Source organism: Streptomyces sp. NBC_01618 (assembly GCF_045209435.1).
Taxonomy (GTDB): domain Bacteria; phylum Actinomycetota; class Actinomycetes; order Streptomycetales; family Streptomycetaceae; genus Streptomyces.
Genome location: NZ_CP109297.1, coordinates 2177803 through 2233262, shown reverse-complemented (window position 1 = coordinate 2233262; position 55460 = coordinate 2177803). Strand labels below are relative to the sequence as shown.

General features: G+C 71.1%; 52 protein-coding genes, 1 other RNA gene and 3 pseudogenes (2 of these 56 only partly in view). 28 read left to right on the top strand and 28 right to left on the bottom strand.

What is annotated here, in order from left to right:
* On the bottom strand, nt 1-576 hold the 5' portion of the coding sequence (locus OH735_RS10520) for a TetR family transcriptional regulator (RefSeq protein ID WP_406381111.1). The gene continues 33 nt to the left of window position 1, outside the view; the window shows 576 of its 609 coding nt (coding positions 1-576); the start codon lies at nt 574-576; its stop codon lies beyond the left edge, outside the window.
* A gap of 229 nt (nt 577-805) precedes the next feature.
* On the opposite strand from OH735_RS10520, the gene OH735_RS10515 reads away from it, so the two are divergent.
* From OH735_RS10515 to OH735_RS10490, 6 genes are all read left to right on the top strand, one after another.
* Entirely contained in the window at nt 806-2152 is a 1347-nt protein-coding gene (locus OH735_RS10515; RefSeq protein ID WP_406381110.1) for a glycosyltransferase family 4 protein, read from the top strand.
* Between the two features lie 62 nt (nt 2153-2214).
* Nucleotides 2215-2970: a class I SAM-dependent methyltransferase gene (locus OH735_RS10510; RefSeq protein ID WP_406381109.1), complete on the top strand. Its 756-nt coding sequence runs from the start codon at nt 2215-2217 to the stop codon at nt 2968-2970.
* A complete protein-coding gene (locus OH735_RS10505; protein WP_406381108.1) occupies nt 2967-4040 on the top strand; it encodes a prenyltransferase in 1074 nt (357 codons plus the stop codon). Before OH735_RS10510 ends, OH735_RS10505 begins: the two co-directional genes overlap by 4 nt.
* Before the next feature lie 161 nt (nt 4041-4201).
* On the top strand, nt 4202-4765 hold the full coding sequence (locus OH735_RS10500; protein WP_406386514.1) for a hypothetical protein: 564 nt from the start codon (nt 4202-4204) through the stop codon (nt 4763-4765).
* A gap of 143 nt (nt 4766-4908) precedes the next feature.
* Nucleotides 4909-5997, top strand: coding sequence for a PHP domain-containing protein (locus OH735_RS10495; RefSeq protein ID WP_406381107.1), 1089 nt, complete (start codon nt 4909-4911; stop codon nt 5995-5997).
* Nucleotides 5994-6575, top strand: coding sequence for a VOC family protein (locus tag OH735_RS10490; RefSeq protein WP_406381106.1), 582 nt, complete (start codon nt 5994-5996; stop codon nt 6573-6575). The genes OH735_RS10495 and OH735_RS10490 overlap by 4 nt, the downstream gene beginning before the upstream one ends.
* On the opposite strand, the gene OH735_RS10485 is transcribed toward OH735_RS10490, so the two are convergent.
* From OH735_RS10485 to OH735_RS10465, 5 genes are all read right to left on the bottom strand, one after another.
* Nucleotides 6568-7575, bottom strand: coding sequence for an LLM class F420-dependent oxidoreductase (locus OH735_RS10485; protein ID WP_406386512.1), 1008 nt, complete (start codon nt 7573-7575; stop codon nt 6568-6570). The two genes, OH735_RS10490 and OH735_RS10485, sit on opposite strands and share 8 nt — an antisense overlap.
* A 121-nt stretch (nt 7576-7696) precedes the next feature.
* Nucleotides 7697-8509 carry a hypothetical protein gene (locus tag OH735_RS10480; protein WP_406381105.1) on the bottom strand — a complete coding sequence of 271 codons (813 nt, stop codon included), beginning with the start codon at nt 8507-8509 and terminating at the stop codon, nt 7697-7699.
* Nucleotides 8510-8699: 190 nt separating this feature from the next.
* Nucleotides 8700-9629 carry an N-acetylmuramoyl-L-alanine amidase gene (locus OH735_RS10475; protein ID WP_406381104.1) on the bottom strand — a complete coding sequence of 310 codons (930 nt, stop codon included), beginning with the start codon at nt 9627-9629 and terminating at the stop codon, nt 8700-8702.
* Nucleotides 9630-9721: 92 nt separating this feature from the next.
* A complete protein-coding gene (locus OH735_RS10470) occupies nt 9722-10309 on the bottom strand; it encodes a class I SAM-dependent methyltransferase (RefSeq protein WP_406386510.1) in 588 nt (195 codons plus the stop codon).
* A 531-nt stretch (nt 10310-10840) separates the two neighbouring features.
* A complete protein-coding gene (locus OH735_RS10465) occupies nt 10841-12637 on the bottom strand; it encodes an MFS transporter (protein ID WP_406381103.1) in 1797 nt (598 codons plus the stop codon).
* A gap of 268 nt (nt 12638-12905) precedes the next feature.
* Between OH735_RS10465 and OH735_RS10460 the strand changes: the two genes are divergently transcribed.
* The 3 genes and pseudogenes from OH735_RS10460 to OH735_RS10450 all read left to right on the top strand — a co-directional run bounded on the left by OH735_RS10460 (nt 12906) and on the right by OH735_RS10450 (nt 17325).
* Nucleotides 12906-15194 carry an acyl-CoA dehydrogenase gene (locus OH735_RS10460; RefSeq protein ID WP_406381102.1) on the top strand — a complete coding sequence of 763 codons (2289 nt, stop codon included), beginning with the start codon at nt 12906-12908 and terminating at the stop codon, nt 15192-15194.
* 53 nt (nt 15195-15247) lie between these two features.
* Nucleotides 15248-16468: a lipid-transfer protein gene (locus OH735_RS10455; protein WP_406386508.1), complete on the top strand. Its 1221-nt coding sequence runs from the start codon at nt 15248-15250 to the stop codon at nt 16466-16468.
* 89 nt (nt 16469-16557) lie between these two features.
* Nucleotides 16558-17325, top strand: a pseudogene (locus tag OH735_RS10450) (MFS transporter).
* Between the two features lie 18 nt (nt 17326-17343).
* Here the strand turns inward: OH735_RS10450 and OH735_RS10445 are convergent.
* Nucleotides 17344-17982, bottom strand: coding sequence for a response regulator (locus OH735_RS10445; RefSeq protein WP_406381101.1), 639 nt, complete (start codon nt 17980-17982; stop codon nt 17344-17346).
* Between the two features lie 422 nt (nt 17983-18404).
* On the opposite strand from OH735_RS10445, the gene OH735_RS10440 reads away from it, so the two are divergent.
* Nucleotides 18405-18968 carry a hypothetical protein gene (locus tag OH735_RS10440; RefSeq protein ID WP_406381100.1) on the top strand — a complete coding sequence of 188 codons (564 nt, stop codon included), beginning with the start codon at nt 18405-18407 and terminating at the stop codon, nt 18966-18968.
* Between the two features lie 170 nt (nt 18969-19138).
* Here OH735_RS10440 and OH735_RS10435 read toward each other — a convergent pair whose 3' ends face one another.
* From OH735_RS10435 to OH735_RS10420, 4 genes are all read right to left on the bottom strand, one after another.
* On the bottom strand, nt 19139-19618 hold the full coding sequence (locus OH735_RS10435) for a hypothetical protein (RefSeq protein WP_406381099.1): 480 nt from the start codon (nt 19616-19618) through the stop codon (nt 19139-19141).
* 12 nt (nt 19619-19630) lie between these two features.
* Nucleotides 19631-19909 carry a hypothetical protein gene (locus OH735_RS10430; RefSeq protein ID WP_406381098.1) on the bottom strand — a complete coding sequence of 93 codons (279 nt, stop codon included), beginning with the start codon at nt 19907-19909 and terminating at the stop codon, nt 19631-19633.
* A gap of 83 nt (nt 19910-19992) precedes the next feature.
* Nucleotides 19993-20712 (bottom strand): ABC transporter permease, encoded by a 720-nt coding sequence (locus tag OH735_RS10425; RefSeq protein WP_406381097.1) that lies wholly within the window; start codon nt 20710-20712, stop codon nt 19993-19995.
* Nucleotides 20712-21662, bottom strand: coding sequence for an ABC transporter ATP-binding protein (locus OH735_RS10420; RefSeq protein ID WP_406381096.1), 951 nt, complete (start codon nt 21660-21662; stop codon nt 20712-20714). The genes OH735_RS10425 and OH735_RS10420 overlap by 1 nt, the downstream gene beginning before the upstream one ends.
* Before the next feature lie 276 nt (nt 21663-21938).
* Here OH735_RS10420 and OH735_RS10415 point away from each other — a divergent pair, with 276 nt between their 5' ends.
* From OH735_RS10415 to OH735_RS10405, 3 genes are read left to right on the top strand one after another with little or no spacing between them, the layout of a single operon-like run.
* Nucleotides 21939-22811: a MaoC/PaaZ C-terminal domain-containing protein gene (locus OH735_RS10415; protein ID WP_406381095.1), complete on the top strand. Its 873-nt coding sequence runs from the start codon at nt 21939-21941 to the stop codon at nt 22809-22811.
* 43 nt (nt 22812-22854) lie between these two features.
* Nucleotides 22855-23931, top strand: coding sequence for a Zn-dependent alcohol dehydrogenase (locus OH735_RS10410; protein WP_406381094.1), 1077 nt, complete (start codon nt 22855-22857; stop codon nt 23929-23931).
* Between the two features lie 49 nt (nt 23932-23980).
* Complete coding sequence (locus OH735_RS10405) at nt 23981-24922, top strand: 3-oxoacyl-ACP reductase (protein WP_406381093.1); 942 nt, start codon at nt 23981-23983, stop codon at nt 24920-24922.
* Nucleotides 24923-25304: 382 nt separating this feature from the next.
* Here OH735_RS10405 and OH735_RS10400 read toward each other — a convergent pair whose 3' ends face one another.
* Nucleotides 25305-26567: a hypothetical protein gene (locus OH735_RS10400; protein ID WP_406381092.1), complete on the bottom strand. Its 1263-nt coding sequence runs from the start codon at nt 26565-26567 to the stop codon at nt 25305-25307.
* A 198-nt stretch (nt 26568-26765) separates the two neighbouring features.
* Here OH735_RS10400 and OH735_RS10395 point away from each other — a divergent pair, with 198 nt between their 5' ends.
* From OH735_RS10395 to OH735_RS10380, 4 genes are all read left to right on the top strand, one after another.
* The gene (locus tag OH735_RS10395; protein ID WP_406386506.1) at nt 26766-27803 is read left to right on the top strand and encodes an ABC transporter substrate-binding protein; all 1038 of its coding nucleotides are present in this window, start codon (nt 26766-26768) and stop codon (nt 27801-27803) included.
* 214 nt (nt 27804-28017) lie between these two features.
* Nucleotides 28018-28860, top strand: a complete 843-nt coding sequence (locus tag OH735_RS10390; protein ID WP_406381091.1) for a Nif3-like dinuclear metal center hexameric protein — start codon at nt 28018-28020, stop codon at nt 28858-28860.
* A complete protein-coding gene (locus tag OH735_RS10385) occupies nt 28857-29600 on the top strand; it encodes a zinc ribbon domain-containing protein (protein ID WP_406386505.1) in 744 nt (247 codons plus the stop codon). The genes OH735_RS10390 and OH735_RS10385 overlap by 4 nt, the downstream gene beginning before the upstream one ends.
* Nucleotides 29600-30892: a bifunctional RNase H/acid phosphatase gene (locus OH735_RS10380; protein ID WP_406381090.1), complete on the top strand. Its 1293-nt coding sequence runs from the start codon at nt 29600-29602 to the stop codon at nt 30890-30892. The genes OH735_RS10385 and OH735_RS10380 overlap by 1 nt, the downstream gene beginning before the upstream one ends.
* A 175-nt stretch (nt 30893-31067) precedes the next feature.
* On the opposite strand, the gene eda is transcribed toward OH735_RS10380, so the two are convergent.
* Both eda and yaaA read right to left on the bottom strand, forming a co-directional pair.
* Nucleotides 31068-31688 (bottom strand): bifunctional 4-hydroxy-2-oxoglutarate aldolase/2-dehydro-3-deoxy-phosphogluconate aldolase, encoded by a 621-nt coding sequence (gene eda / locus OH735_RS10375; RefSeq protein ID WP_406381089.1) that lies wholly within the window; start codon nt 31686-31688, stop codon nt 31068-31070.
* Between the two features lie 107 nt (nt 31689-31795).
* Nucleotides 31796-32596 (bottom strand): peroxide stress protein YaaA, encoded by an 801-nt coding sequence (gene yaaA / locus OH735_RS10370; RefSeq protein ID WP_406381088.1) that lies wholly within the window; start codon nt 32594-32596, stop codon nt 31796-31798.
* A 172-nt stretch (nt 32597-32768) separates the two neighbouring features.
* Between yaaA and OH735_RS10365 the strand changes: the two genes are divergently transcribed.
* The 3 genes from OH735_RS10365 to rnpB all read left to right on the top strand — a co-directional run bounded on the left by OH735_RS10365 (nt 32769) and on the right by rnpB (nt 35455).
* Complete coding sequence (locus OH735_RS10365; protein WP_406381087.1) at nt 32769-34211, top strand: RNB domain-containing ribonuclease; 1443 nt, start codon at nt 32769-32771, stop codon at nt 34209-34211.
* A gap of 202 nt (nt 34212-34413) precedes the next feature.
* Nucleotides 34414-34983: a Uma2 family endonuclease gene (locus OH735_RS10360; RefSeq protein WP_406386503.1), complete on the top strand. Its 570-nt coding sequence runs from the start codon at nt 34414-34416 to the stop codon at nt 34981-34983.
* A gap of 70 nt (nt 34984-35053) precedes the next feature.
* Nucleotides 35054-35455: RNase P RNA component class A (gene rnpB / locus OH735_RS10355), an RNA gene on the top strand.
* 160 nt (nt 35456-35615) lie between these two features.
* Here rnpB and OH735_RS10350 read toward each other — a convergent pair.
* The 6 genes and pseudogenes from OH735_RS10350 to OH735_RS10325 all read right to left on the bottom strand — a co-directional run.
* Nucleotides 35616-37085: an FAD-dependent oxidoreductase gene (locus OH735_RS10350; protein ID WP_406381086.1), complete on the bottom strand. Its 1470-nt coding sequence runs from the start codon at nt 37083-37085 to the stop codon at nt 35616-35618.
* Nucleotides 37085-37375, bottom strand: coding sequence for a 2Fe-2S iron-sulfur cluster-binding protein (locus tag OH735_RS10345; RefSeq protein ID WP_406381085.1), 291 nt, complete (start codon nt 37373-37375; stop codon nt 37085-37087). Before OH735_RS10345 ends, OH735_RS10350 begins: the two co-directional genes overlap by 1 nt.
* Entirely contained in the window at nt 37372-38574 is a 1203-nt protein-coding gene (locus tag OH735_RS10340) for an NAD(P)/FAD-dependent oxidoreductase (RefSeq protein ID WP_406381084.1), read from the bottom strand. Before OH735_RS10340 ends, OH735_RS10345 begins: the two co-directional genes overlap by 4 nt.
* Complete coding sequence (locus OH735_RS10335) at nt 38567-39505, bottom strand: dihydrodipicolinate synthase family protein (RefSeq protein WP_406381083.1); 939 nt, start codon at nt 39503-39505, stop codon at nt 38567-38569. The genes OH735_RS10340 and OH735_RS10335 overlap by 8 nt, the downstream gene beginning before the upstream one ends.
* Before the next feature lie 51 nt (nt 39506-39556).
* Nucleotides 39557-40270 (bottom strand): hypothetical protein, encoded by a 714-nt coding sequence (locus OH735_RS10330; protein WP_406386950.1) that lies wholly within the window; start codon nt 40268-40270, stop codon nt 39557-39559.
* Between the two features lie 238 nt (nt 40271-40508).
* A pseudogene (locus OH735_RS10325) lies at nt 40509-41009 on the bottom strand (Na+/H+ antiporter NhaC family protein); the annotation flags it as partial.
* Between the two features lie 197 nt (nt 41010-41206).
* Between OH735_RS10325 and OH735_RS10320 the strand changes: the two are divergent.
* The gene (locus OH735_RS10320; RefSeq protein WP_406386501.1) at nt 41207-41740 is read left to right on the top strand and encodes a helix-turn-helix domain-containing protein; all 534 of its coding nucleotides are present in this window, start codon (nt 41207-41209) and stop codon (nt 41738-41740) included.
* A 47-nt stretch (nt 41741-41787) separates the two neighbouring features.
* Nucleotides 41788-42411: pseudogene (locus OH735_RS10315) on the top strand (LysR family transcriptional regulator).
* A gap of 36 nt (nt 42412-42447) precedes the next feature.
* Here OH735_RS10315 and OH735_RS10310 read toward each other — a convergent pair.
* Entirely contained in the window at nt 42448-42684 is a 237-nt protein-coding gene (locus OH735_RS10310) for a hypothetical protein (protein WP_406381082.1), read from the bottom strand.
* 236 nt (nt 42685-42920) lie between these two features.
* Here OH735_RS10310 and OH735_RS10305 point away from each other — a divergent pair, with 236 nt between their 5' ends.
* On the top strand, nt 42921-43484 hold the full coding sequence (locus tag OH735_RS10305) for a hemerythrin domain-containing protein (RefSeq protein ID WP_406381081.1): 564 nt from the start codon (nt 42921-42923) through the stop codon (nt 43482-43484).
* A 166-nt stretch (nt 43485-43650) separates the two neighbouring features.
* Nucleotides 43651-44547, top strand: coding sequence for a metallophosphoesterase family protein (locus OH735_RS10300; RefSeq protein ID WP_406381080.1), 897 nt, complete (start codon nt 43651-43653; stop codon nt 44545-44547).
* Here OH735_RS10300 and OH735_RS10295 read toward each other — a convergent pair.
* Complete coding sequence (locus tag OH735_RS10295) at nt 44525-44830, bottom strand: VOC family protein (RefSeq protein WP_406386500.1); 306 nt, start codon at nt 44828-44830, stop codon at nt 44525-44527. The two genes, OH735_RS10300 and OH735_RS10295, sit on opposite strands and share 23 nt — an antisense overlap.
* Nucleotides 44831-45053: 223 nt before the next feature.
* Nucleotides 45054-45716: a ScbR family autoregulator-binding transcription factor gene (locus OH735_RS10290; RefSeq protein WP_406381079.1), complete on the bottom strand. Its 663-nt coding sequence runs from the start codon at nt 45714-45716 to the stop codon at nt 45054-45056.
* 133 nt (nt 45717-45849) lie between these two features.
* On the opposite strand from OH735_RS10290, the gene OH735_RS10285 reads away from it, so the two are divergent.
* Together OH735_RS10285 and OH735_RS10280 are read left to right on the top strand one after the other, a co-directional pair.
* A complete protein-coding gene (locus OH735_RS10285; protein ID WP_406381078.1) occupies nt 45850-46878 on the top strand; it encodes a ScbA/BarX family gamma-butyrolactone biosynthesis protein in 1029 nt (342 codons plus the stop codon).
* On the top strand, nt 46875-47813 hold the full coding sequence (locus tag OH735_RS10280) for an NAD-dependent epimerase/dehydratase family protein (protein WP_406381077.1): 939 nt from the start codon (nt 46875-46877) through the stop codon (nt 47811-47813). Before OH735_RS10285 ends, OH735_RS10280 begins: the two co-directional genes overlap by 4 nt.
* Nucleotides 47814-47842: 29 nt before the next feature.
* Here OH735_RS10280 and OH735_RS10275 read toward each other — a convergent pair whose 3' ends face one another.
* The 3 genes from OH735_RS10275 to OH735_RS10265 form a co-directional block, all read right to left on the bottom strand.
* Nucleotides 47843-48754 (bottom strand): PhzF family phenazine biosynthesis protein, encoded by a 912-nt coding sequence (locus OH735_RS10275; RefSeq protein WP_406381076.1) that lies wholly within the window; start codon nt 48752-48754, stop codon nt 47843-47845.
* A 250-nt stretch (nt 48755-49004) separates the two neighbouring features.
* The gene (locus OH735_RS10270) at nt 49005-49778 is read right to left on the bottom strand and encodes an SDR family oxidoreductase (RefSeq protein ID WP_406381075.1); all 774 of its coding nucleotides are present in this window, start codon (nt 49776-49778) and stop codon (nt 49005-49007) included.
* A gap of 541 nt (nt 49779-50319) precedes the next feature.
* Nucleotides 50320-51324 carry a Gfo/Idh/MocA family protein gene (locus tag OH735_RS10265; protein WP_406381074.1) on the bottom strand — a complete coding sequence of 335 codons (1005 nt, stop codon included), beginning with the start codon at nt 51322-51324 and terminating at the stop codon, nt 50320-50322.
* An 86-nt stretch (nt 51325-51410) separates the two neighbouring features.
* Here OH735_RS10265 and OH735_RS10260 point away from each other — a divergent pair, with 86 nt between their 5' ends.
* Nucleotides 51411-52754 (top strand): multidrug effflux MFS transporter, encoded by a 1344-nt coding sequence (locus tag OH735_RS10260; protein WP_406386498.1) that lies wholly within the window; start codon nt 51411-51413, stop codon nt 52752-52754.
* A gap of 33 nt (nt 52755-52787) precedes the next feature.
* Here OH735_RS10260 and OH735_RS10255 read toward each other — a convergent pair whose 3' ends face one another.
* The gene (locus OH735_RS10255; protein WP_406381073.1) at nt 52788-54095 is read right to left on the bottom strand and encodes a hypothetical protein; all 1308 of its coding nucleotides are present in this window, start codon (nt 54093-54095) and stop codon (nt 52788-52790) included.
* Between the two features lie 137 nt (nt 54096-54232).
* Between OH735_RS10255 and OH735_RS10250 the strand changes: the two genes are divergently transcribed.
* Nucleotides 54233-55228 (top strand): small ribosomal subunit Rsm22 family protein, encoded by a 996-nt coding sequence (locus tag OH735_RS10250; RefSeq protein WP_406381072.1) that lies wholly within the window; start codon nt 54233-54235, stop codon nt 55226-55228.
* 15 nt (nt 55229-55243) lie between these two features.
* Here OH735_RS10250 and ddaH read toward each other — a convergent pair whose 3' ends face one another.
* Nucleotides 55244-55460: the end of a dimethylargininase gene (gene ddaH, locus OH735_RS10245; protein ID WP_406381071.1), read on the bottom strand. 599 nt of this gene lie beyond the right edge of the window; 217 of the gene's 816 nt are visible here — the last part of the coding sequence; the start codon falls outside the window, past its right edge — the gene reads right to left on this strand; its stop codon occupies nt 55244-55246.

The following is a 55460-nucleotide window of genomic DNA, read 5'->3' as shown; positions in this document are numbered from 1 at the left end:
CCGGCACACCGTCTCGATGTCTATCTTCACCTGGGCGATCGACGCCCGCCCCGACAGCCAGGTGATCAGCGCCGAGTGCCAGGTGTGCTCGATGACCCGGACCGCGGACAGCTGCTCCGGCGTCGGATGTTCCAGGCCCATCGCGTCCAGGATGATCGTCGTCGTGATCCGGGAGACGGTGTCCACCTCCGGGCTGACGCTGCGGTCCGCGAAGGTCAGTGCCCGCACCATCGCCTCCGCCAGATGCGGTTCGCGCTGAAGCGCGCGGAACGTCCGCATCAGGGTTTCGGCGACCCGCTGCGCCGCGTCGTCCCCGGCCGGGGGGCGTTTGTGCAGCGTCGTGTGCATGTGCTGGAGCTGGTCCTGCATGGTGGCGACCAGCAGATGGATCTTGGACGGGAAATAGCGGTACAGCGTGCCCAGGGCGACCTCGGCGGCCTCCGCGACCTCACGCATCTGCACCGCCTCGAACCCGCCCCGGCCGGCGAGCTGGGCGCTGGCGTGCAGGATGCGACGGCGACGGGCTTCCTGTCGCTCCGTCAGGGGCGGCGATGCCTGCTTGGCTTCCGCTGTCATGTGTCCCCATCCATGGCTTCTGTCCGCAACCGGAGGGAGGCGCTCGGTCTCCCGGCGGCGCACAGCATGCCAGGGTGCCGGTCGTGGCGCGAATCACCCGGTCCGGCCGTTGCACCGACGCTACCTGCCGGTAGATTCGTAGCTCATTGAACGATCCAGTCTGAAACTTGTTCTAGATTAGCGTGAGCGGTTACGCTCCGGCGAACACGCAGTGAGAAGGGGGCCGAGTGTGACCGCTGAGGCCGTAGAGGCGGGCCCCCGCACGGGCAGCGACGCGTCGGGCAGCCCCGACGACCGTCCGTTGCGCATCGCACTCCTCACCTACAAGGGCAATCCTTTCTGCGGCGGCCAGGGCGTCTACGTACGCCACCTCGGCCGCGAGCTCGCCCGCCTCGGCCACAGCGTCGAGGTGATCGGCGCCCAGCCCTACCCGGTGCTCGACGAGGGCGTCCCGCTCACCGAGCTGCCGAGCCTGGACCTCTACCGCCAGCCCGACCCGTTCCGCACCCCGAAGCGCGGTGAGTACCGGGACTGGATCGACGCCGCCGAGGTCGCCACCATGTGGACCGGCGGCTTCCCGGAACCGCTCACCTTCAGCCTCCGCGCCCGACGCCATCTCGCCGCCCGCCGAGGCGAGTTCGACGTCATCCACGACAACCAGACCCTCGGCTACGGCCTGTTGGCGGATCTCGGTGCCCCGCTCGTCACCACGATCCACCACCCCATCACGGTCGACCGGCAGTTGGACCTGGAGGCCGCCGCGAGCCGATGCCGCCGCGCCTCCGTACGCCGCTGGTACGCCTTCACCCGCATGCAGAAGCGGGTCGCGCGCCGGCTGCCCTCGGTGCTCACCGTCTCCGGCTCCTCCAAGCAGGAGATCGTCGACCATCTCGGGGTGCGCCAGGACCGTATCCATGTCGTGCACATCGGCGCGGACACCGACCTCTGGTCGCCCGACCCGTCGGTCGCCGAGATCCCCGGACGGATCGTCACCACCTCCAGCGCCGACGTCCCGCTCAAGGGCCTCGTCCACCTCGTCGAGGCGCTCGCCAAGCTCCGTACGGAGAACCCGCGGGCACACCTCGTCGTCGTCGGCAAACGGGCCGAGGACGGACCGGTCGCGCAGGCCATCGAGCGGCACGGACTCCAGGACGCCGTCGAGTTCGTCAAGGGCATCAGCGACGCCGAACTCGTCGACCTCGTGCGCGGCGCCCAGATCGCCTGCGTTCCCTCGCTGTACGAAGGCTTCTCGCTGCCGGCCGCCGAGGCGATGGCCACCGGCACGCCGCTCGTCGCCACCACCGGCGGCGCGATCCCCGAGGTCGCGGGCCCGGACGGCGAGACCTGCCTGGCCGTGCCGCCCGCCGACGCCGGGGCCCTGGCCGACGCGCTCGCCCGGCTGCTCGGCGACCCGGAACTGCGCGCCCGGCTCGGCGCGGCGGGCCGCGCCCGGGTGCTGTCCCGGTTCACCTGGAAGCAGGCGGCCATCGGCACCGCCGCCCTCTACCGCGAGGCGATCGCCGCCCGCGTGGCCACCACACGCGCGGGCAGCACGCTCCCCGGCGGCCGTCGTTGACGCCGCCGCCCTTCCTCGTCGTCTCCGCCAACTGACCCCCTCGACCGCGAAAGCAGGCATTCGTGCTGACCGTGGACTTCACCCGCTTCCCGCTCGCCGCAGGTGACCGGGTGCTCGACCTGGGCTGCGGCGCCGGACGCCACGCCTTCGAGTGCTACCGGCGCGGCGCCCAGGTCGTGGCCCTCGACCAGAACGGCGAGGAGATCCGCGAGGTCGCGAAGTGGTTCGCCGCGATGAAGGAGGCCGGAGAGGCCCCGGAGGGCGCCACCGCCACCGCGATGGAGGGCGACGCGCTCAACCTGCCGTTCCCCGACGAGTCCTTCGACGTCGTGATCATCTCCGAGGTGATGGAGCACATCCCCGACGACAAGGGCGTGCTCGCCGAGATGGTCCGGGTCCTCAGGCCCGGCGGCCGGATCGCGATCACCGTGCCGCGCTACGGCCCCGAGAAGGTCTGCTGGGCGCTCTCCGACGCGTACCACGAGGTCGAGGGCGGCCACATCCGCATCTACAAGGCCGACGAACTGCTCGGCAAGATCCGCGGCGCCGGCCTCAAGCCGTACGGCACCCACCACGCCCATGCCCTGCACGCGCCGTACTGGTGGCTCAAGTGCGCGTTCGGGGTGGACAACGACAAGGCGCTGCCGGTCCGCGCGTACCACAAGCTGCTCGTCTGGGACATCATGAAGAAGCCGATGGCCACCCGGGTCGCCGAGCAGCTGCTCAACCCCGTCGTCGGCAAGAGCTTCGTGGCGTACGCGACCAAGCCGCACCTGCCCGCGGCCGCGGCCGAGGACCTCTCCAAGGCCGAGGCGTGACCACTCCCGAGCAGACCGAGCACCTCGTCCTGCCCGGAGTCCTCACCGCCGAGCAGGCCACCGAGACCGTCGCCGCACTCCTCGCCGCCCAGTGCGACGACGGCGCGCTGCCCTGGTTCCGCGGCCACCACCTCGACCCGTGGGACCACACCGAGGCCGCCATGGCCCTCGACGCGGCGGGCGAGCACGCCGCCGCGGAACGCGCGTACGACTGGCTGGCCCGGCACCAGAACGAGGACGGCTCCTGGTACGCCGCCTACCACGACGGCGACCCGGAACGGCCGACCGACCGCGGGCTGGAGACCAACTTCTGCGCGTACGTGGCCGTCGGCATCTGGCACCACTACCTCGCCACCGGCGACGACGCGTTCGTCGACCGGATGTGGCCGACCGTCTTCGCCGCCGTCGAATTCGTGCTGCGGCTCCAGCAGCCCGGCGGGCAGATCGGCTGGAAGCGCGAAGCCGACGGAACCCCAGTCGACGACGCGCTGCTGACCGGCTGCTCCTCCATCCACCAGGCGCTGCGCTGCGCACTCGCCCTCGCCGAACGACGCGAAGAGCCGCAGCCCGACTGGGAGTTGGCGACGGGTGCACTGGCCCACGCGATCCGCAGCCACCCGGAACGCTTCCTCGACAAGAGCCGCTACTCGATGGACTGGTACTACCCCGTCCTCGGCGGCGCGCTCACCGGAGCGGCAGCCAAGGAGCGGATCGAGGAGGGCTGGGACCGCTTCGTGGTCCCCGGCCTCGGGGTGCGCTGCGTACTGCCCAACCCCTGGGTGACCGGCGGCGAAAGCTGCGAACTCGCCCTGGCACTCTGGGTGATGGGCGAGTCCGACCGGGCGCTGGAGATCCTCCAGTCCGTCCAGCACCTGCGCGCCGAAGGCGGCATGTACTGGACGGGGTACGTCTTCGAGGGCAACCGGGCGTTCTGGCCGGAGGAGCTCACCACCTGGACCGCCGGTTCGCTGCTGCTCGCCGTGGCCGCGCTCGGCGGCGACGAGGCGACCACCGCCGTCTTCAGTGGCGAACACCTGCCGCACGGACTGGCACCGGACTGCTGCGGCTAGGACCTCTCGTCTACCCGGACGGCGGCCCCGAGTGGCATGCCACTCGGGGCCGGGCGAGCCTTACGGAGAGTGCCGGAATTCGTCGCTCACCGTAGAGGTCGTCGTGATGTGTCCGGCCAGGGAGGCCCGCCGTGCCCAGTACCGCCGTGCCCAGTACCGCCGTGACCGGTTCCGTACCGCTCCGCCGTCTGCTCGTCCCGCTCCTGCTGTGCTGCGCCGTGCTGGTGGGCGCCACCGCGTGCGGCGGCGGGGGCAAGAACAGCGCGAGCAGCTCCGCGAGCAGCTCCGCGTCCCCGAGCGCCACGTCCTCGGCCGAGGCGCAGAAGTACGCCAAGACCCGGTTCGTCGCCAACGCGGGGCTCGCGGCCGGTGCGACGTACCAGTGGATCGTGAAGCCGTACCGCGCGGGCACGTTCAAGAAGGGCGCGGACGGGCGGAAGCTCGCCCTCGTCAAGGCCGGACTCGCGGGCGGCTTCGCGTACAACCGGCTGAAGGCCGCAGCGGCCAACGCCAAGGGCGACCCGCTGCTGTCGAAGGCGGTCGCGCCGCTCACGGCGGGCATCGAATCGCTCAAGGGGCTCGGCAGCAAACTCCGCAAGGGCGAGGCGGGCGCAGGCGACATCGGCGCGTTCGAGAGCGTGATCAACAACATCAAGGACGCGGGCAAAAGCGCGGGCGCCGAGGTCAAGGACAAGGTGCCCACCACCGCGCAACTCGGCGGATAACCGATGCGGTTGTGGCCCTTGATCGAACCAGGGTGCGGCTGCCGTGCGGGCGCCGGTCTCCCGTCCGCTGTGCGGGCGCGGCGGTGCTGAGCCAAGCTGGAACGGACAGGCCGTTGTGTCCGGCGGCCCCGGTGGAGGTGCCGATGGAGCCAGCCCGCGCCCTGAAACGGATCGCCTTCCTGCTGGAACGCGGCGGGGCCGACACCTACCGCGTCCAGGCGTTCCGTACGGCCGCCGCCGTCGTCGTGGCGATGGCGGACGGCGAGGCCGCAGAGCGGGTCGCGGACGGCTCGCTGGAGTCGGTCAAGGGCATCGGGCCGAAGACCGCGCAGGTGATCCGCGAGGCGGTGGCCCAAGAAGTGCCCGGCTACCTGCACCGGCTGGAGGAGGAGGCCGCCGCCGTCCCGCTTCCCGAGGGCGGCGAGCGCCTCCGCGCCCTGCTGCGAGGCGACTGCCATCTCCACTCCGACTGGTCGGACGGCGGCAGCCCGATCGAGGAGATGGGCCGCACCGCGGCGGAACTGGGCCATGAATGGGCGGTCCTCACCGACCACTCGCCCCGGCTGACCGTGGCGAACGGCCTCTCCCCGGAGCGGCTGCGCCACCAGCTGGACGTGATCGCCGAGCTCAACGCGGGCTGGGCGCCGTTCCGGCTGCTCACCGGCATCGAGTGCGACATCCTCCCCGACGGCTCCCTCGACCAGGAGGAGGAGCTGCTGGAGCGGCTGGACGTCGTGGTGGTCTCCGCACACTCCGAGCTGCGGATGGACCCCGCGCCGATGACCAGGCGCCTGCTCGCGGCCGTCCGCCATCCGCGGGCGAACATCCTCGGACACTGCACCGGGCGGCTGATCACCGGCCGGGGCCGCCCGGAATCACGCTTCGACGCGGACGAGGTCTTCGCCGCGTGCGCGGCGGCGGGCACGGCGGTCGAGATCAACAGCCGGCCCGAACGGCTCGACCCGCCCCGCCGGCTCCTGCGCCGCGCCGTCGACGCGGGCACCCTGTTCGCCATCGACACCGACGCCCACGCGCCCGGACAGCTCGACTGGCAGATCCACGGCTGCGCCCGCGCCGAGGGGTGCCACGTACCGGCAAAGCGCGTCGTCACCACCTGGCCGGCCGACGAACTGCTGGCCTGGGCGCGCGGGGGCACGACACCGGAGCGGGCCCGCTCCGGGGTGGACGGGGCGGTCGGCGCAGCCCCCGGGACAGGAGCGGTGAAGTCATGACGGCCACAAGCGTGCGAGGCATCGACCACATCGGGGTCACCGTCCCGGATCTGGAGACCGCGACCCTCTTCCTCGTCCGGGCGTTCGGCGCCGAGGTGTTGTACGACGCCCTGCGCCGCCACGACGGGCCGCTCGGCGGACCGGACGTCGAGCGCCGGCTCGGCGTCCCCGCGGGCACCCGGCAGCTGGCGATCCGGATGCTGGCCCTCCCCGGTGACGGCCCGGGCATCGAGCTGTTCGAGTTCGAGGGCCCCCGGCGTGAACCCCCGGCGCTGCCCTGCGACTTCGGCTGGCAGCATCTCGCGCTCTACGCCGACGACCTGGACGCGGCCGTACGGAACTGCGTCGACGCGGGTGCCTCACTGCTCGCCGAGGCGCAGCCGCTGCCGGGCCCCGAGGCGGGAGAGCGCAACCGGTTCGCGTATCTGCGCACCCCGTGGGGCAGCACCCTGGAACTCCTCACCTACCCCGACCCCCAGCCCTGGGAGCGCACCGCCACCCGACGACGCGTACGCCCCACCCCGGTCGCCGCCACCCGGACCTGGCCGACGGACCCGGCCAGACCGGGCGCTAGCTGAGCTCCGCGAGCACCCGCAAGGTGTGCGGGTCCGGCGCCGTCACCAGCAGGTCGGTCACCGGTCCCTTGCGCCACAACTCCAGCCGTTCCGCGATGCGTCGAAGCGGACCGACGAGCGAGATCTCATCGGCGAACGCGTCCGGCACGGCCAGCACCGCCTCCTCCTTGCGCCCTTCGAGGAAGAGCCGCTGGATCCGCCGCGCCGCCTCCTCGAAACCCATCCGCGCCATCAGGTCGGCGTGGAAGTTCCGGGCCGCGTGCCCCATGCCCCCGATGTAGAAGCCGAGCATCGCCTTCACCGGCAGCAGTCCCTCGGCCACATCGTCACAAACCCGCGCCCGCACCATCGGCGCGATCATGAACCCGTCGGGCAGGTCCGTGAGCGACGCCTCGTACACCTCGGTGCGCAGCGGCGACCAGTACAACGGCAGCCAGCCGTCGGCGATCCGCGTCGTCTGCGCGATGTTCTTCGGCCCCTCCGCCCCGAGCAGCACGGGCAGCCGGGCCCGCAGCGGATGGGTGATCGGCTTCAGCGGCTTGCCCAGGCCGGTGCCGTCCGGACCGTTGTACGGATGCGAGTGGAAGCGCCCGTCCAGCTCCACGGGTGCCTCGCGGGCGAGCACTTGGCGGATGACGTCGACGTACTCGCGGGTCGCGGTCAGCGGGCTCCGCGGGAACGGCCGCCCGTACCAGCCCTCCACCACCTGCGGCCCGGACAACCCCAGGCCGAGCATCATCCGGCCGCCGGAGAGATGGTCGAGGGTGAGGGCGTGCATGGCGGTCGCGGTCGGGGTGCGCGCCGCCATCTGAGCGATGCCGGTACCCAGCCGGATACGGGAGGTGTGCGCGGCGATCCAGGTCAGCGGGGTGAACGCGTCGGAGCCCCAGGCCTCCGCCGTCCACACCGACGCGTACCCCAGCGCCTCCGCCTCCCGGACGAGCTCCAGATGGGCGGGGTCCGGGCCGCGGCCCCAGTAGCCGAGCGCGAGTCCGAGCCGCATTCCGCTGCCTCCCAGCATTTCTGACGCCACGTCAGGCACCTGACGCACGGACGGAGAGTACGACAGCGGCCCCCCGCCCGGAAGGGGCGAGAGGCCGCTGTTCGTACCGCGGAGCGTGGACTCAGCCGCGCTGGATGCCCGTGGTGTCCTGGAGCACACCACGACGGCCGTCCTGCGTCTGGGCGATGAGCGCCGAACCGCGCTGCTCCACCGCGAGGTACCAGGTGCCGGGCGCCAGTTCGGCGATCGGCGACGGCGAACCGTCCTCCCCGTACAGCGGACGGGCCACCGGCACCGCGAACCAGAACGGCGTGAAGTCACCGCCCGGCGCAGCGGCCGCCGAAGCCGCCTGCGGCTCCGGCTGACCGGGCTGCGGCTGCGCACCGTAGGGCTGCTGCTGACCCGGCTGCGCACCGTACGGCTGCTGCTGGGCGCCGGGGTAGCCGTATCCCTGGCCCGGCTGCGGCTGACCGCCGTACGGCGGCTGCACGGCCTGCGGGCGCGGGGCGCCCATCAGCGGAGCCTTGAGCGCGGGGACCAGCGGGGTGGCGACCGCGCCACCCGCGAGCACGATGGCCGCGAGCAGGCCGAGGATCATGCCGGCGCCCGCGTCGCTGGCGTCGATCGTCGTCCAGAACGCCGTCCACAGCGCGAAGACACAGAACGCGGCCCCGAACTGACCGAGGTCGAGGCCGACGACCTTACGGTTCGGCATGGAACGGCCCACAACGACCAGCGCCCCACCGATGATTCCGGCCAGGAAGACGCTCATGAGGATCCCGAGGGCGTCCCAGGCGTTCGGGGCGGTGTAGCTGGAGCAGTTGAGGCCCGCAGGGCAGTCGAAGCCGGAGAGGTCGAGGAAAGAGGCGATGAACAGCACCACCGCTGCTCCGATCACCACGCCGTCGCCTCGAGTGAGGGAGCGGATATTCACGTGAAGGTCCTTAGTCGGTCGTCTCGTCGGGGCGGTCGTCGCTGCCGCCTGTACGGGTACGGCGGGCACACACGAAGCTCGGGAGCGGCTCCCATCGTACGGATGAATCTATCGTCTGATTGGGCGGGTTGTGCCCCTGCCCGATCGCTGGACGCACTTCCCCCCAATTTCGCCTCGGAACGCCCTCGTTCTACCCCTTCAGGTAGCTGCTGATGCCATCGGCAATGCCTTGCGCCGCCTTCTGGCGCCAGCTCTCGCTGGTGAGCAGGGCGGCATCCTTCGGATCACGCATATTGCCGCATTCGATGAACACTTTGGGCACGGTCGACAAATTCAGTCCGCCCAGATCCTTGCGGATGTCCAACCCGCTATTGCCGCCGACGTAATTGGAAGGCGCACTTCCGGTATCGCGGACGAAGAGACCGGCGATCCGGGTGCCGAGATCGCGCGACGGTTCGACGATCTTCGACGTGTCCGCCTTCCCGCCCCGTACCAGCCCGGGAAGGATCACATGGAAGCCGCGGTTGCCGACCGCGGAACCGTCCGCGTGCACCGACACCACCGCGTCGGCCCCGGCCTCGTTGCCGATCCGGGCACGCTCGTCGACACACGGCCCGTACGGGCGGTCGTCGTCCTGCGTCAGCACCACGTTCGCGCCCTGCGCCCGCAGGAGCGTGCGCAGCCGGTGCGACACGTCGAGGGTGAACCGGGCTTCCGCGTAACCGGAGTTGGTCGACGTCCCAGTGGTGTCGCACTCCTTGTGCGTGGTGCCGATGTCCACCTGGCGGTTGATCTCGCGGGTGTGCAGATAATTGTTCGGGTTGTGCCCGGGGTCGATGACGACGGTCTTCCCGGACAGCGGCCCGGAGGCCCGGCCGTTCGTGGACTTCGAGGGCTTCGCGGACGGGCCGGGGGAGGCGGACGTCTTCCCCGGCGCCGGAGCGCTCTTCGACGGCGCGGCCGAGGTACCACTGCCGCCCTGCCGGGGCCGGGCCTGCGCCCCGCCGCCGTCATCGCCCGCGCCGCAGCCCACGGCGGTCAGGCACACGGCTGCGAGCGCGGCGGCGGCGAGAAGGGGCCGGTGGCGCTGGGTGGGGGGAACGCTCTCGTCGTACGGCACCCCGCGATGCTATCGGGGCGCCCTCGGCCGACCGGCCCGGGCGCCCGTACCCGGGCGCCCGTACCCGGGCCCCGTTCCCGTACCCGACCGGTTCAGATCCCCGTTCCGGTACGCCGCAGCACCCGCAGCGAATCCGTCACCGAGACCTCGGCGAACGCACCGGAGGCCAGCGCCCGCAGATAGACCCGGTACGGGGCCTGGCCCCCGTGCGCGGGGTCCGGGAACACATCGTGGATCACCAGCAGCCCGCCCTGCGCGACATGCGGTGCCCAGCCCTCGTAGTCACCGTTCGCATGCTCGTCGGTGTGACCGCCGTCGATGAAGACCAGGCCGAGCTTCCCGCCCCATACGGCCGCGACCTGAGGAGACCGTCCGACCAGTGCCACGACATGGTCTTCGAGGCCCGCCGCGTGCAGGGTCCTGCGGAACGTCGGCAACGTGTCCATCCGGCCGACCTCCGGGTCCACCACGGTCGGGTCGTGGTACTCCCAGCCGGGCTGCTGCTCCTCGCTGCCGCGGTGGTGGTCGACGGTGAGAGCCGTCACACCGGCCGCCCGCGCGGCGTCGGCGAGCAGGATGGTGGAGCGCCCGCAGTACGTCCCGACCTCGAGCACGGGCAGCCCCAGCGCGGCGGCCTCGACGGCGGCCCGGTACAGCGCGATCCCCTCGACCACCGGCATGAAGCCCTTGGCGGCCTGGAAGGCGGCGAGAATCTCGGGCTCGGGCTCGACGACGGACTCGACGGGCACGGGTTCCTCCTGGTGGGGACGGTTCTACGGGGCACGCGTTTCGACGGCGCCCCATCGTGCCGTACGCCCCCGCCGACGGGATCGGCGGGGCGTCCTGGACGACGTGGAGGCGGCCGGTCGCTTCGGACATGGGTGTGCTGGAGGAGCGGGAGACGGTTGCCAGGTGCGGGCGGAGAAACAAGGGAACCTGATCCGGGTTGCCGAGGAAGCCACGGTCTTCACCGCTTACTCCGGCTCAGAACTTCACGCTCGCACCCAGGATTCGCCAACAGTGTCACGGCATCGGCGGGGGCGTACGTGGGGTGAGCCCGGGTCGGGGAGTCCCCGGCGGGGCTGCGAAGGGTCATGGCTGCGGGTCAGCGGCCGCCAGGCCCGGGTGCAGGGCCGCCCGCCCCGCCCGGCTGTTCACCTGCGGCGCGCGGCCGCAGGAGCTGCCGGCCGGGTCGGACGTCTCTCATCTGCTCACGACGACACCGCGGTTCGACGCTCCGGTGCGCTGACCGCCAGCACCAGATCGGCGTCGACCGGCAGATCGTCGCCGGGGTAGGCCGCCGGGTAGGCGCGCGGCGCGTATCCGGCGGCCGACCCGGCCAGCACGTAGGCGCCGCCGGACGGGGCGGCCAGCATGTAGTGGCCGTCCTCGTCCGCCACGGTGAGCCCGGCCTGCCGACCCCGGTGGTCGATCAGCGTGACGTTGGCGCGGGCCACCGGCGTACCGTCCGTGTCCAGCACCCGGCCGCGGAAGCCGCCCGAACCGGTCACGGGGTGGGACGCAGAGAGTGCGGGGGCCGACGCGTCGTCGTCGCTGCTCGCCAGCAGCGCGGGGCGCATCGCGTCACGCTGCGACGGCAGGAACGCGGCCAGTACCAGCCCGACCACCACCGCGCCCGCCGCGATCCCGAACGAGATCCGGAAACCCTCCATCGACGGCAGCGGCACCCCGCCCGTCCGCACCGAGGTGTTCGCCAGCACCATGCCGATCACGGCGCTCGACACCGACGTACCGATCGACCGCATCAGGGTGTTCAGGCCGGTCGCCGCACCCGTCTCGGACGGATCGACGGCCCCGATGATCAGCGCGGGCAGCGAGGAGTACGCGAGTCCGATGCCGGCCCCGAGCATCACCGCGATCACCACGGTCTGCCACGGGGCACTCATCAGCCCGAGCCCCGCCCCGTAACCGATCGCGATGATCAGCATGCCGACCATCAGCGACACCTTGGGGCCCCGGCGGGCGGACAGCCGGGCGTACAGCGGGGCGACGAACATCATCGTCAGACCGAGCGGCGCCACGCACAGCCCCGCGACCACCATCGACCGGCCGAGTCCGTACCCCGTCGACGTCGGCAGCTGGAGCAGCTGCGGCAGGACCAGGGACACGGCGTAGAAGGCGACCCCGACCATGATCGAGGCGAGGTTGGTGAGCAGCACCTCGCGCCGGGCGGTGGTCCGCAGATCGACCAGCGGCGCCGGGCTGCGCAGCTCGAAGAGGCCCCACAGGAAGAGAATCACCAGGGCGGCGGCGATCAGACCGAGCGTGGTTCCCGAGGTCCAGCCCCAGTCGCTGCCCTTGGTGATGGGCAGCAGCAGACAGACCAGCCCGAGCGAGAGCCCGAGTGCGCCGGTGAGATCGAAGCGGCCGGGGGCGCGCAGCGTGGTCTCGGGGACGACGAGGACGGTGAGCGCCATCGACAGCACACCGAGACCGGCCGAGCCGAAGAACAGGGTGTGCCAGTCGGAGTGCTGGGCGACCAACGCGGCGGCGGGCAGGGCGAGTCCGCCGCCCACCCCGATCGACGAACTCATCAGCGCCATCGCCGAGCCGAGTTTCTCGCGCGGCAGCTCGTCACGCATGATGCCGATGCCCAGCGGGATGGCGCCCATGGCGAAGCCCTGGAGCGCGCGCCCCACGATCATGACGACGAGATCGTCGGTGAAGGCGCATATCAGCGAACCGAGCACCATCACGGCGAGACTGGCGAGCAGCATCTTCCGCTTGCCGTAGAGATCGCCGAGCCGCCCCATGATCGGTGTCGAGACGGCCCCCGCCAGCAGGGTCGCGGTCATCACCCAGGTGGCGTTGGACGGATCGGTGTGCAGAAGGGCGGGCAGATCCTTGATGACGGGGACGAGCAGGGTCTGCATCACCGCGACGGTGATGCCCGCGAAGGCGAGCACGGGGACGACCCCGCCGCCCGCTCTGCGCGGCCGCGGATCGGGGAGTTCCCCGGCGTGCTGTCCGTTCGTCGTCTGTGGCATACGTGTGGCCTCCGGGCGGCGTGATCGAGGGTCTGTCGAGGGCGGGTACGGGCGCGCGGGTCCTGGGCGGGCAGCACCGACCGCCAAGTGTGTGCACGGTGAACCTTCCACCTGTCCGTGGTATTCCGGTGAACGCGGTACGAATGGGGGCGCAACCGTGCACTCGGACCGGAGCGCGCGCCGATCCGATCGCAATCTGACCTTCCGTCAGAATGGAACGTGTTCTACTCTTGCGCCGTTCCAGTGGCTGCGACCGGCGAGGATCCGCATGGGCATCGGAATCACCGAAGAGCAGAGGGAGTTGGCGCAGGCCGTACGGGGGTGGCTGACGCGCGCCGTACCGCCGGAGGAGATACGCAAGCTCCTCGACGCGGACGCCCCCGGGGCCCCCGGCGTGCGCCCCGGGTACTGGGACGGGCTCGCCGAACAGGGTCTCCTCGCCATCCATCTGCCCGAGGAGTACGGGGGCGGGGGCGGCCAACTCCTCGATCTGGCCGTGGTCCTGGAAGAGGCGGGCCGGGCCGCGCTTCCCGGCCCATATCTCGCGAGCGTCCTCGCCTCCGCAGTACTGCACGCGGCGGGCGCGGGTGAACCGACGAGAGAACCGGCGCGCGAACCAGTACCCGAGCCGGCAGGCGAACCGGTACATGTACCCGTACGCGAATCGGCAAGCGGACCGGTGGGTGGGCCGGTGCGTGACCTGATCCGCGGCCTCGCCGCCGGCGCACGCGTCGGCGCCGTCGCGCTCGGCCCCGGCACCCTCACCGCCGTCGAGCACGGCGACGGCCATCTGCTCGACGGCACCGCCCCACCCGTCCTCTCCGGCGCCGACGCCGACCTCCTCCTGCTCTCCGCCGAATCGGCCACCGGCACCCTCTGGTTCGCCGTCGACGCCGACGCCGAAGGGCTGACCGCCCGCCCGCACCGCAGCGCCGACCCGACCCGCCCCACGGCCGAGATCCGCGCCGCGGGCGTACTCGTCCCCGCGGAACGCGTCGTACGGACCGACACCGCGCGCGTCCGCGACCTCGCCGCCGTCCTCCTCTCCGCCGAAGCGTGCGGAACCGCGGCCAAGGCGCTGCGCACCGCAACCGAACACGCCAAGGTCCGCGAGCAGTTCGGCCGCCCCATCGGGCAGTTCCAGGGCATCAAGCACCTCTGCGCCGACATGCTCGTACGGGTCGAGCGGGCCCGTGCGCTGGTGTGGGACGCGGCCCGCGCCGCCGAAGGGGAGGAGGTCCCGGACATACGCTCCATGGTCGCCGCCCTCGCCGCGTCGGACGCCCTCGACGCCGCGTACGGCTGCGCCAAGGACTGCATCCAGATCCTCGGCGGCATCGGCTTCACCTGGGAGCACGACGCCCACCTGTACCTGCGCCGGGCGCTGGTGGCCCGGCAGCTGCTGGGGGCCGGTGACGCCCACCGGCTGCGGGCGGTCCGGCTGGCCGAGGGCGGGGCACGCCGCGAACTCGCCCTCGAACTTCCCGCCGGGGCCGCGGCGTACCGGGCCGAGGCGCGCGAGGCCGTGGCCGTCGCCCGCGGTCTCGACCCGAAGGCCGCCCGCCGCGCGCTCGCGCCGACCGGCTACGCCGCCCCGTACCTCCCCGCCCCCTACGGACTGGGCGCCGGCCCCGTCCAACAACTGGCGGTACAGCAGGAGTTGAAGGAACAGGGCGTGAAGCTGAGCGATCTCGGGATCGCCACCTGGGTCGTCCCCTCGCTCATCGCCCACGGCACGGCAGCGCAGCAGGACCGCTATCTGCTGCCCACCCTGCGCGGCGAGCTCCTCTGGTGCCAGCTGTTCTCCGAGCCCGGCGCGGGCTCCGACCTCGCCTCGCTCCGGACGAGGGCGGAGCGGACCGACGAAGGCTGGCGGATCAACGGACAGAAGGTCTGGACGAGCGCCGCCCAGTGGGCCGACCACGGAATCCTGCTGGCCAGGACCGACCCGGACGCCCCCAAGCACCGGGGGATCGGCTACTTCCTCGTCGACATGAAGAACACCGAGGGCATCGACATCCGCCCGCTGAAGGAGATCACCGGCGACTGTCTCTTCAACGAGGTGTACTTCGACGACGTCCTGCTGCCCGCCGACGCCGTCGTCGGCGAGATCGACGACGGCTGGCGGGTCGCCCGCAACACCCTCGGCAACGAACGCGTCCACATGGCCGACCAGATGACCTTCGACACCGGCCTGGAGGCCCTGATCGACCGCTCCGGCGAACTCGACGGCACGTACCGGGCCCGGATCGGAGCACTCGCCGCCGAGGCCCACGCGCTCGCCTGCATCGGACTGCGGACCACCCTGCAACAGGTCTCGGGACTCGAACCGGGCGCGGGAGCCTCCGTACGCAAACTCGTCCAGACCGTCCACCAGCAGAAGGTCGCCGAACTGGCCCTCGAACTCCTCGGCCCGGCCGGCGCGGTCGGCGAAGGGGCGGGGGAGCGGGCCCTGCACGGCTTCCTGATGTCCCGCTGTCTGACCATCGCGGGCGGCACCACCCAGGTTCAGCTCAATGTCGTCGCCGAGCGCATCCTCGGCCTCCCGCGCGATTGAATTGAAGGGACTTGCCCATGAAGCCCGTGAAGCCAATGAAGTCCATGAAGCTCATGAAGGCGTACATCGTCGGTGTCGGAATGACGAAGTTCGAGAAGCCCGAGACCCGCGACTGGCAGTACTGGGACATGGCGAAGGAGGCCGGGACGGCGGCGCTCGCCGATGCCTCCCTCGCGTACGAGCAGATCCAGCAGGCCGTCGTCGGCTACTGCTTCCAGGCGTCCACCGCCGGCCAGCGCGCCGTGTACGAACTCGGACTGACCGGAGTGCCCGTCTACAACGTCAACAACAACTGCGCCACCGGCTCCACCGCGCTGATGATGGCCCGGCAGTTCGTCGAGGGCGGCGGCAGCGACTGCGTCCTCGCGCTCGGCTTCGAGAAGATGACGCGCGGCGCGCTCGGGGGCGGTGGTGCCGACGGCGGTGCCGCCGCCCGCGGCGGAGCCGCTGATGACTGGGCCAAGACCTCACCCGTCGCCCGGCACTACGGAATCATGGCCGCCGCCCACGGTTTCGAGATGAGCCCGCCCACCGCCCAGATATTCGGCAACGCGGCCCGCGAGCACATGGAGCGCTACGGGACGACCGAGGCGCAGCTCGCCGCGGTCGGCGCCAAGAATCACCGGCACTCGGTGAACAACCCGTACGCCCAGTTCCAGGACCCGTACACGGTCGAGGAGATCCTCGCCGCGAAGACCATCCACCGCCCGCTGACCAAACTCCAGTGCTCACCCACCTCCGACGGGGCGGCCGCCGCAGTCGTCGTATCGGAACGCTTCGTCGAGGAGCACGGTCTGGGTGACCGGGCCGTCGAGATCGTCGCCCAGGCGATGACCACCGACACCGGCGACTCCTTCGCCTCCGGGACCTGCATCGACGCCGTCGGACAGCCGATGTCGCGGGCCGCCGCCCAGCAGGTGTACGAGGCCTCCGGGCTCTCGGCCGCCGACCTCGACGTCATCGAGCTGCACGACTGCTTCTCCGTCAACGAACTCCTCACCTATGAAGCGCTGGGCCTGTGCGGCGAGGGGGAGTCCGGCAAGCTCGTCGAGTCGGGGGCCACCACGTACGGCGGCCGGTGGGTGGTCAACCCGTCCGGCGGGCTGATCTCCAAGGGGCATCCGCTCGGCGCCACCGGAATCGCCCAGGCCGCGGAACTGACCTGGCAGCTCAGGGGCGAGGCGCAGGGCCGGCAGGTGAAGGACGCCCGGGTCGGTCTGGCCCACAACATCGGCCTCGGTGGAGCGGCGGTGGTGACGTTGCTGCGGCGTTAGCGCGGAGATCAGTGCGCATCGTGCTACGTCGCCGGACGGGCCCGGGTCGGCCCGAATGCCGATGTACGGGGCGCAGGGCGGCTGCGAGTATGACGGTCATGGTTGACGTCACGACGCCCGCGCCCCTGCAACAACGGCACAGGACCCGCACCTGGGCGGCGGTGCTCGCCGCCTGTGTCGGACAGTTCCTCGTCGTGCTCGATGTATCCGTCGTCAATGTCGCCCTGCCGTCCATGCGTTTTGACCTCGGGATGAGCACGGCCGGACTGCAATGGGTGCTCAACGCCTACTCGATCGCGTTCGCCGGATTCATGCTGCTCGGCGGGCGCGCCGCCGACATCTACGGCCGCAAGCGGATGTTCCTCATAGGCCTCGGCCTGTTCACCGCGGCCTCCCTGGCCGGCGGGCTCGCCCAGGAGGGCTGGCAGCTGCTGGCCGGGGTCGGCGCGAAGAGCCTGGCGCTCATCGGTACGACCGTCGCCGCCGCGGGTTTCGGCTGGCAGTCCACGATGGGTGCCGACGGCTCGTACCTCACCTCGGTCTGTCTGCCCGGCGTTCTGATGATGGCCGGTGCGGGCCTGGCACCCACCCCGCTCGCCTCCCTCGCCATCACGGGGGCGGCCCACGGTGAGGCCGGTCTGGTCTCCGGCCTCGTCAACACCTCCCGCACGATGGGCGGTGCGCTCGGTCTCGCCGTGCTCTCCACCGTCGCCGCCGCACGCACCGCGGGCGGCACCGGGCCCGAGGAGCTCACGGCCGGGTAAGCGCTGGCGTTCCGGACAGCCGGCACGGTACTGCTGGGCGGACTGCTGCTGATGGCGCTCTGGCTGCCGCGCCACCGGTCCGCTCAGCACTAAAGGCCCGCGAAGCGTCGCCTACAGCCAGCCCTGCTGTTGAGCCGCCCGCACCGCCTCCATCCGGTTGCGCGTCCCCGTCTTGCCGATCGCGGACGACAGATGGTTGCGCACAGTCGACTCGGACAGATGCAGCTTCGCCGCGATGTCGGCGACCGTCGCCCCGTCCACCGAGGCGTTCAGCGCGTCCCGCTCCCGCGCGGTCAGCGGACTCGGCCCGGCACTGAGCGCGGCGGCAGCCAATGCCGGGTCGATCACCGTCTCGCCCCTGAGTACCCGGCGGATCGCGGTGGCGAGTTCCTCGACGGGACCGTCCTTGACCAGAAATCCCGCAGCCCCGGCCTCCATGGCCCGGCGCAGATGGCCGGGCCGGCCGAACGTGGTGAGGATCAGGACCCGGCAGTCCGGCACCTCCTCGCGCAGCTCGGCGGCGGCGTCCAGACCGCTGCGGCCCGGGAGCTCGATGTCCAGCAGTGCCACATCGGGGCGGGACAGCAGGGCGGCGTTCACGATCTCGTCCCCGGCGGCCACCTGCGCGACGACCTCGATGTCCGGCTCCAGACCGAGCAGCAGGGCCAGCGCACCGCGCATCATGCGCTGGTCCTCGGCGAGGAGGACACGTACACACTTCGAGGGCCGCCCGCCGGGCATGTCAGTCATACGGTCAGCGTCTCAGACCGGGCACCCTCGCGAGCGTCCGCCGCGTCACGGCAGCCGGGCCACCGGACGGCGACTCGTCCTGCCGCCGCCCGCGTGATCCGTACCAGCTGCTCTTCGAACTTCTCTCACCAGTACTTCTCTCACCAGTACATGAGGTCCACCACGCAGGAGCAGTGCGGATCACTGCCGTCCACGGCCATCCGCTCCTCCTCCGTGATCAAGGACGGCAGAGCCGCCAGCAGGGCGGTGACCGGCCTCGGGACTGGTGAGCTCGCATGTTCAGGTGTCGCGTATTCGCGGCCGAGCCCAGATGGGGCTCGCGCGGAGTGATCTGCGCGAACTCGGCGGCACCCGGCAGTCTGCTGGTCGGCGATTGACATGATGGGCAGCGGCAAGTCTCAGGTGTCTCTAGAGGAGCGACTATGGCGTTCAAGACCGGAGTCGCCGAACGGGACGAGTGGTCCTATTCGCCGGCTGTCGGCGTCGGACCGCTCCGGTTTGGTATGACCGTCGACGAAGTGGTCGAGGCGGCTGAGATACTCGGCCAGACGAAGGTCAGCGATTGTGCGCGGGACCACGCGATCTTCTCGCCGACTTGGAAGGTCGAAGTCCACCGTCGCGGGGTGGCTCCTTCACCGCCTGCCGTCACGGCCTATGTGAGCCAAGTTGTGGGGCTGTTCTGCATCGCTGCCGACGCCGTGCACGGTCCCCAGGTCGCGTACGACGGACTCCCGCTGGTCGGGAGAGACCTGTCGGAGCTGGAGAGCGACGCAATCGCGTATGCCGAGGCAATGGACGTGCACTTTCGCTACACGCCCGAGGGCTACGCAGGACCGGATGATTCCGGGGTCGTGATGCGCGGGCAACTAGTCGGGCAGGTCCTCCGATCGCGTCCGTTGTTCATGGTGACGCGCGACGGCGCGAATACTGAATGGGACTCGATGCCCTCCGAGGAGTACCGCGTCAACGGCCAGTCCACGGCCTGACGTGGTGTGACTCATGACGTGGGGTGGAGGAGATACGCCCGAATACGCCAGCTCACCAGTCGAGGCCGCGTTCGGGGCGCCCGTTAATGCACGAAGGCGAGTTCCTTGATCACATCCGTCGCTGCGTTGTCCGCTTCATGGAGACGGGCGCAACCGGCGACCTGTAGCGATCACTGGCTGTGGTCGCCAGGGGCGTATCGGCTCCAGGTTCCGCCAAGGCTGGTCGGGTCCATCGGATGCCCGGGCTGCCGGCCGGGGAACAGCCAGGCCGTGCTGCGGCTGCTGGCGCGGGCGAGCCGGGGCTGTTCAGCCAGGTAGGCGCGCACGAGACTGGCGACGGGTCCGGGCAGCGGCGACGGAGGGTCTCCGAGCCGGAGGGAGTGGAACTCCAGGGCTGGGTCGAGGCCGAGGGCGTCGCGGTAGGCCGCGAAGCGTGAGTCCAGGCGCTGCAGTCCGACCCGCGGGTCCCCGCTCGGACCGCCGTTGCCGCGCCACACCGCGGCGAGGGTGGCGACCACGGCCAGCGAGAGCAGCTCGGCGGCGAGCTGCCGGTGGCGCAGGACGGTGCCGCAGGCCAGCGAGAGCAGCGGGAAGAACAGCAGCCAGCTGCCGCCGTAGCCGATCGCCAGCGCGAACGTCACGGTGGCCATCGCGGCGAGCAGTCAGTAGGTGACCGGGCTTTCGCGCTTCTCCTTGTCGAAGCCGCGGAACACCACAGAGATGTAGAGGTAGTTGAAGGTGAGCAGCCCGAGGACGCCGAGCCAGGGGTTCGGGGCCTCTCCCTGGAAGAGGTTGGAGAAGGTGCCCGTGCCCATCAGCAGCCAGGGCAGCAGGGTGTACGGTCCGGGCGGTCCCGGGCGCTGGTCGTCGCGGCACCTGCGCCGGTCCCGCCACGTACCCGCGCGGGCATCCGTCCCCGGGTCCGTCCGCTCCCTGGGCATGTCCACTCCTGTCACGCAGTCCTCTGCTGTCACACAGCCCTTTCCCGGCACACAGCCCACTCCTGGCACACGGTCTTCTCCTGTCACACGGTCCTCGCGGACCGACGGTACGAGATCACGGCGTACGTACCGAACAGCAGGAGCCACGCGCAGAGCACGGCGATCGTGCCGCTGCCGGGCGCGTGCCCGTCGGTGGTCGCCCAGCCCAGGTCGGCGAACCGGTTGGCGGGGGTGAACCGGCCGATCGAACGCAGCCATCCGGGAAGCAGATCCAGCGGGAACCACAGCCCGCCGACGATCGCGAAGCCCATCAGGCAGGCCATGTTGACGACCCCGGTGCCCTGCGGAGTGAGCCGGTAGCCGTTGCCGAGGCCGAGCAGGGTGAACGGGAGCGCCCCGATCCACAACAGCAGCGTCAGGGCGGCCCACTGCCAGGCGGCCAGCCGTACCCCGTTGACCAGTCCGCCGGCCAGCAGCACCGTCAGGATCGTCGGCAGTACGGTCACCGAACCGCTGATGGCCCGCCCCACGACCGCGTGCGAAGGGGCGAGCGGAGTGACCCGCAGCTGCTGCAGCCAGCCGAGGGTCCTGTCGGAGGCGACCCCCGTACCGATCGACATGGCGGAACCCAGCGCTCCGTATGCGGCCATGCCGACCATCGAGGCCGTCTTCCAGTCGTCGGCAGCGCTACCGCCGATGTTGGTGAAGAGCAGGTACATCATCACCGGCATCCCGGTCCCGAAGATCAGGAAGAAGCCGTCACGCAGGGTCCGGCGGACCTCCAGCACGATGTAGCGGAACATCACGCGATCTCCTTCTCGGTATTGGTCGAGGCTGCCCCGGCGGCCGGTGCGGTGAGGGCGAGGAAGGCGTCCTCCAGCGTGGCCCGAGAGACCTGGAGGCCACGGATCAGGCCGAGACGGGCCAGCTCCACGACGGTGGCGTCCGAGTCGTCCGTGTGCAGCAGCGCCCGGCCCCCGGTCACCTCGACGGTGACGACGCCGGGCAGTAGTTCCAGGCCCTCGGCCGGCCCGCCCGCCAGGTCGAATGAGACGAGGCTGTTGCCGGCCGAGCCCCTGATCGTGTCGCCGCTCCCGTCCGCGACGATCCGGCCCCGGTCGATGACGACGATCCGGTCGGCGTTCTCGTCGGCCTCCTCCAGATAGTGGGTGGAGAACAGGACGGTGTTGCCGCGCCGGGCGTAGGCCCGCATCGACTCCCAGAACGTCCGGCGCGCCTCCACGTCCAGGGCGGCGGTCGGCTCGTCCAGGACGATCAGCTCCGGGTTGCCGGCCAGCGCGACGGCGAAACGGACGCGCTGGGTCTGGCCACCGGAGAGCTTGTCGACGCGCCGGTCCGCGTACCCGGTGACGCCCGCCAGGGAGAGCGCCTCGGCCACCGGCATCGGCCGCGGGTAGGTCGAGGCGACGAAGGTGATCAGCTCGCGGACGGTGACCCGCTGGATGGGCCGCCCGTCCTGGAGCATGGCGCCGACCAGACCGGCCCGGACTGCCTGCTCGGCGGTCCGGCCCAGCACCCGCACACTGCCGGACTCCGGCTCGTCCAGCCCCAGCAGGAGGGCGATGGTGGTGGACTTGCCCGCGCCGTTGCGGCCGAGCAGGGCGACGGTCTCGCCGCGACCGATGGACAGGTCGATCCCGTCCACGGCCCGTACGGTCCGGCCCGCCCGGCCGAATGTCCTGACCGCCCCGGTGAGGTCCACCGCGGCCGGATTCCCCGTTGTCTGCTTCATGGCCACGACGCTACGGAAAGGGGCCCGAGGCGCGGCAGGGGTGTGCGTACGGACTTCGCGATGACATTTGTCATGGGTGAGCGACGGGTCCGGCAACAGATCTGACGCCACGTCAGCAGCGGTCTTCACAACTGCTGGGCGCTGCGTTATACATGGGGTCATCGGCTAGAACGCGTTCTAGAACGGGCGTGGCGGCCGGTCCCGCACGACCTCGGTGCGGCCGACGGTGCGGACGGCCGCGCCGAGGTCTTCCCACCATCAAGGAGCAGCTTCCCCATGCCCATTGATGCCGAAAAGGCTGTCGCCGCCGAACCACGGTCCACCCGGATCAGCTGGGACCACAAGGACGTCCAGCTCTACCACCTGGGGATCGGCGCGGGTGCCGATCCGGACCGGGCCGACCCGGCCACCGACCCCGGAGAGCTGCGCTACACCCTGGAGTCCCGGCTCCAGGTGCTGCCCTCCTTCGCCACCGTCGCGGGGGCGGGCGCGGGCGTCGTCGGCGGGCTCTTCTCGCCGGGCATCGACGTCGACCTCGCCAACGTCCTGCACGGCGCGCAGAGCGTACGGGTGCACCGGCCGATCCCCGTGAAGGGCAGCGCCGTACAGACCTCCAAGGTCGCCGCGGTGTACGACAAGGGCAAGGCAGCCGTACTGGTGCTGCGTACCGAAGCCGCCGACGACGAGGGCCCGTTGTGGACCAACGACGCCCAGATCTTCGTGCGGGGCGAGGGGGGTTTCGGCGGTGAGCGCGGCCCGTCCGAGCGGATGGTCCATCCCGCCATCGCCCCCAACCGCATCGTGGAGCGTCCGATCCGCCCGGACCAGGCGCTGCTGTACCGCCTCTCCGGGGACTGGAATCCGCTGCACGCCGATCCCGAGTTCGCCAGGCTGGCCGGCTTCGACCGGCCGATCCTGCACGGGCTGTGCACCTACGGAATGACACTGAAGGCCGTCACCGACACGGTGCTCGGCGGTGACGTGACCCGTATCCGCTCCTACCGCGCCCGGTTCGTCGGGGTCGTCTTCCCCGGCGAGACCCTCCGCATCGAGATGTGGACCGGCGGGGACGAGGTACGGGTCGAGGTGAGAGCCGTGGAGCGGGACAACGCCATGGTCCTCGGTGACACCTTCGTCGAACACTCCTGAACCAACTCCAAGAGGTCCACAGGCCCATGAGGGGAGCCGCACCATGCGCGCAGCCGTACTGCACGAGATAGGCCAGGACAAGCTGGAAGTCCTCGACGACGTCGAGGCGGTGGGCTTCGGCCCCGGCAAGGTCAAGCTCCGTATCCGGGCCACCGGACTGTGTCACTCCGACGTCTCCGCGATGAGTGGCGTGCTGCCGCAGCCCGCCCCGTTCATCCCGGGGCACGAGGGCGCGGGCGAGGTCCTGGACGTCGGCGACGGCGTCACCGGGCTGAGCGCGGGGGACCGGGTGCTTGTCTGCTGGCTGCCCGCGTGCGGGGCGTGCCCGTCCTGCAAGCGCGGCCAGACCCAGCTCTGCCTGGCCGGCTTCATGAACGCGGGCACGCCCAACTTCAAGCGCCCCGGCGGCGATGTGTTCGGCTTCGCGGGCACCGGCACCTTCACCGAGGAGGTCGTCGTCGGCGCGGGCTGCGCCGTGCCGATCCCCGACGACGTGCCGTTCGAGATCGCTGCGCTGATCGGCTGCGGGGTGACCACCGGGCTCGGCGCCGCCATCAACACCGCACAGGTGGAGGCCGGTTCGTCGGTCGCCGTGATCGGCTGCGGCGGAGTCGGCATCTCCACCATCCAGGGCGCCAGGGTGCAGGGCGCCGCGCAGATCGTGGCCGTGGATCCCGTCGCGTCCCGGCGCGAGGCGGCCCTGCGGTTCGGCGCGACGGAGGCGGTTTCCCCGGACGAACTCACCGACGCCAAGCAGCGGATCACCGCGGGCGAGGGCTTCGACTACGTCTTCGAGGTCGTCGGCAAGTCGGCCACCGCCCGCACGGCGTACGAGAACACCCGGCGCGGCGGCACCCTCTGCATCGTCGGCGCGGGCGCCATGGACGACAACTTCCAGGTCAACATGTTCGAGCTGTTCTTCGACGAGAAGCGGATCCTGCCCTCCATGTACGGGGGAGGGGACGTGCTCCGCTCGTACGAACGGGCCATCGCGCTCTGGCGGGCCGGCCGCATCGACCTCGAATCGATGATCACCCACCGGGTGCGGCTCGACGGCATCAACGACGCCCTCGACCAGATGAGGACCGGCGAGTCGCTGCGCACCTGCGTCGAACTCTGACGGCCTCACCCGTGCCCCCCGATCCCTCCTGAGAGGCTCCGAGATTCCGATGTCACTTCCCCTGGACGGCATGTCCGCGATCGTCACGGGCGCGGGCCGCGGCCTCGGACGCGCCGAAGCGCTGGAACTGGCGGGGCTCGGCGCGTCCGTCGTCGTCAACGACTACGGGCAGCCGGGCCGCGACGGTTCCGGCGAGGCGTCCGCGACCCCCGCCGAGGAGGTCGCCGCGGAGATCCGGGAGGCGGGCGGCCGGGCGGTCGCGCACCTCGGCGACGTCTCCGACCACGCGCAGGCCCGCGAACTGGTGGAGCTGGCCGTCGACACGTACGGAAAGCTCGACATCCTGGTCAACAACGCGGGCATCCTGCGCGACCGGATGGTGTTCTCGATGACCGAGGACGAATGGGACTCCGTCATCAGGGTCCACCTCAAGGGCCACTTCAACACCACCCACTTTGCCGCGTCCCACTGGCGGGCCCGCTCCAAGGAGTCCGGCGGCCCGGTCTACGGCCGGATCGTCAACACCTCCTCGGAGGCGTTCCTGGCCGGTTCGGCGGGCCAGCCGAACTACGCGGCGGCCAAGGGCGGCATCGTCGGCCTGACCACCTCCACGGCCCTGGCCCTGGCCAAGTACGGCGTGACCGCCAACGCCATCTGCCCGCGCGCCCGCACCCGGATGACCCAGGACGTCTTCGCCGGCTTCCAGGAACCGGCGGACGGCCGGCTCGACGCGCTCGCCCCCGAGCACGTCTCGCCGCTGGTCGGCTACCTGGCGTCCCCGGCGGCCGCCAAGGTCAACGGGCAACTGCTCGTCGTGCACGGCGGGATGGTCGCGATCGTCGAACGCCCCAGGGTGGCCGCGAAGTTCGACTCGTCGAAGGAGACGTTCTCCTTCGACGAACTGGACGAGCTGATCTCCCCGTACTACGAGGGCCGCCCGCCGAACGAGACGTTCGCCGCGGCGGAGGTACTCGGCCTGAAACGGGGCTGACCGCAAGGGACAACGGGACACGGGTGGGCCCCGGCAGCCGACCGGCTGCCGGGGCCCACCCGTCCCTCGTCGATGTTCCGCGCGGTCAGGCCGCCCGGCTGTCCCCTTCGTGGGGGCGGCGGTGACGGCCGTGCGGCTGTGCTGCCGTGTCGTCCGTCGCGACGCCCCCTCGGTGCTTTCCGGAGCCGCCGGCTTCGGCCCGTTCCGCGTCCGCCCCCGGCGGACGCGTCTGGGGCGTGTCGGTTCGGGCTTCAGACATGTGGGAAGTCACCCCGTTGTGATCGCTTACGTGTATGTCACCAGGGCCGATCACGCCACCGCAACACGGCACGGTCACCAACGGCGACCGAGAGGTACGGTTGCGTAGCCCAGGCCCAGGATTCTAGCCAGGCACCGGCCGCCCCATGAGAGGCGCCTGCCCCAGTGGAATCGGCTTGCACACTGGAAGAGGCGCAGCGGCAGCGGACGGTTGCATACCGCTTTCCGCGGCCGGATCCGCCGACGGCCGATCACCGTGTTCCCCGTCCACCGGTGCCTCCAGCAGTGCCACCCCGCACGCCACGTTCTCGTTGGCGTACGGGAGTCTGAGTACGCCGTCCCGGGTCCACACCCCGCGACCGGCCTGCCACCCCTCGGGGGCGGCGAGTTGATGCAGCCGGCGCCCCGCCGGCCGCCACACCCCGAGCCAGCTGCCCGCCGCCCCGTCGATCCGCAGGGCCACCGCGCAGCTCTCCGGCATCAGCATCTGTCCCGGCTGTACGGCGAACGGTGTCACCGCGACATCCGCCGGGCGCAGACACTCGGGGAAACGCACCGGCAGACAGCTGCCCAGCACCCCCCACCCGAGCCGGTCGTGCCCCGGCGCGTCCGAGCGGATCAGCAGCAGACCGCTGTCCACGTCGGCGAGCAGCAGCCGGTCGTTGCTCCCCGGCGCGATCTGCAGCAGCGGCGTCACCTCGCCGCCCCGCTCCAGGTCCACGGCGACCGCCTTGACCGGCCCGCCGCCCGGCAGCTCCCGGTCCAGGGCCAGCAGCCGCCCCGCCCGGTTCAGCCAGACCCCGCCGGAACAGCGCCCCGGCACCTCGACGACCCGCTCGGGGCCGAAGGCGCCGCCCGCCACCAGCCAGACGGTGGTGGAGCGCGCACCGACCGACAGGGCATACGCGCATCGGCCGTCCGGCGACGGCGGCAGCAGGGTCAGATCCACGCATCCGACGGCGCCGAGCGGCAGTTCACCGGTGCCGGGGCCGGTCGGATACAGCAACGAGAACGCATGCCGGTCCGCGACCCGGCGCCGGATCAGTACGCGCCCGTCGGCCAGCGGCAGCACGTCCGAGTCCGGCTCCTCCGGCTGGTCGAGGGGCAGCGGCACGGCGTACGGCTCGTGCCCGTCGAGCGTCCAGCGCTCCACGAACCACGCCTGTCCGGCCCCGTCCGACGGCTCGCCCGCCCCGCCGATGTCGCGCCGGGCGAGCCGGGCCGCGTACGAACCGTCCGCCGCGATCGTGAAGGCGGGCGGCGCGAGGGCCGCCCGGTCGGGCTCACCCGGCGCAGCCGGCTCGTCGTCCCCCAGGACCGCGTCCGCGGCGTCCGCGGCATCCCCGGCCGCCCCCACGGTCCCGTTCTCGATAGCACAGGCAGTCATGGACTGATCACCTCCGGCAATCGAAGCTAGTTTTCGCACTTCCTGCCGAACAACACGAGACCGGTCGCTTCACACATAAGGGTGGTGATGCCGGGATTCGCCTGTGGGTGAGGGGGTGCCTGTGCTGGAGGTGAAACCGAATGGGTAAGGTTAGGCATCCCTAAGCAGTCCTGGTGTGACCTTCGATCTGGAGAAATGATGTCCCTTCGTCGCCGCGGTACCGCCGCAGTCGGCCTGGCAGCGGCCGCCGCCCTTTCCCTCTCGGCCTGCGGGAGCGATGCCGCAGGCTCGGGCGACTCGGCCAAGTCCGGCGGCGACAAGAAGGCGGCCGTCGCGACGGGCGGCAAGGACTTCGGCGACGCCGCGAAGAAGACGGCGGCGTACGGGACGGACGCCAAGGCCGGCCAGTTCCCCCGTACCCTCACCCACGCCATGGGCAAGACGGAGATCAAGTCCGCTCCCAAACGCGTCGTCGTGCTGGACGTCGGCGAGTTCGACAACGTCGTCTCGCTGGGGGTGAAGCCGGTCGGCTACGCCCCCTCCGAGGGCGACGCCGCCATCCCCTCGTACCTGAAGAAGGACGCGGGCAACCCCAAGAACGTCGGCACGATCAACAACCTCAACCTCGAAGCCATCGCCGGCCTGAAGCCCGACCTGATCCTCGGCAGCCAGCTCCGCGCCGCCGACAAGTACGACGCCCTCTCCAAGATCGCGCCGACCGTGTTCTCCATCCGCCCGGGCTTCACCTGGAAGGAGAACTACCTCCTCAACGCGGCGGCGCTGGACAAGACCGCCAAGGCGAAGAGCGAGCTCGACGCCTACGAGGCGAAGGCGAAGAAGCTCGGCGAGGACATCGGCCCGGACAAGCCGACCATCTCCATGGTCCGTTACCTCCCGGACCGCATCCGCCTCTACGCCAAGGCGTCCTTCATCGGCACCATCCTCGAGGACGTCGGCCTGCCGCGGCCCAAGAACCAGCAGATCGACGACCTCGCCGCGGAGATCAGCCCGGAGAAGATCGACGAGGCCGACGCCGACTGGATCTTCACCGGCGTCTACGGCGACGTGAAGGCCACCAAGCGCGACACCACCCAGTCCAACCCGCTGTGGAAGAACCTCAAGGCGGTCAAGGACGGCCGGGCCAAGGACGTCCCCGACGAGACCTGGTACCTCGGCCTCGGTGTCACGGCCGCGAACCTGGTCCTCGACGACCTCCGCGCCGACCTCGTGAAGTAACGATCCGGTCCGCGCCGGCCTCGTGAAGTAACGATCCGGTCCGCGCCGGCCTCGTGAAGTAACGATCCGGTCCGCGCCGGCCTCGTGAAGTGACGACCTGGTGCACGACGGCGAGCGGATCAGGTCGTAACGATTCTTCGCACACCGTGGCCCGTCCGTACGGGTCGCGGAAGCCATGGGCGACGGGGCACGAAGGGCAGGTAGCCTTTTCCTTGTGCCCCGTCTGTCCGAAGTCCTCGCCGAGCTCGACGCTCTCTGGCCACCCGAGCGGGCCGAGGGCTGGGACGCGGTCGGTACCGTCTGCGGCGACCCCGCCTCGCACGTCGACCGGGTGCTCTTCGCCGTCGACCCCGTCCACGAGATCGTCGACGAGGCGCTCAGGCTCGGAGCCCAGCTGATCGTCACCCACCACCCGCTCTATCTGCGGGGTACGACGACGGTCGCGGCCGACACCTTCAAGGGCCGGGTCGTGCACACCCTCATCAGGCACGACGTCGCGCTGCACGTCGCCCACACCAACGCCGACACCGCCGACCCGGGCGTCTCCGACGCCCTCGCCGGTGCGCTCGACCTGCGCGTCGAGGGGCCCCTCGTACCGGACCCCACCGACCCCAAGGGCCGTCGCGGCCTCGGCCGGATCTGTGCGCTCGACCATCCCGAGAGCCTGGCCGACTTCGCCGCCCGCGCCGCCGCTCGGCTGCCCGCCACCGCGCAGGGCATCCGGCTCGCGGGCGACCCCGCGGCGACGGTGCGCACCGTCGCGGTCAGCGGCGGCTCCGGCGACAGCCTCTTCGACGCGGTGCGCGCCGCGGGCGTCGACGCCTTCCTCACCGCCGACCTGCGCCACCACCCGGCCTCCGAAGCCATCCAGCACTCCCCGCTCGGCCTGATCGACGCCGCGCACTGGGCCACCGAGTGGCCCTGGTGCGAACAGGCCGCCGCGCAGCTCGACGCGATTTCCGACCGCCACGGATGGGGCCTGCGGGTCCATGTCTCGAAGCAGGTCACCGACCCCTGGACCACCACCACCCACCACTCTTCTGGAGCCCCCAACTGAACGCCGCGCCCGCCGACCAGATCCGACTCCTCGACGTCCAGGCCCTCGACGTACGTCTGTCGCAGCTTGCGCACCGCCGCAAGTCGCTCCCCGAGCACGCCGAGATCGAGTCGCTCACCAGCGACCTCGCGCAGCTGCGCGACCTGCTGGTCGCCTCGCAGACCGAGGAGAGCGACACCGCCCGCGAGCAGACCAAGGCGGAGCAGGACGTCGACCAGGTGCGCCAGCGCGCCGCCCGTGACCAGCAGCGCCTCGACTCCGGTGCGGTCACCTCGCCGAAGGACCTGGAGAGCCTCCAGCGCGAGATCGCCTCGCTGGCCAAGCGCCAGGGCGACCTGGAGGACATCGTCCTCGAAGTGATGGAGCGCCGCGAGTCCGCACAGGAACGCGTCACCGAGCTGTCCGACCGGGTCTCGGCGGTCCAGGCCAAGGCCGACGACGCGATCGCCCGTCGCGACGCCGCGACCAAGGAGCTCGACGAGGAGGCCGCGACCGTCACCAGGGAGCGCGAGCTCGTCGCCGGGTCCGTCCCCGCGGACCTGCTGAAGCTGTACGACAAGCTCCGCGTCCAGCAGGGCGGAGTCGGCGCGGCCCGCCTCTACCAGCGCCGCTGCGAGGGCTGCCGTCTCGAACTGAACATCACCGAGGTAAACGATGTGAAGGCGGCCTCCCCGGACACCGTCCTGCGCTGCGAGAACTGCCGCCGCATCCTGGTCCGTACGGCGGAGTCGGGCCTGTAATGACCCAGCCGCGCCAGCTCGTCATCGAGGCCGACGGCGGTTCCCGGGGCAATCCCGGGCCCGCCGGTTACGGTGCGGTCGTCATCGACCCGGTGACGGGGGAGACCCTTGCCGAGGCCGCCGAGTACATCGGCGTCGCGACGAACAACGTCGCCGAGTACAAGGGCCTCATCGCCGGCTTGAAGGCGGCGAAGGCGCTGCTGCCGGACGCCTCGGCGGACGGCACGCTCCGGGTGCGGGTCCGGATGGACTCCAAGCTGGTCGTGGAACAGATGTCGGGCCGCTGGAAGATCAAGCACCCCGACATGAAGCCGCTCGCGGCGGAGGCCGCCAGGATCCTGCCGGCCTCCGTCGTCACGTACGAGTGGATCCCGCGCGAGCAGAACAAGCACGCGGACCGGCTCGCCAACGAGGCGATGGACGCGGGCAAGCGCGGCAGGCAGTGGGAGCCGTCGTCGTCGACGGCCGCCCTGGACACCCCCCGTCCCTCGACGACCGCCGTCCTGCCGCCGGTCTCCGGGCCGCCCGGTGATGCGGCGGCGGGCGCGGCGAAGGCCCGCGCGGCGATGTCCGCCCGCCCGGGAGCCGGTACGGGCACGGCACCGGCGGCGGTTACGGCCGCGGTTACGGCCGCGCCCCAGGTGGGCTGGGCCGCGGCGCCCGACCTCGGCGCACCCGCCACCTTCGTACTGCTCCGGCACGGCGAGACGGCCCTCACCCCTGAGAAGCGTTTCTCGGGCAGTGGCGGCAGCGACCCCGAACTCTCGGCGACCGGCCGTGACCAGGCCGAACGCATCGCCCGGTCGCTGGCCGCCCGCGGCACGATCGAGGAGATCGTCAGCTCCCCGCTGCGCCGCTGCCGCGAAACGGCGGCGGCGGTGGCGGCCCGGCTGGGCCTGGAGGTCCGGATCGAGGACGGCCTGCGCGAGACGGACTTCGGCGCCTGGGAGGGGCTGACGTTCGCCGAGGTACGCGAGCGTTACGGCCCCGACCTGGACGCCTGGCTCTCCTCCGCGAAGGCGGCCCCCACCGGCGGCGGCGAGAGCTTCGCCGAGGTCACCCGCCGCGTCGCGGCCACCCGCGACCGCCTCACCACCCGCTACGCGGGCCGCACGGTTCTCCTGGTCACCCACGTGACGCCGATCAAGACCCTGGTCCGGCTGGCGCTCGGCGCCCCGCCGGAAGCCATGTTCCGGATGGAACTCTCGGCGGCGTCGGTGTCCGCGGTCGCGTACTACTCGGACGGGAACGTGTCACTCAGGCTGCTGAATGACACGTCGCATCTGAGGTAGGGGGGCGGCGGGGGCCCGGAACTGCCGCGTCCGGCACCTGACGCACGGCTCGCAACCGCCGTGCCCGGCGCCTGACGCACGGCTGGCACCGGGGCCCGGAAGTGTCCTGTCCGGCACCTGACGCACGGCTCGTCATGCCTTGCCCACTGCCTCCGCCACCTGCCACCTGCCTCCGTCAGCCGCGCAGCGCCGCGGCCTCGCGTGCCAGCCGCTCCACCCGTGCCCAGTCCTTCGCCGCCACCGCGTCCGCCGGGACCATCCAACTACCGCCCACGCAGCCGACGTTGGGCAGAGCCAGATAGGACGGCGCGGACGCCAGGGAGATGCCGCCCGTCGGGCAGAACCGGGCCTGCGGCAGCGGCGAGGAGAGCGCCTTCAGATACGCCGTGCCGCCCGCCGCCTCGGCCGGGAAGAATTTCATCTCGGTGACCCCGCGCTCCAGCAGCGCCACCACCTCGGACGTCGTCGAGACGCCCGGCAGGAAGGGCACCCCCGATGCCTTCATCGCGTCCAGCAGTGTCTCCGTCCAGCCGGGACTCACCAGGAACCGGGCACCCGCGGCGAGGGTGTCGGAGACGTTCCGTACCGAGATCACCGTGCCCGCGCCGACCACCGCGTCCGGAACCTCGGCCGCGATCGCCCTGATCGCGTCCAGGGCCGCGGCGGTGCGCAGCGTCACCTCGATGGCCGGGAGCCCGCCCGCGACCAGGGCCCGGGCGAGCGGCACCGCGTCGGCGGCATCCTCCAGAACGACAACGGGCACGACGGGGGCAAGGTCCAGCACAGAGGGGGGCATGCGCTCATCTTGCCGCGCGAACAGCACGCTACGCAACGACCGTTGCACATGATGCAACGAACGTGCGGCGTGCTGGGGCGTGCTGCGACACGATCGGGCCCTACGGCTCAGTGGATCTCGGTCACCACGACATCGAGCGACCACGCCCTCCCGGCCCGCGCGGGGGCCTCGGCCTCCACCACGTACCCGAGCTCCCGCAAGGTCTCCACCAGCTCCGCGGGCCCCTTCGGCCGGGCGCCCGCCAGCAGCAGATCGCGGACCATCCGCCCCTTCGTCGCCTTGTTGAAGTGGCTGACCACGGACCGTTTCTCGACCCCGTCCACCATCTGGGCATGCAGGACCCGCACGCTCGCCGTGCGCTCCGCCACCTCGCCCTTCGGCTTCCAGGCCGCGGTGTACGCGGACGACCGCAGGTCCAGGACCAGCCCGTCCCCGGCCGCCTCCGGCAGGACCGCCGCCATCGGGCCGCGCCAGTACGCCCCGAGCGCGCCGAGCCCCGGCAGCTTCACTCCCATCGAGCAGCGGTACGAAGGAATCCGGTCGCCCACCCGCACAGCGCCCCACAGCCCGGAGAAGACCAGCAACGACTTTCCGGCCCGCCGCGTGGCCGCCGCGTCCAGCGAAGCCAGATCGAGGGCGTCGTACAGCACCCCCGTGTAGATCTCCCCGGCCGGACGCGTCCCCGCCGTCCGCAGCTCGACGTTCTTCGCGATCTCGCCGCGCAGCCCCTCGCTCAGCCCGAGCACCTCACGGGCCTTCTCCTCGTCCGCCGTGCACAGCTCGACCAGCTCGTCGAGGACCGCGGCCCGCGCCGCGGCCAGCCCCGGCAGCGACAGCGACTCCGGCTTCAGGGGTGCTCCGCGCCCCGACGCGGCCTTTCCTTCGGAGGGCGGCAACAGCACGAGCACGGCGGTTCTCCTTCGTACGTACGCACAGGCGGACGGGCCGAGAGGGCCCGCGCACCAGCGTACGGGGGCCACCGGCACCGCCACCGGTCCCGGCGGACCAGGCCGGACAGCAGCCCCACGCCCGGCCACCACCCGGGATGCCGCCCGCCCCGCCCCGCCATACGCTCGGTGCATGCCCCGCCGCCATCTCCACATGACCGGGCCGGCCGATACCCCGCTGAGGGCGGCCCTGCGCAAACTGCGTACCGAACTCGGCGTGCCCGACGGCTTCCCGCCCGACGTCCTCGCCGAGGCGGCACAGGCGGCGGGCGCCCCGGCGGTGTCGGCCCACCGGGACGCGACGGACCTGCCGTTCTTCACCATCGACCCGCCCGCATCGACCGACCTCGACCAGGCCATGCACCTCGAACGCCGCCGCCACGGCTTCCGCGTGCACTACGCCATCGCCGACGTCGCCGCCTTCGTACGCCCCGGCGGCGCACTCGACACCGAGGCCCACCGCCGGGTGACGACCCTCTACTTCCCCGACGGGCAGGTGCCCCTCCACCCCACCTCGCTCTGCGAGGGCGCGGCCAGCCTCCTTCCCGGGCAGACGCGCCCGGCCCTGCTCTGGCAGATCGACCTCGACGCCGAGGGCGGCATCGTCGCCACCTCGGTACGCCGGGCCCTCGTCCGCAGCCGCGCCGAACTCGACTACGCGGGCGTCCAGCGGCAGATCGAAACGGGCACCGCCGAAGAGCCCCTGGCCCTGCTCCGGGACATCGGACGGCTCCGCGAGGAACAGGAGGTCGCCCGCGGCGGAATCTCCCTCAACGTGCCCGAGCAGGAGATCGTCGCGCGCGACGGCACGTACGGCCTGGACTACCGCGCCCCGCTGCCCGCCGACGGCTGGAACGCCCAGATCTCCCTGCTGACCGGCATGGCCGCCGCCCACCTCATGACGGAGACCGGCACCGGCATCCTGCGGACCCTTCCGGTCGCCCCGGACGGCGCCGTGGCCCGGCTCCGGCGCTCGGCCGAGGCGCTGCACGTCGACTGGCCGCACCACGTCCCGTACGCCGAGGTCGTCCGTTCCCTCGACCCGAGGAGGACCACCCACGCCGCGTTCCTCCAGGAGTGCACCACTCTCCTGCGCGGCGCCGGCTACACCGTCTTCGCACACGGCGAACTCCCCACCCCCGCCGTCCACGCCGCCGTCGCCGACCTCTACACGCACTGCACCGCCCCGCTGCGCCGCCTCGTCGACCGGTACGCGGCCGAGCTGTGCGTCGCCGCCGTCGCGGAACAGGACCCTCCCGAGTGGGTCCTCGCCGCGCTGCCCGGCCTGCCGAAGGAGATGGCGGACGGAACGAGGCGCGCCGACACGGTGGAGCGCGAATGCGTCGACGTGGTCGAGGCCGCGCTCCTCAAGGACCGGATCGGTGAGGTCTTCGACGCGTACGTGATCGATGTGTCGGAGCAGGAGCCGACCACGGGCACCATCCACATCGACGACCCGGCCGTCGTCGCCCGCGTCGAGGGCGGCACGGCGAAGCTCCTCCTCGGGCAACGGCTGCCGGTCAGGCTCGCCCGGGCGGACCCTGGCTCGGCGAAGGTCCTCTTCGCCCCCGCGTGAGCCCGGCCACGACGGCACCCTGATCCCGGCCTCCTGCCGGGCCCGGGCAGCAGACCGATGCGGTGGTGCCGAACCGCCCGCATCGGACAACTCCGCGCCCTCCTGTGCCACGATCGAATGAAGAACTCCCATCTCACGGACGGCGGGTCCATCGATGTCCCAATCTGGCGAGCGACCGAGGAAGGGGCGTGACATGACTGCCATGCCGCACGAACTGCTCACGCAGGCGGACGTCCTGCTGGAGGGCTTCCTGGCGCTGGACACGCCGGAGGGCTTCCGGGCGGAGCTGATCGAGGGGGAGATTGTCGTGACGCCGCCGCCGGACGGGGACCACGAGGACTACATCGCCGTGATCCTTGAGCAAGTGATCACCCGCTCTCGCACCAAGATGCGATTTTCAGGGAACAAGGGACTGAAGCTGACGAGCGGCGGACGCTGCCCCAAGAACCACGTCATTCCCGACGGCACCTTCGCCCCCACCGAACTGCGTCTGTACCGGGGAGCGGACCCCTGGATGCCGTGTGAGGGGGTGGCCCTCGTCGTCGAGGTCACCTCGACCAAGCCCCAGGCCGACCGCACGGACAAGCGTCACTGCTACGCCCGCGGACCCATCCCGCTCTACCTCCTGGTCGACCGCGAGCAGTCCTCGGTGACGCTGTTCAGCGAGCCGGAGGGCGACGACTACCGTCAGCACTGCACGATCCCGTTCGGTAAGCGGCTCGCGCTCCCGACACCATTCGTCTTCGATCTGGAGACCGAGGAATTCATGTGAGGACTCCGCCCGGTCCGGCGGCCCCGTCCGGTGGCCACGGCCAGGCGGGTAGCATGGTCGGCACGGCAGACGAGCCGGGCGGACGGCCGCGTGGGGATCTTCGGATCTCCCCGAGGAACGTCCGGGCTCCACAGGGCAGGGTGATGGCTAACGGCCACCCGGGGTGACCCGCGGGACAGTGCCACAGAAAACAGACCGCCGGGGACTTCGGTCCTCGGTAAGGGTGAAACGGTGGTGTAAGAGACCACCAGCGCCTGAGGTGACTCAGGCGGCTAGGTAAACCCCACCCGGAGCAAGGTCAAGAGGGGCCGTCGCGAGACGGCCCTGCGCGAATGTTCGAGGGCGGCCCGCCCGAGTTCGCGGGTAGACCGCACGAGACCGGCAGCAATGCCGGTCCTAGATGGATGGCCGTCTCCCCGGCAGCCGCGAGGCGACCGGGCGACAGAACCCGGCGTACAGCCCGACTCGTCTGCCGATACCTGTGGCTTTACCTTGAGAAGGGCCTCTGACCTGCGTCGGAGGCCCTTTCCAGACTTTCAGTAGCTTGCCGCTTCGGGCGGCGAACGACCTGGATGATGGCGCCGCCGGCACGAGTGGGAGCCGCTCTCTGAGAGTCTCGCGTCCACCGGCCATCACGACGCCGAGCGACATGTGTCCGAGTCGTCCGATGCGGGCTGCTCGGTAACCGCGTCGAGGTCTCGTAGGTCTCCGACGGGCACAGGTTTGATCGGCAGGTGGGCGGAGAAGCGTCCGCCGAGCCCGATCGGCTGCTCGCGTGCCGATGCGAGGATCGTGCCGACGCTGCTCTCGCAGTAGCGTCCCTGGCAGGGGCCCATGCCCGTCCGGCAGGAGAGCTTGACGGCGTTGACGTTGCTGACGAACGGTGACGATTCGAGGAAGTCGTCGAGTTCGCCGCGTGTGACCAGTTCGCATCGACAGACGGTGGTTTCTCGCGTCGCCAGGTCTCCGAGCGCGCCACGGACCGGTTCGAACATGTTTTGCACAACAGCGGAGAACCGTGTCGATGTGTGGATGCCACGTTCCGCTTCGGCGAAGGCCGCGGCTGACACGGCGCGTCCGAGGCTCGCGGCGATCCCGAGACCCGCGAGCGTACCCTCGGCGCGGGATTGGTCGGCGCCGGCGACTCCCGTGGGCTCGCCGGCGACGAACACTCCGGGGACGGATGTCTGCAGTCGTTCGTCGTGTGTGACCACCCAGCCACCCCGCGGCGAATCAAATGCGAGTTCGCATCCGATCTGACGGGCGAGCTCCGTCGACGCGGAGAAGCCGTACCCGAGCACGAGATGCGATGCAGCGACCTCGCGGGGTGCGCCTGTCACCTTCCACCGCCGGTCGACCCTGGTGAGCTCGATCCGGGAGAGGTGTTCCGTGCCGTGGGCGGCCGTCACGATGGTCCGGGGCGAGACTCGGATGCCCTTGCGCACCAGCCGCGTCAGGATCGCGCCCGTCTCTGCGAGCATCCGCAGATGACCGGGCACGGCGCCGAGGGCGCGGAGCATGTCCATCGGCGTCGGGATGCTCTGCGCGAACGCGATCTCGCGCACCGGGACGCCGTCGCGGACGAGCAGGTCGGCCACGAGCAGCAGCAGCGGATGCGCCCCGGCCAGCACAACGTCGCCGACGGGTGCGATCTTCTGCGCCTTGACGAGGGTCTGGACACCGCCGGCGGTCATGACGCCGGGCAGCGTCCAGCCGGGGAAGGCGACGGGAAGGTCGTAGGCGCCCGTGGCGATCAGCAGCCTACGCGCGCCGATCACGCGAGTGCCGTGTTCCGGGTGATTGATCGCCACGCACAGACCATCCGGCTCTGCGTCGTCGTGCAGGACACCGATCGCCGACCAGCCGAACTCCGTCGTCAGTCGCGGGTCCGCCTCGAAGCGCCGGATGAGCTCGGTGGCCCAGCCGTAGCCCGCGGTGGGGTGCAGGACGCTTCCGGTGAAGGTCTCGGGTGGCTGACGGAAGATCTGCCCGCCCGCTCGTTGCTGCTCGTCGATGACGACGACCGTCAGGCCGTGATCGGCTGCGGTGAGAGCCGCCGACATGCCCGCCGGGCCCGCGCCTATGATCGCGAGATCAAACATCACAGCCTCCCTGGCGTCTCGATGATCAGGCCCTCGCGCGCCGGTACGAGGCAGGTGCGGGTCAGCGGCCGACCGTCGACGGTGGCGGCGCACTCGAAGCACGTCCCCATGTTGCACAGCGGCGCCCGCGGAGCTCCGATGCGGTCTCGTTCGAACGCGGCCCCTTCGGCGAGCATTGCCGCGGCCACCGTCTCGCCCCTACAGGCGCGAACCGGCTCGCCGTCCACGGCGATTGTCACGGCGTCGCCGCGTTCTTGCGCGGTGCGACGCCAGGATCCGTCTGCGGTCATGGGGCGCTCCTTTCCGCGAAGCGGGCCGGGTCGTAGGGTGCGAGGTCGATATCGGGCGAGCGCCCGGCGATGAGGCCGGTCAGCACCCGCGCGAAGCTCGGCCCGAGGGTGAACGCCGATCCGCCGGTGGCGACGAATACCCCCGGCGCGCCCTTGACCGCGCCGACGAGCGGCAGCTGGTCGGGTGCCACCGTGGTCGCGCCGACCCAGCTGCGCACGGCGGGGACCCGCTCCAGCGCGGGAACGGTGTTCACGGCTGCGCGCGCGTTGCCGGCGATCGACTGCGGGATCAACTGGTGCTTGCGGTCGAATGCCGGGGCGCCGTGCGCGTCCCTCATCAGTCGCGCCGGCCACCCGCCGCCGATGAGGACGGTGTTGTCGAGCGACTGCTTGAGCGACAGGCGCGCACCGGCGTGCTGGACGAGGTGGGGGATGAACTTGGGAATCTTCGAGGTGACGGTCATCGTGAGGGCGAGGGGGACGGTGGGGAGCTCGGCGTCGAAAACCCGGCCGAGCTCGGTCGTCCATACGCCGGCGGCGAGCACGACTGCTGCGGTCTGGACGGTGCGGACCCGTTCGTCTCCCGCGCGGTCCGTCTCCCGGAGGGTGACTTCCCATCCGGTCGCCGCGCGACGGGCGCCGACCAGGCGGGAACGTGCGCGCACGGTCGCGCCGGCCGTGATGGCCGCGCGTCCGACCGCGGGAGCGGCGATGCGGGCGTCCGCCTTTCCTTCCAGTGCGCTGAGGTTGGCTGCGACGATGTCCCGTGAAAGGTACGGTGCGACGTCGTCGAGCTCGGTGCGATCGAGCGTGCGCACATCGAGGCCCCAGGAGCGTTCCAGCTCCGCCTTGAACTCGAGCATCCCGACCTGGTCGGAGTTCTCGGCGACCATGAGTCCGCCCGTCTGGCGCACGCCGAGTGGCTCTCCGATCTCATCCTCCATGCGCGCCCACATCGCGGCAGCGTCGAGGTGCAGCGGCATCGCCTCCGCCGCGACGCGCGCGGCCTCCTCGCCGGCCTCGACCATCCGGTATTCGAGCTGGAAGTGCAGGCTCCCCGCGTTCTGGCCCGAGGCGTGCTGGTTCACCTGGTCCTTGTCGACCAGGAGCACGTGCGCCCCGTCGCGGGCGGCCATCCACGCCGTGAGGCAGCCGAGCAGGCCGCCGCCGACGACAACGACGTCGTACCGCTCAGTCATCGGCGAGGGGGACCGTCTCGATGCCGAGCTCGTGCAGGGTCGCCTCGACGCGGGCGACCTCGTCCGGCGTGAGCTCAAGGAGCGGCGCCCGCACGAATCCCGCGGGGATGCCGCGCAGCCGCAGTGCGGTCTTGATGATCGCCTGCTGGTTACCGAACTGCACGCCGTAGTCGGGACGGAACCACGCGTCCATGTACACGCGGTCCCTCTTGCCCAGTTGGACCGCGCGCTCTCGGTCCCCGGCGTCGACGGCGTTCCAGAAGTCGGCCTGGTCGCGGCCGAGGATGCCGCCCGTTCCCATCAGGCCGTCGCCGTGGCCGAGCATCGCAAGGTCGGCGCCGAGCGCGTTGGTGGGCAGACCGAAGTACCGCACCTCGCCCTCCAGCGCGTACATCCCGGCGAGGAAGCTCGCGAAGTCTCCCGTCGAGTTCTTGACAGCGACGACATTCTCGATCTGCGCGAGTTCGGCCAGCAGTTCCACGCCCATGTCCACGACGCAGCCGCGCGGCCAGTTGTACACGGTCATCGGGATGTCGGTGGCATCGCTCACCGCCTGGTAGAACGCAACGATCTCCTTCCCGTTGGGCACGATGTAGGGGGGCGGGGTAAGGAGGATGCCGTCGAGGCCCGCCGCCTCTGCCGCGCGGGCATGGGTGATCGCCTCTTGCGGGGTGAAAGCGTTGCAGGCGCCGAGGACGGGGAAGGCACCGCTCCGGTGTTCGGCGCCCGCCGCGAACAGCTCCGCGCGCTCCTTTGCGGACAGGGAGAACCACTCGCCGCTCGTGCCGGCCAGGATCGCGCCCTGGATACCCTCGTTGACGAGCCAAGCCATCTGCCGGTGCAACGCGTCGATGTCGAGCGCGCCCTCGCGGGTGAACGGTGTGGTGATGGCGGGGATGTAGCCGCGCCAGCTGACGGTGTTGCGATCCATGTTTGCTCCAAATCGCCGGTTGTCCGGCGGTGCTCTTCTGGGGTGTGCTTCTCAGACCGCGGCCGGCACAGGCTCGGGTCGCTTCAGTTCGACGCCGTCCGGGCCCTCGAAACGGCGGCCCCAACCGGTCGCGGCCGCCACGACCATGACGACGGTGAGGACGAGCGGGTAGAGCATCGCGACGAAGATCTCCGTCGTGGCCAAGGCAGGAACGCCCTTGATCCCGGTCGTGAGCTGCGCGCCGATGAACAGATAGGCGCTGAGAACGGGGACGATGGCAGCGAGCCCCATCGCGAAGCAGTCCATGACGACCGCTCGGCGGTACGGGTGCAGGCCGACGCGGTCGCCGATCTCATCGGCGACCGGGCCGAACGTGAGCATCGCGGCCGAGTTCACGCCGCCGAACAGCAGCGTGGTGAACGAGATGCCGATGCCGATCGCGAACTCCGCGCCGCGCGGGGTGCGGGACAGGCGGCTGCTGGTAAGGGCGGTCACGAGCCAGTCGAGGATGCCCGCGTCGGTGAGTACGCCCATAATGCCGAACACGGTCACCACCAGAGCGATCACGCCGAGCATGTCGCCGATGCCGGCGATCAGGAATCCGGTCGGCGCCCCGTCGGTGACGCCGACGATGCCCCCAGGGGTCAGCAGACCCGAGGCGAGGCCGGTGACGATCCCGGCCGCGAGCCCGACTGTGACCGCCTTGAAGATGTCGCGGGTGAGCAGCGCCACGGTGAGCATAAGTGCGACGGGTATGAGCATCACGAGGGCGAGCGGCGGCCTGCTCCAGCAGCTCCTGCGAGTGCGCAGAGTCGCCCGAGCGGCCCGACGACCCCAGCACGAAGAACCCGACGGCCGCGAGGCCTGCCGCGGTGAAGGCGAAGCGAGCGCGGTTCCGCACGACTCCGGCGATATCGGCGGTGCCGGTCTTCTTGCGGAACCTCTGCGTTGACGACGAGATGACGGTCGTGTCGGAGATCGGGGCGACGTTGTCTCCGAAGATCGCGCCGGAGATGATCGCGGCGGCGAGGAACGCCGGCTCGGCGCCGAGGAGCACGCCGGCCGGGTAGAAGATCGGAAACGCCGTGAACATCGTCCCGATGGACGACGCCGTCGCCATCGAGATAATGCACACCGCGACGAACGTGAACAGTGTGAAGGTGCCGCCATCGACACCGAGCAGCTCGGTGAGCCACACGAACCCGCCCGAGACGTTGGTCTCCTTGATCAGGGCGGACATCAGCCCCACGCAGAACAGGATCATCACGATCGTGACTGCGGTGGACGATCCGATCCCCCTCGTCACGGCGGACCAGTACGCCGAATACGGCTTGGCGAACAGCGCGCCGACGAGCAGCGCAAGGACACCTCCGGCGGCGAGCGCGGTCATGTCGAACGTCTTGAACACGACGAAGAAGACGACGCAGAACGCGAGGAACACGACGACCGGCAAGAACGCCAGTGCCCTTCCTCCGCGGAAGGCCAGATGCTTGTCGGCGCTCATGGTGGTGAACCTCTCCACAACGTTGGGGGCAGCGCAGGTGTGCACTTATTTACGTGTGTACACAAAAGTACACGAAGCTTCGACTGTCAACCATTGACTCTTCAGCAATAATGTGCTGACGCCCGCAGGGGTCACGTGGCTCGCGTACGCGAGCGTGCACAATAGTGCGCACGGCTCGGGCTAGGCTGAACGTCGTGATGGGAGATCAGCTACGCACGCTACGGACGGAGGCAGGGCTCAGCCTGCGCGACCTCGCAGCGCAGACCGGCCTGTCGGCGACCCTGCTCAGCCAGGTGGAGCGAGGCATCCGCGAGCCGAGCCTCAAGACCCTCCGCGCCTTGAGTACGGTCTTCGGCCCATCGACCGCCTCGCTGTTCCATGAGCAAGCCCCGCTCACAGCTCACCACAGCCGCCCCGACGAGCGATCCCGCCTGCTCATGCCGAAAGGCCTCGTGCAGTACGAACGCCTGACCCCGAGCAACGGCCAGCTCGAAGTTCTACTCGGCACGCTCGAACCGGGCCAGGCATCCAGCGACGAGCAGTGGAGCCATGTCGCGGTCGAGTGCGCCTACGTCATCACCGGCACCGTCACGGTGCACGTTGCCGACCAGCGTTTCGAAGTGCAGGCGGGGGAGGCACTGACCTTCGACGCCACACGGCCTCACCGCTACACAAACAACGGAAGAGAGGCGGCGACCTACCTGGCGTCGGTGACACCACCCACGCCATAGCGAAACACCGCGAAGACCCCGGGGCCACGACGCCCGCCGGAAGGCACCTGCGTTGTCTGGTCGCGATCGTCGACGCGGGCAGCTTCACCGACGCCGCGATCGAGCTGGGCATCTCCCAAGCAGCCGTATCCCGCACCCTGCTCGCGCTGGAGCGGATCCTCGGCGTGCGGCTGCTGCATCGCACCAGCCGCACCGTCACCCCCACCGGTGGCCTCGCCGAGGGCCTCTGCGACCTCGCCGTAGTCCGCACCCCCATCAACACCCGCCGCTTCGCCCACGCCCTCGTCGGCCACGAACGCCGCTACCTCGCCCTCGCCTCCGACGACCCGTGGGCCGAGCGCCGCAGCGTCCGCCTGGAGGAGACCCGGGGGCGCACCCTGGTGGTGGACCGCCGCACCGGCACCACCACCCTGGACCTGTGGCCCGAAGACGCCCGTCCGGCCGTCTAATACACCCACGACATCGACGACTGGCTCGCCGCCATCGCAACCGGCCGCTGCATCGGTATCACGCCCCGGGCCACCGCCACCCAGTACCGCCGCGACGGCATCACCTACCGCCCCCTGCGCGACGCCGACCCCGTACCCGTCCACCTCATCTGGCGCCACCACGACCCGCACCCCGCCGCGCACACCGCGCTGCTCGCCGACCTCTACCGAGAAGACACGTGAGCCGCGGGTGGCGGGTCGCGGGTAACGGGACGGCTCTCAGCGCAGCCTCCAGTGAAATTTTCCGCCGCCCACCCACCGGATCACTTCCGGGTCGTCGAGATCATGGACCCTGATGCCCAGGACCGCGGCGACGATGAGCACGTCCGTCATCGATGTCGCCTCGGCGACGACCTCCCCGTCGATCTCCACAAGACGGAAGGGCGGATCACCGGGCTGCACTCTCAGCACAGTGATCCGAGGCGTTGAGACACGGGGGCTCGCACTTTCGGTCATGCCTGGATGTTCCACGCCGACGTCGGCAGTATGCCCGGCGGCAGGGCCGCACGGTCCTAGATCACTCGGGTGAGCGAAGACGGAGCCCCCGCGTGCCCGGGACGTGGCTGGGCCGGAGAGGTGAGTGCGGGGTCTGTCGTCGCGCGCTCAGCGCGGGATGTCCGGCCCCGGCCTGTTGGGTGGTGCCCGCACCCCGCGCCGCGGGACGACCAACCCGACCCGAGAAAGGGACTGTCATGGCACACGGCGGCAACGTGATCGCTGAGTTCACGGCCGATCATCGTGAGCTGGAGGAGCTCTTCGCCCGGATCGAGGAGCAGCCGATCGATCACCCGCAGCGGCGCGTGCTGGCGAACCGGCTGACGGCGGAGCTGGTGCGGCACTCGGTGGCCGAGGAGACGCACCTCTATCCGACGGTTCGCAAACACGTCCACGACGGGGACGGGCTGGCCGACAGGGAACTCGCCGAACACGTCAAGATCGAGCGGCTGCTCAGGGACCTCGAAGAGCTGCAGGTCGATGATCCGCAGTTCAACGACATCGTCGCGAAGCTGAGACTGGAGGTCGCCTCGCACGTACGCGAGGAGGAACAGGAGTTGTTCCCGAAGCTCGCGGCGTCCTGTTCCCCCGGCAAGCTGGACGAGCTGGGCCGGCTGGCCCGCCACGCCAAGCAGACGGCCCCCACCCGTCCGCGCCCCACCGCTCCGGACATCCCGCCCGCCCATGAGCTGCTCGTGCCCGGCGCAGGACTGGTGGACCGGGTACGTGACCTGGTGCACGGCCGAAGAACCAGCGGCTGACCGACGGGCCGAAGGAGCATCGAGTGCTGGTCGACCGGCGTGCGGCTCTCCCCGAGTGGATCCCGGAGAGCGTGCACGGCGGGCGGCCGTTCCGAGCGGAGTCCGATGTGCCGGGCCCGGTCATGGGGCAGGATCTTGTCCTGTCACTCCTCGGGAAGGGTTCTCCATGTCCGATCGCGCCGATGGAATCCGTGGGTCCCTGCTCGCGGTGAGCGACCTTCACGTCGGGATGGCGGACAACCGCCGCATCATCGAGTCGCTGCGGCCCGATTCGGAGGAGGACTGGCTCGTCGTCGCCGGTGATGTCGCGGAGCGGATCGAGGACGTGGAGTGGGCGCTGCGCCTGCTCGCGGGCCGTTTCTCCCGGGTCGTCTGGACCCCGGGGAACCACGAGCTGTGGACCACCAAGCACGACCCGGTCCAACTGCGGGGCCGGGAACGGTACGACCGTCTGGTCGAGCTGTGCCGGGGGCTCGGGGTGTCCACCCCGGAGGACCCGTACCCGCTGTGGCCCGGCCCCGAAGGGCCGGTGGCCGTCGCGCCCGTGTTCCTGCTGTACGACTACAGCTTCCGGGCCCCGGGCACGACGACCAAGGAGGAGTCCCTGGCGTACGCGCACACGACGGGGGTGGTGTGCACCGACGAGTTCCTGCTGCACCCCGACCCGTACCCGAGCCGTGACGCCTGGTGCCGGGCACGGGTGGCGGAGACGGAACGACGCCTCGCCGCACACGATCCGCAGATTCCGCTGGTCATCGCCAGTCACTGGCCCCTGGTCCGGGAACCGATGGCCGTCCTGACGTATCCCGAGTTCGCCCAGTGGTGCGGCACGGAGCTCACCGCCGACTGGCACCGGCGCTTCAATGTGGCGGCCGTGGTCTACGGCCATCTGCACATTCCCCGTACGACCTGGTACGACGAGGTGCGCTTCGAGGAGGTCTCCATCGGCTACCCCAGGGAATGGCGCAAGCGGGGCCACCCCAAGGGGCTGCTGCGGCGGATCCTGCCGTACGACGACGGCGTCACCGGGCCGGGGCCGGTCAGCGATGGCCCAGCACGTTGATCACCCGGCCGTTGGGGTCGCGGACGAAGAAGCGGCGTACGCCCCATTCCTCGTTGTGCAACGGGTACACGATCTCCGCGCCGCCCTCCTGCATGGCGATGTAGGCCGCGTCCACGTCCTCCACCTCCATGCTCATGTCCGGTGTGACCGGGGCGGTTGCGTCGGCCTCCATGATGCTGATCTGGGCCGAGGGATGGGAGGGAGAGGCGAGCGTCATGATCCAGCCGTGGTTCATGACCTCCTGGAGGCCCAGCAAGCCATAGAACTCCGCGTTCCGCTTCATCGCGGCGGCAACGGCGGCGTTGGCGTTGGCGTTGGCGTCCGATTCGACACCGGGGCCGGTGTTGGTCCGGATGTTGGGGACGATCCTGCGGACGGACATCGGCAACTCCTGTCTCGGGCTGGGTGTCCGCGATCGTAGCCGCAACTCTTCGTCACCCGATGTTCAGCCGATCGTCGCTGCCGTGTCATGCCTCGTGACTCTTCGTCGGGGGAGGCCCCACCCGTCAGCCGGGTGCGCCGGCCTGGCTGGGGACCGATTCGAGCGTGCCGAACAGGCGCTGGCCGCGGTCCTCGGCCATGTCGAGAGTGGCCAGCACGGACGGGGTCGAGATGCTCGGCAGTACGTAGTGCAGAAGCACCGAGATCCGTCGGCCCAAGTCCTCCCGCTTGCACAGGGCTTGGGACATCACCTGAATACCGGAGAAGGATCCTGCCAGCATTTCGGCCGTCTCGCGGGGGTCGACGTGCGGCAGCAGTTCGCCCTGGTTCTTCGCGGCGACCAGCAGGTGTTCGAGCCGGTCTATCCAGGCGCGGAACGGGGTGCCCCGGTCGAGCCCCTCCACGGCCTGGTCCATGGCCAGCCCGACGCTGGCGCGCACCAGCGGTTCATGGCGGAGCCGGTGGGCGAGCAACATGCCCTGATCGACGAGCTCCTGAAGCTTCGTCAGCTGAGGAGGGAGCGGATCGCTGTCCAGCTGTACGTCCATCACCCCGAGTGCCAGGTCTTCCTTGGAGGTGAAATGGAAGTAGAGCGCACCCTTTGTCACGCCGGCCCGCGCGAGGATTTCGCTGATGGTGGCACTGCTGTAGCCACGTTCATCGAAAACGGCGGCGGCCGCCACCAGGATCGACCGTCGAGTCTGGATCGCGCGCGCCTGCTGTGCCATCAGCTACGAGTCTCTCTCGGTCGTGACGTGGTCAGCGCCACTGGGATATGGCTGGATAGGAAAACCGGACTGTCAGTATCTTACTGCGGGGGCGGCCTGCCCTCCCGGTATGGATCCTCTGGGAGGAACTTTCATGGTTCAGCTCACCTCGCACAGTGCTTCGGCCGCCGTCGAAGGCGTCGGCGCCGCCGATTTCACCGAATATTCCGGAGCCGGCAGTACGACGCCGGAGGGAAGACAGCCGGATGCGGACCTGGGGCAGCTGGTCCACCGGACCGATCCCGAGGACATCTTCCCCACCGGCTGGACCCGGCAGACCGAGACCCAGTTCTCGGTAGCGGCCCGTTGGCCGAAGGCGCACCGTTTCTTCGCGCCCGTGTCCGGCCTTCACCAGGACCCGCTGCTGATCGCGGAGACCATGCGTCAGACGACGATGCTCCTGGGCCACGCGGCGTTCGGCGTCCCGATGGGGGATCAGTTCGTGATGTGGGAGTTGGCATACGTCTCCGAGCCCGATCAGCTGCTCCTGGGCGAGGAGCCCTGGGACATCACGGTGGATGTGTCCTGCTCCCGGATCCGGCGGGGCGCCCGGAGCATCAACTCCATGCATGTCGAGCTGCTCCTGCACCGCTTCGGCACCGTCCTCGCCAGCGGCGGCGGCCGGATCAGCTGCACCTCGGCCAAGGCGTACCGCAGGGTGCGGGACGGGCGGCAGGACCTGATCGGCGCCCCGATACCCCTCCTGCCCGCCGTCGCACCGGCCGCGGTGGGCAGGATCGATGAACGTGATGTCGTACTGGCGCCGGGCCCGCGGCGCGACGTCTGGCGGCTGCGGCTCGACACCCGGCATCCGACGTTGTTCGCCCGGCCCAACGACCATGTGCCGGGCATTGCGCTGCTGGAGGCGGCCCGGCAGGCGGCCGTCGCCGTCACCCCCGGCCATGGCTTCCTCCCCACCTCGGTGAAGACCGACTTCCTCCAGTACGTGGAACTCGACCGCCCCTGCTGGATCGAGGCCCGGTCCGTCCCCACCGGCGACCCCGCGACGAGAGGGGTGCACGTCTCGGCGACACAGGACGACCGGCCGGTCTTCGCCTGCACCCTCGAATCCCCGAGTACGCGGCAGGACACGGCGAACGAGCGGCAGGCCGGACGGTCATGACAGCGCGCGTACTCATCACCGGCACGACCGGCTTCATCGGCAGCCACGTGGTGGCCGCGGCCCGGACCGTCCCCGGCCTCCGGCTGCGCCTGATGACCCACCGGACCGCCCTCCCCGCATCCGCCGCGCCACCCGGTGCCGAGACGGTGTACGGGGACCTCGCCGACCCGGCGACGCTGCGCGGCAGCTGCGAGGGCGTCGACGCGGTGATCCACTGCGCCTCCTGGATCGGCGGCGACGAACCGACCGCGCGGTCCGTGAATGCTGAAGGAACTCGGGCCCTGGTCGAAGAGGCGGACCGCTGCGGGGTCACCCGCATCGTGTACCTGTCCACGGCATCCGTCTACGGCCGGGGCCCGTTCACCGGGCTGCGGCCCGGACAGGCCGAGCCCGCCCCGGCCTCGGCCACCAGCCTGACCCGCGCCGCCGCCGAGCAGCACGTCCTCGCGGCCGGTGGCGCCGTGGTGCGCCCGCACCTCGTGTACGGGGCCGGAGACCGCTGGGCCGTGCCCGGGCTGGTCGGTCTGCTCCGGCAGCTCTCGGCCGTGCCGGCCGGGTGCCGGGCGCGGCACTCGATGATCGACGTAGAGGCGCTGGGGCGGGCGCTGCTGAGCGCGGCACTGTCCCCGAAGGAACCGGCCGGGGTCTATCACGTCAACCACCCCGAACCGGTGCGCTCTTCGCAGCTGCTGTCCACCGTCGTCGACGAGCTGCGGCTGCCCTGGGGGGACACCGGCATCGACATGGGCGCGGCCCGCGAGCGGCTCGCGGGTGTGCCGTACGCGCTGCACCACCTCGGCATGCTCGCCGTGGACCACTGGTTCACCGACGAACGGGCCGACCAGGACTTCGACTGGGAGCCGGGCGACGACTTCACGACCGCCTTCGCCCGGCACGCCCCGTGGTACCGCAGGCACCTCGGCCTGAGTCCCTGACGGCGTCGGCGGCCCCCGGCGCCGTCGGGTCAGTTCTCGATCCGGGTACCCGTACCGCTCACCCGGACCCGGGCATCGCCCGCCCGGAGCCCGACCGTGAGTGTGCCGGGGCGGCCCAGGTCCTCGCCCTGGTGGAGGGTGAGGACGGCGGTGTCCGGGACGAGGCCCAGCGCGCGCAGATAGGCGCCGAAGGCGGCCGCCGCCGCGCCGGTGGCGGGGTCCTCCACCACGCCGCCGACCGGGAACGGGTCGCGGACGTGGAAGACGGCCGGCGATGCCCGCCACACCAGTTGCAGGGTGGTCAGGTCCAGCCGGTGCATCAGGGCTTCGAGGCGCGCGAAGTCGTAGGCGAGGTCGGCGAGCCGCTCCCGCGTCGCGGCGGCCAGCACGAGGTGGCGGGCGCCCGCGTACGCGATCCGGGGCGGCAGGGCCGGGTCGAGATCGCCGGCCGGCCAGTCCAGGGCGGCCAGCGCCTCCGCCAGGTCGTCCGGGGCGACGTCCGTCACGTCCGGCTCGACGCTGGTGAGCGTGGCGCGGAGCTCGCCGCCCTCCCGGGTGACGGTGACCGGGACCGTACCCGCGGGGGTGCTGAACAGCAGATCGCCGGGGCCGTCGCGCTCGGCGAGCGCGAGGGCCGTCGCCACGGTGGCATGGCCGCAGAACGGGACTTCGGCCTTCGGGCTGAAGTAGCGGATCGTGTACCCGCGGACGGCCGACGGCCCTTCGCCGCCCGGCCGCCCATCACCCGGCCGCTCCTCGACCGGCTCGGTCCGTCCGGTCAGGAACGCCGATTCGCTGTACCCCAGCTCCGCCGCGACGGCGAGCATCGCCGCGTCGTCGAGACCGGACGCGTCCAGGACGACACCGGCCGGATTGCCGCCCCCCGGGTCGGCGGAGAAGGCGGTGTAACGCAGGATCCCGGTACCTGAATGCTGGCTCATGCCGCACGTCAACCGTGCCGCGGGCCGGGACATTCCCCGGCCCGCGACTTCCCGGCGGGGCCGCATCACCGGCCCCGACGGTGCCCCGGCTCAGTGGCGCATGCTGTGATCCTCGCGTGGGGTACTGGCGAAGAGCTGTGAGCACAAGGGCGGCACGCGCCGACCCCGCACGGAGGTGCGCACTTCGGCCGGGCCGTGGTCGACCGGGCGGCAACCGCCCACGCCGGGCGGCCGGTTCGGGACGTACCCGTCAGCCGCGCCCCACGTACGGCATCGCCGTCGCCAGGACCGTTGCGAACTGCATGTTCGCCTCCAGCGGCAGCTCCGCCATGTGGAGCACCGTCCGGGCCACGTCCGCGGCCGCCATCACCGGCTCCACCGCCAGCCGGCCGTCGGCCTGAAGGATGCCCGTCCGCATCTGCTCGGTCATGTCCGTGGCCGCGTTGCCGATGTCGATCTGCCCGCAGGCGATCCGGTACGGACGGCCGTCCAGCGACAGCGACTTCGTCAGGCCCGTCATGGCGTGCTTGGTCGTGGTGTAGGCGACGGAGTGCGGGCGCGGCGCGTGCGCGGAGATCGAACCGTTGTTGATGATCCGGCCGCCCTGCGGGTCCTGTTCCTTCATCAGCCGGTACGCGGCCTGCGCGCACAGGAACGCGCCCGTCACGTTCACGTCCACCACCGCGCGCCAGTCCTCCACCGAGAGGTCCTCGACGGGGACGGAACGCGGGCCGAACGTACCCGCGTTGTTGAAGAGCAGGTCCAGGCGGCCGAAGCACTCCCGTACCGAGGAGAAGAGCGCGTCCACGTCCTCGGGACGTGAGACGTCGGCCGGGACCGTGATCACCCGGGCGCTCTCCCCGGCCAGCGCGGCGGTCTCGGCGAGGGGTTCCGGGCGTCGGCCCGCGAGCGCCACCGACCAGCCCGCGCCGGTCAGAGCGAGCGCCACCGCTCGGCCGATTCCGGAGCCCGCGCCCGTCACGACCGCCGTCTTCGCGTCGGAATTCAACACCTTGTTGCTCATGGGGCCGCAGCGTACGCCCTCCCACCACGCGGGTCGCGTGGGGCCGCACCGGGTCAAGGCGGCGTACGCTGCGGCGGGTTCACGGCGCGGAGGGGCGGTCCTGGTGATCACGGTCTCCGTCGCGCATGCGCGCTTTGCCGTGCGCATCCATTCCCGCCGTACTCCTCATCCGCGCGACGTCCGAGCGACGCGAACACGACAGCCGCTCGATGTACCGGCCCGCTGCACCGTCCGCGTACACCACCAGCCAGGGGAGGGACAGATGACGCACTCATCGCACCGGCAGGAGCTGCGCGACGCCGCCAGGAGCCCGGGGTCTGTCCGGCCCTGATCCGCCGGACAGACCCTCGGACGCCGCCGCTTCCTGACCGTCACCGGCGCCGCCGCCGCGCTCGCCTTCTCGGTCGACCTGCCGGCCGCGGGCACCGCGAGCGCCGCCGAGCTGGACGCCCGGATCGTTCGTCACCGAGGTGGGGAACCAGGGCCTCACGCTCGCGTAGGGCCCGCCCCCGCGTAGGGCCCGCCCCCGGACGGTTGCCGGTCAGCCGAGGTCGTCGGCCGGGTAGCGGACACCGATGCGGTCACGTACCGCGTCGAGCGTTCGCATCACGGCGAGGGAACCGTCCAGCGGCACCAGCGGCGACTCCGTCTCGCCCGCCCGCAGTGCCCGTGCCACCTCGGCCTGCTCGAACTGCAACCCGCGCAGCCCCGCGGCCGCCGCCCCCGCGGTGAACTCCTCCGGGTCGCGCCCAGGCCGGTGCAGCACGAACCGCTCCGGGTAGAAGAAGCCGTGCGGGAAGTCGATCCGCCCCTTCGTCCCGGTGACCGCCGCGGTCACCGGGGTGTCCCCGACGAGCGAACAGTTCAGCAGCGCCGAGGCGCCGGCCCCCGACCAGCTCAGCAGCATGGCCGTGTTCAGGTCGACGCCCTCCGGGGAGAGCAGCGCGTCGGCCTGCACCCGGTCCGGCTCGCCCAGCAGCAACTGCGCGAACGACACCGGATAGACCCCGAGGTCCAGCAGCGCGCCGCCGCCCAGCGCCGGGTCGCGCAGCCGGTGCCCGGGGCCGAAGTCGCCCGCGAACCCGAAGTCGGCCTGCACGGTACGGATATCGCCGATGGCGCCGTCCCGCACCAGCTCCGTCATGCGCCGGATGACCGGGTTGCAGTACGTCCACATGGCCTCCATCAGGAAGAGGCCGCGGTCCCGGGCGAGCTTCACCAGCTCCTGCGCCTCCCGCGCGTTGAGCGTGAACGCCTTCTCGCACAGCACGTGTTTCCCGGCCTCCAGACAGAGCGCGGTCGCCTCCCGGTGCGCCGAGTGCGGCGTCGCCACGTACACCACGTCGACCTCGTCGTCGGCGGCGAGCTCCGCCCAGCTGCCGTACGCCCGGGGTATCCCGAACCGCTGCGCGAACGCCTGCGCCGAGGCGTCCGTACGGGAGGCGACGGCCACCACCTCCGCGTCCGGCATCGCCCGCAGATCCTCGGTGAACGTCGCGGCGATACCGCCGGTCGCCAGCACTCCCCAACGCACTGCCCCGCTCATGCCTGTCATGTGTGCTCCCCAAAAGGTCTCGACCGGTCCGGCAGAGCTGAGAGCATAGATGCGGATTCAACGACATGGAGATGAGAATGCCGGAGAGCGGCGCAAGCCGGGCCCAGCAGGAACGTACACACATACCGACCACCGGGATGGAGAGCGGGACCGGTACCGAGTCCGGTACCGAGGACCCCTCCGCCACCGGCACACCTTCCAAAGAGCCCGCCGCCAACGAAGCGGCCCGGCGCACCGGACTCCTCGTCACCCTGGTTCTCGGCGGCCTCACCGCACTGCCGCCGCTCTCCATGGACATGTACCTCCCGGCACTCCCCGCGGTCACCGAGTCCCTGCACGCCCCCGCCGCGACCGTCCAGCTCACCCTCACCGCCTGCCTCACCGGCATGGCGCTCGGCCAGGTCGTCGTCGGACCGATGAGCGACCGGTGGGGGAGGCGCAGGCCGCTGCTCCTCGGCATGATCGTCTACGTCGTCGCCACCGCGATCTGCGTCTTCGCCCCCACCACGGAACTCCTCATCGGCTTCCGCCTCCTGCAGGGCCTCGCCGGTGCGGCGGGGATCGTCATCGCCCGCGCCGTGGTGCGCGACATGTACGACGGCGTGGAGATGGCCAGGTTCTTCTCCACACTGATGCTGATCTCCGGCGTCGCACCGATCGTCGCGCCGCTGATCGGTGGACAGGTGCTGCGGTTCACCGACTGGCGGGGAATCTTCGCCGTCCTCACCGTCGTCGGCGTCGTGCTCACTCTCGTCGTCTGGAAGTGGCTGCACGAGACGCTGCCGCCGCAGGACCGGCACACCGGCGGCATCGGCGACGCGCTGCGCACCATGCGCGGGCTGCTCGCCGACCGGGTCTTCGCCGGCTACATGATCGCGGGCAGCCTCGCCTTCGCCGCCCTCTTCGCGTACGTGAGCGCCTCGCCGTTCGTCGTCCAGGAAATCTACGGGGCCTCGCCGCAGACCTTCAGCCTGCTCTTCGGCGTCAACTCGGTAGGCCTGATCATCGTGGGCCAGATCAACGGCAAGGTGCTGGTCGGCCGGATCAGCCTGGACAAGGCGCTCGCCTTCGGCCTCTCGGTCATCGTGCTGGCCGCGGCCGCGCTGTTGCTGATGACGACCGGGGTCTTCGGGGACGTGGGCCTGGTCCCGGTCGCGGCCGGGCTCTTCGTGCTGATGTCCGCGATGGGGCTCGCGATGCCGAACACGAACGCGCAGGCCCTGATGCGTACGAAGCACGCCGCCGGGTCCGCGTCCGCGCTGCTCGGCACGTCGTCGTTCCTCATCGGCGCCGTCGCCTCGCCGCTCGTCGGGATCGCGGGCGAGGGGACGGCCGTGCCGATGGCCGTCGTCCAACTGGTGTGCGCGGTGGGCGCGATGGCATGCTTCCTGGGGCTGTGCAGGCCCTGGCAGCGGACGTGAGCGAAGCCGCGTACGCGCCCCTCTCGCAACAGCCTAGTGCGCGCTCGGGTAGCCGATCAGATGCGGGCGGTCCTTCTCGTCCGTCCAGCGGAACAGGCCGACACCGTCCGACGTCACCACGCCCGGAATCCGCTGGTTCGACGGCAGGGCGCCCGTCGTACCGCTCCTGACCGCGACCGCGACGGGGGTGCCGCCGCCGGCCAGCACGTCCGCCGCGTTGCGCGCGTTCGCCGCGCCGTACGCGATGCCCTCGTCGTTCACCGACGCCAGCGTCAGGGGCTTCGTGCCGTCCGCCCCCTCGAAGCAGAAGCCCCGCTTCGTCAGCAGGTCGAAGGCGAGCGGCCCGGCCACCAGGAAGTCGCCCGAGGGCGCGGCGACGAGCTGCGGGTACTGACCGGGCTTTATCGCGGGCTTGCTGCACTCCACCGAGGCGAGCGGCTTGCCCGTCTCCAGATCGTGCACCGTCCACAGGTCATGGGTGGCGGCGCGCTTCGCGCCCTTGGCGAGCTGCCACTTCGCCAGGATCAGCCCCGGGAGCACCGACGTCGGGATCCCGCTGAGCCGGTCGGTGCCCTTGGGTGCGACATCGCGGCTGAACCAGCCGCCCTGCACCCAGAACTCCTTGGACCCGCTGACCAGCAGGCCCTTCTGCGTCAGCCCGCGGACCTCGGTGAGCTGCTTGCAGGTCGTGCAGCCCTTCGGGTACTTGAGCGCGGAGGCGGCGACCTGCGACACCTGGCCGGTCACCGGGTCGACGACGGCGCTGTTCGTCCGGCCGTCACTGATGAGGACGCCGGGGCCGGTGGCGGAGACCGTGGGCACGGAGTTCCACGGCACCTCGACGCGCCGCCGGGAGCCGGCCTGCACGTCGTAGAAGTCCAGCGAGACGATCGTGTCGGCGGGGGTCAGCGCGTTCTCGCCGACCTTCCCGTACGACCACGTCACGTAGTATTCGTGATCGTCCACGGTGACCAGGAGGAGCCTCGGGAAGTGCCGCGCGGACGGGGGCCGCCAGCTCTCGCCGTGCCAGCCGGTCTCCCCGGTCTCCGAGTCGATGGTCCGCAGCTGGTACCTGGTGTCCGAGACCCGCACGAGGTAGGCGAGAGAGCCCGTCGTCCGGGACAGCGCGTAGTCGGGCGAGGTGCCGATGAGCTCCCAGCCGCGCTTCGTTTCGAACACGGAGGGGACGGTGAGCCGGGTCACCGGGACCGGGGCCTTCTCCGCCTGCTTCTTCGGCTCGCCGGAGCTCTTCTCACCGCCCGCGCAGGTCGCCAGCAGAAGAAGCATGGCCAGCACGAGCACTCCGCCGACCAGAACCAGGCGCACGATCTTCTGTCTCATGGCTTCCCTCGATGGGCGATCCCGACCTCGCGGCGGTCAGCGTAGCAACTGGCGCAAGGGCCGGGGCAGTTCACCTGCCATGCAGTTCGCCGCCGGTGCCGGGCCGGAGCGGGCCGGCAGCCGCCTACAATTTTCCGGTGAACGCCACCCTCCCCACCGCGGAAGCCCTGCGCACGGCGCTGGCCGCACTGCTCGACGGGCTGCCGCCCAAGCAGGCCGCCCAGGCCGTCGACCGGCTCATCGCCAACTACCGGGGGACCACCCCCACGGACGCCCCGGTGCTCCGCGACCGTTCCGACGTCGCCGCCTACGCCGCGTACCGGATGCCCGCGACCTTCGAAGCGGTACGGTCCGCCCTCGCCGCGCTCCAGGACGCCGCCCCGGACTGGGTGCCCGCCACGCACACCGACATCGGCGGCGGCACCGGAGCGGCGAGCTGGGCCGTGGCCGGGGCCTGGGAGGGGCCGCGGACCACCGTCCTGGACTGGGCCGAGCCCGCCCTCGCCCTGGGCCGCGAACTGGCCGGGATCTCCGGCATCCCCGCCCTGCGCGCCGCCGAGTGGCGCCGGGCCCGGATCGGCGCGGGCCTCGAACTGGCCCCCACGGACCTGATCACCGTCTCCTATGTCCTCAAGGAACTGACGGCGGACGTCCGTGCCGCACTCGTCGACACCGCGGCGGCCGCCGCGCAGGCCGTCGTGGTCGTCGAACCGGGCACCCCCGACGGCTACGCCCGGATCATCGAGGCCCGCGACCGGCTGATCGCCGCCGGGCTGACGGTCGCCGCGCCCTGCCCGCACAGCGACGCCTGCCCCATCGAGCCGGGCACGGACTGGTGCCACTTCTCGGCCCGGGTCAGCCGCTCCTCGCTGCACCGGCAGGTGAAGGGCGGCTCGTTGCCGTACGAGGACGAGAAGTTCAGCTACGTCGTGGCGACCCGCTTCGACCCGGAGCCCGTCCGGGCGCGCGTCATCCGCAAGCCGCAGATCCGCAAGGGTCAGGTGCTGCTCGATCTGTGCACCCGTGACGAGGCCCTGCGGCGCTCCACGGTCACCAAGCGGCACGGCGAGCTGTACCGGGCCGCCCGGGACATCGCATGGGGCGACGAGTGGCCGCCCCGCGAGAACACCTGAGGGCGGCCCGCTCGCTCACCCCCGCAACTCCTGTGTGCAGCACTTCACACTGCCGCCGCCCTTCAGCAGCTCACCCAGATCCATCGGCACCGGCTCGAAGCCGCGCGCCCGCAACGGATCGAACAGCCCCGTGGCGGCCTGCGGCAGCAGCACATGGAGCCCGTCGCTCACCGCGTTCAGACCGAGCGCCGCGGCGTCCGCCTCCCCGGCGATCAGCGCGTCGGGGAAGAGC

Coding starts and splice junctions, on each gene's coding strand:
- OH735_RS10290 (WP_406381079.1), bottom strand. CDS start 45,716: ATGGCACAGCAGGCGCGCGCGATCCAGACTCGACGGTCGATCCTGGTG.
- OH735_RS10345 (WP_406381085.1), bottom strand. CDS start 37,375: ATGACCGCAGACGGATCCTGGCGTCGCACCGCGCAAGAACGCGGCGAC.
- OH735_RS10465 (WP_406381103.1), bottom strand. CDS start 12,637: ATGCCACAGACGACGAACGGACAGCACGCCGGGGAACTCCCCGATCCG.
- OH735_RS10440 (WP_406381100.1), top strand. CDS start 18,405: ATGGCGTTCAAGACCGGAGTCGCCGAACGGGACGAGTGGTCCTATTCG.
- OH735_RS10490 (WP_406381106.1), top strand. CDS start 5,994: ATGACGGCCACAAGCGTGCGAGGCATCGACCACATCGGGGTCACCGTC.
- OH735_RS10495 (WP_406381107.1), top strand. CDS start 4,909: ATGGAGCCAGCCCGCGCCCTGAAACGGATCGCCTTCCTGCTGGAACGC.
- OH735_RS10320 (WP_406386501.1), top strand. CDS start 41,207: ATGGGAGATCAGCTACGCACGCTACGGACGGAGGCAGGGCTCAGCCTG.
- OH735_RS10275 (WP_406381076.1), bottom strand. CDS start 48,754: ATGAGCCAGCATTCAGGTACCGGGATCCTGCGTTACACCGCCTTCTCC.
- OH735_RS10445 (WP_406381101.1), bottom strand. CDS start 17,982: ATGACTGACATGCCCGGCGGGCGGCCCTCGAAGTGTGTACGTGTCCTC.
- OH735_RS10260 (WP_406386498.1), top strand. CDS start 51,411: ATGCCGGAGAGCGGCGCAAGCCGGGCCCAGCAGGAACGTACACACATA.
- OH735_RS10340 (WP_406381084.1), bottom strand. CDS start 38,574: ATGACTGAGCGGTACGACGTCGTTGTCGTCGGCGGCGGCCTGCTCGGC.
- OH735_RS10360 (WP_406386503.1), top strand. CDS start 34,414: ATGCCGCACGAACTGCTCACGCAGGCGGACGTCCTGCTGGAGGGCTTC.
- OH735_RS10280 (WP_406381077.1), top strand. CDS start 46,875: ATGACAGCGCGCGTACTCATCACCGGCACGACCGGCTTCATCGGCAGC.
- OH735_RS10350 (WP_406381086.1), bottom strand. CDS start 37,085: ATGTTTGATCTCGCGATCATAGGCGCGGGCCCGGCGGGCATGTCGGCG.
- OH735_RS10335 (WP_406381083.1), bottom strand. CDS start 39,505: ATGGATCGCAACACCGTCAGCTGGCGCGGCTACATCCCCGCCATCACC.
- OH735_RS10255 (WP_406381073.1), bottom strand. CDS start 54,095: ATGAGACAGAAGATCGTGCGCCTGGTTCTGGTCGGCGGAGTGCTCGTG.
- OH735_RS10380 (WP_406381090.1), top strand. CDS start 29,600: ATGACCCAGCCGCGCCAGCTCGTCATCGAGGCCGACGGCGGTTCCCGG.
- OH735_RS10430 (WP_406381098.1), bottom strand. CDS start 19,909: ATGCCCAGGGAGCGGACGGACCCGGGGACGGATGCCCGCGCGGGTACG.
- OH735_RS10300 (WP_406381080.1), top strand. CDS start 43,651: ATGTCCGATCGCGCCGATGGAATCCGTGGGTCCCTGCTCGCGGTGAGC.
- OH735_RS10435 (WP_406381099.1), bottom strand. CDS start 19,618: ATGGCCACCGTGACGTTCGCGCTGGCGATCGGCTACGGCGGCAGCTGG.
- OH735_RS10285 (WP_406381078.1), top strand. CDS start 45,850: ATGGTTCAGCTCACCTCGCACAGTGCTTCGGCCGCCGTCGAAGGCGTC.
- OH735_RS10270 (WP_406381075.1), bottom strand. CDS start 49,778: ATGAGCAACAAGGTGTTGAATTCCGACGCGAAGACGGCGGTCGTGACG.
- OH735_RS10310 (WP_406381082.1), bottom strand. CDS start 42,684: ATGACCGAAAGTGCGAGCCCCCGTGTCTCAACGCCTCGGATCACTGTG.
- OH735_RS10410 (WP_406381094.1), top strand. CDS start 22,855: ATGCGCGCAGCCGTACTGCACGAGATAGGCCAGGACAAGCTGGAAGTC.
- OH735_RS10395 (WP_406386506.1), top strand. CDS start 26,766: ATGTCCCTTCGTCGCCGCGGTACCGCCGCAGTCGGCCTGGCAGCGGCC.
- OH735_RS10425 (WP_406381097.1), bottom strand. CDS start 20,712: ATGTTCCGCTACATCGTGCTGGAGGTCCGCCGGACCCTGCGTGACGGC.
- OH735_RS10295 (WP_406386500.1), bottom strand. CDS start 44,830: ATGAAGCGGAACGCGGAGTTCTATGGCTTGCTGGGCCTCCAGGAGGTC.
- OH735_RS10455 (WP_406386508.1), top strand. CDS start 15,248: ATGAAGGCGTACATCGTCGGTGTCGGAATGACGAAGTTCGAGAAGCCC.
- OH735_RS10305 (WP_406381081.1), top strand. CDS start 42,921: ATGGCACACGGCGGCAACGTGATCGCTGAGTTCACGGCCGATCATCGT.
- OH735_RS10400 (WP_406381092.1), bottom strand. CDS start 26,567: ATGACTGCCTGTGCTATCGAGAACGGGACCGTGGGGGCGGCCGGGGAT.
- OH735_RS10485 (WP_406386512.1), bottom strand. CDS start 7,575: ATGCGGCTCGGACTCGCGCTCGGCTACTGGGGCCGCGGCCCGGACCCC.
- OH735_RS10415 (WP_406381095.1), top strand. CDS start 21,939: ATGCCCATTGATGCCGAAAAGGCTGTCGCCGCCGAACCACGGTCCACC.
- OH735_RS10405 (WP_406381093.1), top strand. CDS start 23,981: ATGTCACTTCCCCTGGACGGCATGTCCGCGATCGTCACGGGCGCGGGC.
- eda (WP_406381089.1), bottom strand. CDS start 31,688: ATGCCCCCCTCTGTGCTGGACCTTGCCCCCGTCGTGCCCGTTGTCGTT.
- OH735_RS10365 (WP_406381087.1), top strand. CDS start 32,769: ATGCCCCGCCGCCATCTCCACATGACCGGGCCGGCCGATACCCCGCTG.
- OH735_RS10470 (WP_406386510.1), bottom strand. CDS start 10,309: ATGCCGGTGGTCGAGGGGATCGCGCTGTACCGGGCCGCCGTCGAGGCC.
- OH735_RS10265 (WP_406381074.1), bottom strand. CDS start 51,324: ATGAGCGGGGCAGTGCGTTGGGGAGTGCTGGCGACCGGCGGTATCGCC.
- OH735_RS10460 (WP_406381102.1), top strand. CDS start 12,906: ATGGGCATCGGAATCACCGAAGAGCAGAGGGAGTTGGCGCAGGCCGTA.
- OH735_RS10420 (WP_406381096.1), bottom strand. CDS start 21,662: ATGAAGCAGACAACGGGGAATCCGGCCGCGGTGGACCTCACCGGGGCG.